The following is a 57671-nucleotide window of genomic DNA, read 5'->3' on the forward strand; positions in this document are numbered from 1 at the left end:
GGTGGTCCTTGTTTTCCCGCGGGGTGACCTCCGTTGCGGGTGGGGGGGCCCCGCCCCGCGCGGGGGGTGCGCCCACCCCCCCACCACGCGCGGTTCGCTGGCGCGCGGGCCATACGGGGACGACACGACGCGGTGTGTGAGTGGTGAAAGTGCGCTTCGCGCACAGAACGGCCCGCCTGACCGGGTGGTCGGGCGGGCCGTCTGGTGACTTGACTCAGTCGTTGTCCCCGCCTGGCGTCGTCTTCGCCACCTGCATCAGGAACTCGATGTTGGTGCGGCTCTTGCGAAGGCGGTCCAGCAGGAGGTCGATCGCCTGCTGGCTGTCCAGGGCGTGCAGGACCCGGCGCAGCTTGTGCATGACCGCCAGCTCGTCCGGCGACAGGAGCAGGTCTTCCTTGCGGGTACCGGACGAGTCGACGTCCACCGCCGGGAAGGTGCGCTTGTCCGCGATCTTGCGGTCGAGCTTGAGCTCCGCGTTGCCGGTGCCCTTGAACTCCTCGAAGATCACGCTGTCGCCCGCCGAGCCCGTTTCCACGAGGGCCGTGGCGATGACGGTCAGGCTGCCGCCGCCTTCGATGTTGCGGGCCGCGCCGAGGAAGCGCTTCGGCGGGTACAGGGCCGTCGAGTCGACACCACCCGACAGGATTCGGCCGCTGGCCGGGGCCGCCAGGTTGTACGCGCGGCCCAGGCGGGTGATCGAGTCCAGCAGGACGACCACGTCGTGACCCATCTCGACCAGGCGCTTCGCCCGCTCGATGGCCAGCTCGGAGATCGTCGTGTGGTCCGACGGCGGCCGGTCGAAGGTCGAGGCGATGACCTCGCCCTTCACCGAGCGCTGCATGTCGGTGACCTCTTCGGGCCGCTCGTCCACCAGGACCACCATCAGGTGGCACTCCGGGTTGTTCTTCGTGATCGCGTTCGCGATCGACTGGAGGACCGACGTCTTGCCGGCCTTCGGCGGGGACACGACGAGCGCGCGCTGGCCCTTGCCGATCGGCATCACCAGGTCGATGACGCGGGTCGTCAGGATGTGCGGCTCGGTCTCCAGGCGCAGGCGCTCGTTCGGGTAGAGCGGCGTCAGCTTGGTGAAGTCGGGGCGGTTCTTCAACTCCTCCGGGTCCAACCCGTTGATCTTGTCCACGCGGACGAGCGGGTTGAACTTCTGGCGCTGCTGCTCGCCGTCGCGCGGCTGGCGGACGGCACCGATGAGCGCGTCGCCCCTGCGCAGGCCGTACTTGCGGACCAGCGACAGCGACACGTAGACGTCGTTCGGGCCCGCCAGGTAGCCGGACGTCCGGACGAACGCGTAGTTCTCCAGCACGTCCAGGATGCCCGCCACGGGGAGCAGGACGTCGTCGTCGCGCACCTCGGTGTCGGTGCTGGGGCCCGCGCCGTCACCACGGCCGCCCCGGCGGCGGCGATCGCGGAAGCGACGGCCGCGACGGCCGCCTTCCTCGTCGTCGCCGTCGTCCTGGATGTTCTGCACGTTCTGCCGGTCGCGGTCACCGCGATCGCGGTCCCGGTCCCGGTCCCGGTCCCGATCGCGGTCCCGGTTGCGGCCGTCACGACCTTCCCGGCCGTCCCGACCGTCCCGGCCCTCACGGCCGTCGCGGTTGCGGTTGCCGCGTTCGCTGCGGTCCCCGCGGTCGTTGCGCTCGCTGCGGTCGCCTCGGTCCTGGCGCTGTTCGCGCTGGTCACCTCGGTCCTGCTGGGAGCGCTCCTGCTGTTGCGGCTGGGCCGGCGGGGCGTCGGCGGTGGGGGTCGCGGCGGTCGGCTGGGCCGTGTCCGGGTTGCCCGACGGGCGGTTCGCGGACCGGCGGCGGCGGTTGCCCCGGCGGTTGCCCTCGTCGTCGGACTGCGCGGGGCGGTCCGACACGTCGAGCTGCTGCTGCGTCGGCTTCTCCACGGGCTTCTCGACCACGGGGGCGGGCGCGGCGGCGGCCGGCTTCTCGACCACGGGCTTCTCGGTGGCGGCTGCGGGGGCCGCCTTCTTCTCGGTCTTCGGCGGCGTCGCGGCACTGCCCCGACCGGAGGTGCCGCCCTGGCGCTCCTTGATGGCCGCGATGAGGTCACCCTTGCGGAGACCGGCGGTGCCGGAGATACCGAGCTGACCTGCGAGTTCACGAAGTTCGGCGAGCACCATGCCGGAGAGGCCCGCGCGCTTGCGCGGCGCGGCGCTGCCGTTCGAAGGGGTTGACAGAGCGTTCTCCTCGGCACCGGAACCGGCAGCGGCGTTGGGAGCAGCAGGAGCTTCGCTGCTCAGCACATCAGTGTTGCTCACACATGTCCTTCCTGACCGGACCGCGCCTCCTACGCGGACCAGCGGACCTGCCGTCCGACGGAATGCGGACCGGCAGTTCGCCTGCGTCTCGGAGGACCTCGTCCGCGTGAAGAACGCGCACAGATACGGAGTCCACCGGCACGAGACGTTCTCGGTCACACGGCGAGCGGGTGCCTTCCAGCGCCAACCCCGTCCATACGGCACAGGGCCAAGTCACTGGAGGAATGCGATCCGGAGCGAATGTCCGGGCACCACACCGGCGTCCGTGCGCGCGGTGACTGATGGCCCCGAGGGTAGACGCCGGTCCGGCCAGGTGCAACAACCGGGGCCCGGCGCGTCGCACCGCTCAACCGAGTGGCGCAACGCGCACTCCCGCGACGTCGACCGGGACGTGGTGCGGGGTGAACCCGTCCACGTCGACGTCCTCGGGGATCTTGCCGTCCTCGGGGAGCGCCAGCACGGTCGGCCCGGCACCGGACACCGCGGCGGCGACTCCGGCTTCCCGAAGTGCCCTGACCAGCGCGTACGTCCTCGGCCAGGCGGATTCCCGGTACGGCTCGTGCAGCCGGTCGTCCAGGGCGGTGAGGAGCAGCGACGGGTCGGCGGTGAGGGCGTGGACGGCCAGGGCCGACCGGCCGGCGGCGAAGGCGGCGTCCACGTGCGGCACGGTCGGGGGCAGCAGGCCCCGGGTGGTGCGGGTCGCGGATTCCTGGTCCGGGACCAGCACGACGGGGGCCAGCGCGGGGTGCGGGTCCAGGCGCACCGCGCGGTAGCGGTCCCCCTCGGTCCAGGCGACGGCCACGCCGCCGAACATCGCGGCGGCGGCGTTGTCGGCGTGGCCCTCGAACTCGGCGGCGAGTTGCAGCGCCGTCGCGTCCACCCCGTGGCCGGCCAGCGCGTACGCCGCCGCGATCCCCGCGACGACGGCCGCCGAGGACGAGCCCAGGCCGCGGGCGTGCGGGATCGCGTTCCGGCACCGGAGGTGCAGGCCGGGCACGTCGAGGGCGAGGCGGTCGGCGGCGGCGCGGAACGCGCGGACCACCAGGTGGGTCTCGTCGTCGGGCACGCCGGTGGAGCCCTGGCCGGTCACCTCGATGGCCAGGCCGGACTCCCTGAGGCGGAACTCGACCTCGTCGTGCAGGCCCAGGGCGAGGCCGAGCGCGTCGAAACCGGAGCCCAGGTTGGCCGTGGACGCCGGAACGGTGACCCGGACGCCGGTCACGTCAGCTCCAGCGCGGTGGCGACCGCGCCGGGGTCGACCGGGACCGGCTCGACCTCGGGCACGTCGCGCAGCGCCGTGTCCGGGTCCTTGAGGCCGTGGCCGGTGACCGTGCAGACGACCAGGGAGCCCTTCGGCAGGCGGCCGTCGGCGGCGGTCGCGAGCAGGCCCGCGACGCTGGTCGCGGACGCCGGCTCGACGAAGATGCCGTCGCGGGACGCGAGCAGCCGGTAGGCCTCCAGGATCTTCTCGTCGGTGACCGCCTCGAACAGCCCGCCGGACTCGTCCCTGGCGGTGACCGCGCCGGTCCAGGACGCCGGGCTGCCCACCCGGATGGCGGTGGCGATGGTCTCCGGGTTCGCGACCGGCTCGCCGAGCACGAGCGGCGCGGAGCCGGCCGCCTGGAAGCCGAACATGCGGGGCGTGCCGGCGATGACGCCGTCCGCCGCGTAGTCGGAGTAGCCGCGCCAGTAGGCGGTGATGTTGCCGGCGTTGCCGACCGGCAGGCAGTGCACGTCCGGCGCGCGGCCGAGCACGTCGCAGATCTCCCACGCGGCGGTCTTCTGGCCGATCAACCGGACCGGGTTCACCGAGTTGACCAGGGTGATCGGGTACTCGGCGGAGGTCTTGGCGGCCAGTTCGAGGCAGTCGTCGAAGTTGCCGTCGATCTGGAGGATGCGCGCGCCGTGCGAGACCGCCTGGGCGAGCTTGCCCAGGGCGATCTTGCCGCGCGGCACCAGCACGGCGGCGGTGAGCCCGGCCTTGGCCGCGTAGGCGGCGGCGGACGCCGAGGTGTTGCCGGTCGACGCGCAGATGACCGCCTTGATGCCGCTGGCCAGGGCGTGCGTCATGGCCACGGTCATGCCGCGGTCCTTGAACGAGCCGGTCGGGTTCGCGCCCTCGACCTTCACGTACACCTGGCAGCCGGTCACGTCGGACAGGTGGTCCGAGGCCACCAGCGGCGTGCCGCCCTCGTGCAGGGTGATGACCCTGGCCCCCGCCGGGAGCTGGATCCGGTCCGCGTAGGCGTGGATGATGCCCGGCCACCCCGGGCGCACGCCCGCTTGGATCGTCATGACTCTTCGCCTTCCACCCGCATCACGCTGACCACTTCCCGAACCACGGGCAGTCCGCCGATTTTGTCCACGGTCGACCGCAGTGCCGCGTCCGTCGCGGCGTGGGTGACGATCACCAGGCTGGCGTCGTCCACCCGTCCCTCCTGCCGGACCGCCGCGATGCTCACGTCGTGTTCCGCGAACACCGCCGCGACCTGCGACAGCACACCTGGCCGGTCGGCCACGTCGAGGCTGATGTGGTACTTCGTGGGCGTCTGGCCCATCGGCCGGACGGGCAGCGCGGCGTACGCCGACTCGCGCGGGCCGCGCCCGCTGACCACCCGGTTGCGGGCGACGGCGACGAGGTCGCCGAGCACCGCGCTGGCCGTCGGCGCGCCGCCCGCGCCCTTGCCGTAGAACATCATCTCGCCCGCCGCGTCGGCTTCCACGAACACCGCGTTGAACGCGCCGTTCACGCCCGCGAGCGGGTGGGACCGGGGGATCATCGCCGGGTGCACGCGGACCGAGATGCCCTCGGTCGCGTTCTCGGTCACCCGCTCGCAGATGGCGAGCAGCTTCACCGTCCGGCCCAGCCCCTTCGCGGCGGCGATGTCGGCGGCGCTGACCGAGGCGATGCCCTCGCGGTGCACGTCCGCCGCCGTCACCCGGCTGTGGAAGGCCAGCGACGCGAGGATCGCAGCCTTCGACGCGGCGTCGAACCCGTCGACGTCGGCGGTCGGGTCGGCCTCGGCGTACCCGAGGCGGGTGGCCTCCTCCAGCGTCTCGGAGTAGCCCGCCCCGGTGGAGTCCATCCCCGAGAGGATGAAGTTGGTGGTGCCGTTGACGATGCCCATCACCCGGGTGATGCGGTCGCCGGCCAGGGACTCGCGCAGCGGGCGCAGCAGCGGGATCGCGCCCGCCACCGCCGCCTCGAAGTACAGGTCCGCGCCGGAGGCGTCGGCGGCCTCGAACAGCTCGCCGGAGTGCTCGGCGAGCAGCGCCTTGTTGGCGGTCACGACGGACTTGCCCGCCTTGAGCGCCTTGAGCAGCCACGTCCGCGCGGGCTCGATCCCGCCCACGACCTCCACCACGACGTCCACGTCGGACTCGACGAGCGCGTCGACGTCGGTGGTGAGCAGCTCGGCGGGCACCTCGCGGTGCTTGTTCGGCTTGCGCACCGCGATGCCGGTCAGCTCCACGGGCGCGCCGACCCGCGCGGTCAGGTCCGCCGCCTGGTCGGTCAGCAGCCGGACCACCTCGGTGCCGACCGTGCCGCAGCCGAGCAACGCCACGGTGATCGGTTTACGGCCAGGCACGTCATACCTCCAGGCGAAACAGGTCTTCCTCGGTCTCCCGGCGCAGCAGCAACCGGGACTGGCCGTCCGCGACCGCGGCGAGCGCGGGGCGGGGCAGCCGGTTGTAGCCGCTGGCCATGGAGTAGCAGTAGGCACCGGTCGCGGCGACCGCGATCAGGTCGCCGGGCGCGAGGTCGTCGGGCAGCCAGCAGTCCCGCACGACCACGTCACCGGACTCGCAGTGCTTGCCGACGACCCGGCACAGCACGGCCTTCGAGTCCTCTTCGGCCTTGCGGGACACCAGCTTGCAGTCGTACACGGCGTCGTACAGGGCGGTGCGGATGTTGTCGCTCATGCCGCCGTCGACGCTCACGTACCGGCGGATCGCGCCGGCGTCGAGCTGGACGTCCTTGATGGTGCCGACCTCGTACACGGTGACCGTGCCGGGTCCGACGATCGCCCGGCCGGGCTCGACCGCGATCTTCGGCGCGGGCAGGCCGGCGTGCTCGGACTCCTTGGACACGATGGTGCGGAGCTGCCGGGCCAGCTCGGCGGGCGGCGGCGGGTCGTCGTCCGCCGTGTAGGCGATGCCGAGGCCGCCGCCGAGGTCGACGGTGGCCACGTGCTCCAGGACGCCCGCGCCGTGCTCGTCGCGCAGCTCCGCGAGCAGGCCGATCACCCGGCGGGCGGCGACCTCGAAGCCGCTGGCGTCGAAGATCTGCGAGCCGATGTGGCTGTGCAGGCCGATCAGCTCCAGGCCCTCGGCCTTGAGCACCCGGCGGGCCGCCTCGGCGGCGTCGCCGGAGGACAGCGAGAAGCCGAACTTCTGGTCTTCGTGCGCGGTCGCGATGAACTCGTGGGTGTGCGCCTCGACGCCGACGGTCACCCGGATCATCACCGGCTGCACGCGACCCCGGTCGCGGGCGACCTGGTCCAGCCGGGCGATCTCGTGGAACGAGTCGAGCACCACGGCACCGACGCCCGCTTCGACGGCGGTCGTCAGCTCGACGAGGGACTTGTTGTTGCCGTGCAGCGCGATCCGCTCCGGCGGGAAGTCCGCGCGCAGGGCGATCGCGAGCTCGCCGCCGCTGGCGACGTCGATGCTCAGGCCCTCCTCGGCGACCCACCGGGCCACCGCGACGGACAGGAACGCCTTGGACGCGTAGTGCACGCGCGTCGGGTCGCCGAACGCCTCGGCGTGCTCGCGGCAGCGGGACCGGAAGTCGCCCTCGTCCATCACGAACAGCGGGGTGCCGTACCGCTCGGCGAGCGCCCGCACGTCCACGCCGGCCAGCTCGACCGCGCCGGCGTCGGTGCGGGCGGCGTTGCGCGGCCACACGTTCGGGTGGAGCTGGTCGAGTTCGCCCGGGGTGACCGGGCGGTTGCCCGCCGTGTTCGACGGGATCAGGACGTCGGCGTGCCGGGGACCGGCCGGGTGGGCGCGCATCACATCCGCTCCGGGGCGGTCACGCCGAGCAGCCGCAGGCCGTTGGCGAACACGTGGCGGGCGGCGACGCAGAGTTGCAGGCGCGCGCCCTGGACGTCGGTCGGGTCGTCGTCGCCGCGCGGCAGCACTCGGCACTCCAGGGTGTCGTAGAAGCGGTGCAGAGCGCCCGCGAGCTCTTCCAGGTACCGGGCGACGCGGTGCGGTTCCCGCAGCTCGGCGGCCGTGGCCACGACGCGCGGGAACTCGCCGGCGGTGCGGATCAGGTCGCCCTCGCGGTCGTGCCGGAGCAGTTCGAACGAGTCGTTCGGCGTCATCCCGAGGTCGGCGGCGTTGCGCAGCACCGAGCAGATCCGCGCGTGCGCGTACTGGACGTAGAACACGGGGTTCTCGTTGCTGCGCTTGCGCAGCAGGTCCAGGTCGACGTCCAGGGACGAGTCGGCCGACGAGCGGGTCATCGCGTACCGGGCGGCGTCCACGCCGACCGCCTCCACCAGGTCCTGCATGGTGATCACGGTGCCCGCGCGCTTGCTCATCCGGACCGGCTTGCCGTCGCTGACCAGGTTCACGAGCTGGCCGATCAGCACCTCGACCGTCGCCGGGTCGTCGCCGACGGCCGCCGCGGCGGCCTTGAGCCGGCCGACGTAGCCGTGGTGGTCCGCGCCGAGCATGTAGATGCACAGGTCGAAGCCGCGCGCGCGCTTGTCCAGGAAGTACGCGATGTCGCCCGCGATGTAGGCCGGGTCGCCGTCGCTCTTGACGACCACCCGGTCCTTGTCGTCGCCGTACTCGGTGGACCGCAGCCACCACGCGCCGTCCTCGAAGTACAGGCCGCCGGACTCCTTGAGCTGGTCGATGGCCTTGGCCACGGCACCGGACTCGTGCAGCGAGTTCTCGTGGAAGTACACGTCGAAGTCGGTGCCGAAGTCGTGCAGGTCCCGCTTGATCTCCTCGAACATGAGGTTCACGCCGATCCGGCGGAACACCTCGTGGCTGTCCTCGGCGGTCAGCGCGCCGGGCTCCCGCTTGAGCACCTCGGCGGCGATGTCGCCGAGGTAGGCGCCGGCGTAGCCGTCCTCGGGGGCGGGCTCGCCCTGCGCGGCGGCGATCAGCGACCGGACGAACCGGTCGATCTGCGCGCCCGCGTCGTTGAAGTAGTACTCCCTGGTCACGTCGCCGCCGGAGGCCGCGAGGACCCGGCCGAGCGCGTCGCCGACCGCCGCCCAGCGGGTGCCGCCGAGGTGGATCGGGCCGGTCGGGTTCGCGGAGACGAACTCCAGGTTGATCTTGACGCCCGCCAGCCGGTCCCCGGTGCCGTAGGCCGCGCCCAGCGCGAGCACCTCGCGGACGACGTCGCCCTGCGCGTCGGCAGCGAGCCGCAGGTTGAGGAAGCCGGGGCCCGCCACGTCCACCGAGGAGATGGCGGCGGTGCCGGTCAGCGCGTCGGCCAGCCAGCCGGCCAGGTCGCGGGGCACGACGCCGAGCTTCTTGGCGACCTGGAGGGCCAGGTTGGTGGCGTAGTCGCCGTGCTCGGGGTTGCGGGGTCGCTCGATGGTCACCGTCGCGGGCAGGGCGGCGGGGTCGAGGCCGCGGGTGGACAACACGTCCACGGCCGTCGCACGGACCAGATCAGCGAGCGCAGCGGGAGTCACCCGTTAAGTCTAGGGAAGTGTTCCCGCTGGTCTCGACCGGGATACCGTCCCGGGGAGTGGGAGGCGGGCGGACCGGGGCAACTGTTAAGGACCACCCGTGGTGACCGGCAGTTGACGGTGATCCGACACCGGTTCCCTACACTGGCCCGCGGCATGGGCGTATGACGACTGACCTGAGGCGGACATGACCAGCGGCAAGAAGACGAAGGCCACGCGTTCGAGCGTGGCGGCGGCGCGGTCCTCGGTGGTGGCGAACAAGCCGAAGCCGTGGGGCACGATCGTCGCGGTGATCGCCGTATTGGCGCTGGCGGTAACCGTGTTCGGGTACGCGTACTCGCAGATCTCCGACAAGAACCAGCGCGAGGCCGCCCTGGCCAAGTGGAACCCGTCCGAGGAGAACAAGGACCCCTCGGACCAGATCCAGGGCGTGGTCAAGAAGGAGTACAAGGCCGGCAAGCACGTGCAGCCGACCCAGCGCGTGGGCTACGACCAGTCACCGCCCTTCGGTGGTCCGCACGACGGCGCGTGGGCGAACTGCACCGGCATCGCGTACCCGAAGGCCGTGCGCACCGAGAACATGGTGCACTCGCTGGAGCACGGCGCGGTCTGGATCGCGTACAACCCGGACCAGATCAGCGGTGAGCCGCTGGACAAGCTGACGAAGAAGGCCGAAGGCCAGCAGTACACGATGATCTCGCCGTACCCGGGGCTGGACAAGCCGATCTCGTTGCAGGCGTGGGGCCACCAGCTCAAGGTGGAGAACGCGGACGACGAGCGCATCGACCAGTTCATCCAGTCGCTGCGGCGCAACCAGTACACGTACCCGGAGATCGGTGCGGCCTGCGACTCGACCACGTTCGACGTCGACAACCCGCCGCCGTTCGTGACCGACGCGCCGGGCGCGGACGCCGTCCCGATGGACGGTGGCGTCGAGGACCAGGCCGAGACCGGTGGCACGCCGCCGGCGACGGACGCCGCGCCGCCGGTCACCCAGCCGAGTAGCTGATCTTGACGTCGGAGGACACCGGGCGGCAGCCGCGCAGCGGTACCACCGCCACCAGGGCCGTCGTGCTCGCGGTGGCGGTGGTCGCGGTCCTGCTGCTCGGCGCGGCGGTCGGGCTGCTGATCAAGCTGCCCGGCTCGGACTCCGCCGGCACGCCGGGCAAGGACTCGGTGGACATCGGCTTCGCGCAGGACATGGCGGTGCACCACCTCCAGGGCATCACCATGGCGAACACCGCGCGGGACAAGTCGACGAACCCGGCGATCCGCCAGCTCGCCTTCGACATCGAGTCGACGCAGCTCGAACAGGTCGGCCGGATGAAGGGCTGGCTCACCCTCTGGGGAGCGCCCGAGCAGTCGACCGACGGCACCCACATGAAGTGGATGACGTCGTCCTCGCACGACCACTCGTCGTCCTCGGACGCGGGGCGGGCCGGCCTGATGCCGGGCATGGCCACGTCGGAGGAGCTGGCCAAGCTGCGCTCGCTGTCCGGCACCGACCTCGACGTGTACTTCCTCCAGCTCATGCTCCGGCACCACCAGGGCGGCGCGCCGATGGCCGAGTACGCGGCCAGGCACGCCGGCGTCCCGGTGGTCCGCACGCTCGCCGACAACATGCTGAAGTCGCAGTCGAGCGAGGGCCAGTACATGAAGCAGTTGATCACCGAGCGCGGCGCGGCCCCCCTGCCGTAGCCGGACCCGGAACGCGCTCGTGCCCCCCGTGCGGATCGCCGGGGGGCACGAGGCTTTCGCGGAGCTGGTTCCGGGCCCCCTCGGGGGCGGTGGGTCAGGTGCGCGGCACGGGGGTCATGAGCAGGTCGACCGGGTAGGCGGCCGTGGTGAACTTGGCCCGCGCCCGCGTGCCGGGCACCTGGACCAGCCGCCAGCGGGCCGCCACGGTGGCCAGCGCGATGACGATCTCGGTCTGCGCGAACACGTTCCCGATGCACTGGCGGGCACCACCGCCGAAGGGCACGAACGCGCCCCGGGGCAGGGTGGCCGCCCGGTCGCCGGCCCACCGGTCGGGGTCGAAGCGCTCCGGGTCCGGGTGGTGCGCGGGGTCGTGGTGCACGAGGTGCGGGCTGACAATGACCTCCGCGCCGGCCGGCAGCACCGTCCCGGCCAGGTCGACCGGTTCGACCGCCTTGCGCATCAAAATCCAGATCGGGTACTTCCGCAGCACCTCGTTGACGACCTGGTAGAGGTAGCCGAGCCGGGGCAGGTCGCCGAACGCGACCGGGCGGCCGGCCAGCACCTCGTCCACCTCGGCGTGCACCCGGCGTTCCACCTCGGGGTGCTGGGCGAGCTCGTGGAACAGCCAGCCGAGCGCGACCGCCGACGTCTCGATCCCCGCCGTGAGCAGGGTGATCACCTCGTCGTAGACCTGCTGGTCGCTCATGCCCTCGCCGGACTCCTCGTCGTGCGCGAGCAGGAGCGTGGACAGCAGGTCGCCGTGGTCCGCGCCCTCGGCGCGCCAGCTCTCGATGACCTCCAGCACGATGGCCCGCATCCGCTCGGCGGCCTGGTCGAACTTCCGGTTGACCGGGATCGGCAGCCTGGCCACGAACGCCGGCGACAGGGCGCGCACCGCGCCGTTCCGCAGCACGTCGAACACCGAGCGGCGGATCTCCGCGATGGCCCGCTGCCCGATCTCGGTGGAGAACAGCGTCTCGCCGACGACGGTGACCGCGAGCGCCTGCATGTCGTTCTCCACGACCCGGGGTTCGCCGGGCCGCCAGGTGTCGACGAGGTCGGTGGCGGCGCGGACCATCGCCTCCGCGTACTGGGCGATGCGGTCGCGGGTGAACGCGGGCTGCATCATCCGGCGCTGCCGGCGGTGGAACGACCCCTCGGAGAGCGCCAGTCCGTTGCCCAGGTACGGGCGGAAGCGCTCGAACAGGAGCCCTTTTCGGAATTTCGCGCCGTCGGTGACCAATACCTGATGGGTGAACCGAGCACTCGTCACAAAATACGTGGGCACCGGGCCGAGGTCGACCTCCACGATTTCACCGTGCTCGCGCAACGCCTCGGTGAAGTCGGCGCGCCCTCGCAATAGTGACACGGTGTGACCGAGTAAAGGCAGCCGACCGGGTGCCACCGGGACGGACATAATCACTCCTCGGTGGGAAGCGGGGAAGAGAAGCCCACAGTAGGCGACATTCAGCGTAACCCGGCAGTACCCTTCCGGGTGATAGGGCATCATGCCGATGAACCACTGAACACCGCGTGGGACATCGCTAAACTGGGGCACTCCCGAGCGGTGGAGAGGGTGTGCGCGGTGGTCCGATCGGACTGGGTTCCGCACAGCGTGGACGTTTCCGTGCCGAGCATCGCCCGCGCCTACGACTTCATGCTGGGCGGCGCGCACAACTTCGCCGTGGACCGCGAGATAGCGCTGAAGATCGACCGGATGATGCCCGGCCTGCGGGCCGGGGCTCGGGTCAACCGGGCCTTCCTCGGCCGGGCGGTGCGGTTCATGACCGACCGGGGCATCCGGCAGTTCCTGGACATCGGCTCCGGCATCCCGACCGTGTCGAACGTGCACGAGGTCGCCCAGCAGGTCGACCCGCGGTGCCGGGTGGTCTACGTCGACCGGGACCCGATCGCGGTGGCGCACAGCGAGCTGATGCTGGCCGACAACGACCGGGCGGCGATCGTGCGGGCTGACATGCGCGACGTCGAGGGCGTCCTGGGGAGCGCGCAGGTCCGACGGCTGCTCGACTTCACCCAGCCCGTCGGCGTGCTGATGCTGCTGATGCTGCACTGGATACCGGACGAGTGGGAGCCGGGCGCGCTGGTGGCCCGCTACCGGGACGCGCTGCCGGACGGCAGCTACCTGGCGGCCAGCCACGTCAGCGCCGACCACGTCGGGCAGCCCATGCACACGGCGGCTCAGATGATCAAGGACAGCGGCAGCCGGGACCGGATGACGGTCCGCCGGCACGCCGAGGTGCTCGCCCTGTTCGACGGGTTCGACCTGGTCGAGCCCGGTCTGGTGGGGTGCGCGGAATGGCGGCCCGGCGGCCCGGCGGACATCTCCGACGTGCCGGACATGAACATGTTGCTCTATGCGGGAGTGGGCAAGGTCCACCGCTGAACTCCGGACCCCCGGAACGGGGGAAGCAAACCCGAAAATTGCGGAAAAGATTGTCGCCTAACGTAACGCTCCGAGTCGGATCAATCGATCGTAGGACTTTAGTTCACTCCTCTGGTCGAGCGTGCCGGGACTCGAAGTAGGTAAACTGCCGCGCAACCTGGAATCACAGCAGAGCACGGGAAATGCCTGACGCAGACCGCACGCCGGACGCCACGCCGTCCCCACCCGACCCCGACCGGGGTCGGCACTCGCTCGCGCGCAAGTGGGCTTACCTGATGAGCGGGGCGATCGTGGTTCCGCACACCCGGGAACAGCTCGACGCCGAATTGCGCACCCAGCTCGCCGAGATCTGCGCCGCGCTGAGCGCGGTCCCGTTCGTGCCCGAGCGGCTCGAACAGCTCGGCGACCGACTCGTGGGCATGGGTTACGTCGGCGAGGCGGGTTTGCGCTGCACCACCGACGTGCTCGGGCGCGGCCTGTTCGGGCTGCCCGAGTTCCAGCCCGTGGCCGAGCACGCCGAGCGGGTCGCGATCGGTCTCGGCGCGCTGGCCTCCGGGTTCCTGGCCGCGAACCGCCGGACGGTGTTCGAGCAGCAGGAGAGCATGCAGCTCACCCTGCTCAAGGCCGTCCGGGACGCCAAGTGGCGGCTCCGGGAGAGCGAGGCGCGCTTCGACGAGGTGGTCACGTCCTCGACCAGCGGGGTGCTGATCGTCGACCTGGCGGGCCGCGTGGTGCGGGCGAACGCCGCGATCACCGAGATCCTCGGCCACTCGGCCGCCGAGCTCACCGAGCTGACCCTGTTCGACCTGGTGCACGCCGACTCGGTGACCACCCTGCGCGAGGCCATGGCCTCGCTGCTGGCGGGCGGCCAGGACCGGATCCGGCAGTCGCACCGGCTGCTGCGCAGCGACGGCGACGTCGCCCGGATCACGCTGACCACCTCGCTGCTGCGCGACGCCGCCGAGGAGCCGGCGCACTTCGTGACCGTGGTCGAGGACGGCACCGAGCTGATGCTGTTGCAGGGCGAGCTGAACCGCCAGGCGCTGCACGACGTGCTGACCGGCCTGCCCAACCGGCAGTACTTCAGCACCTACCTGGAGAGCGCGTTGCGGCGGGCCGACCCGGTGCACGGCATCACGCTGTTCCACCTCGACCTGGACGCCTTCCGCATGGTCTGCAACAGCCTCGGCAACCGCGCGGGCGACCGCCTGCTGGTGCACGTCGCGCAGCGGCTCAAGTCCGTGCTGGCGGGCGAGAAGGCGATGGTGGCCCGGTTCGACGGCGACGAGTTCGGCGTCCTGGTGGAGAACACCGCCACGACACCGGACATCGCGCGGATCGTCTCCGCGATCAACGAGGAGCTGGCCGAGCCGACGTTCGTGGACGGGCACGGCCTGGCCGCGTCGGTGAGCATCGGCGTGGTCCGGCGACCGGCCCGCGACTCGGAGCCCGCCGAGCTGCTGCGCGCCGCCGACCAGGCGCTGCGCCGGGCCAAGTCCGGCCGGCGCGGCCAGTGGGAGCTGTTCCACCGGGACCAGGACGAGGCGGACCGGCGCACCCAGGCGCTGGCGGTCGGCATGCCCGGCGCGTGGGAGCAGGGCGAGATCGGCGTGCGGTACCGGCCGGTGGTCGGGTTCACCGGCGGGATCGCGGGCGTGGAAGCGCTGCTGCACTGGGACCACGAACCGCCGCTGGCGCACGACGCGTGCGTGGAGCTGGCCGAGCAGACCGGCCTGGTGCTGCCGCTGGGCGAGTGGCTGCTCCGGGTGTCGAGCGGCCAGGCGCGGTGGTGGCGGCACGCCGGCGTCGAGGCACCGCTGGTGGTCGGGTTGTCGGCGGTGCAGTCCGGGGACGCGGACCTGGTGTCGCGGGTGGTGCGGGTGCTGGAGGAGACCGGGTTGCCGGCCGACCGGTTGACGGTCGGGATGCCGGTGCGCGTGCTGTCGGCGGCCGAGGCCGTGGACAACCTGACCGTGCTGGCCGACATGGGCGTGCGGACGGCGTTGCACGAGTTCGGGCTGGGCCCGGTCGACCTGGCCGCGCTGGACGAGCTGCCGGTGCGCGGCGTGCGGGTGGCGGCGGGGCTCGTGGACCACCGCGCGGAGTACGTGGCGGCGCTGGTGTCGGCGGTCCGGGCGTCCGGCGTGACCGTCGTGGTGGACGGCGTGCGCACGCCGGCGCAGGCGTCGTGGTGGCGGTCGGCCGGCGCGGACGCCGGTTCCGGCGACCACTTCGGCGCGCCGGGCACGCCGGCGGAAGTCGTCGCGCACTTCCGGTGAAGTGATTTCCGGGATTGCCGCACACCGCCGGCGACGGCCGGCCCGAACAACTAAGGAAATATCGGGTCGGCGCGCGACGGTGCCCACGGTCGACCGCCGCCAAGGCTCCGACCAGCGCCGAAGCCCTGGTAGCGGTCCCACGCGAGGAAATACCACCACGCCGTGCCGTGCCGCTCACAATGCGTGAGGGTGTTGCACAAAATATGCCCGGAGTGCGCCGGCAGCTCTGGTAATGACCGCCTCGAACGATCAGAGTGGGTCGGCAAGCAGGGGCTCTCTCCGCGCCCCCGCACACTCCGCACACCCAAAGATCGGTACCTCCGTGAACCACGACTCGATGCAGCACTTCTCCTCCGGCGCGTGGACGCTCGTGCTCGCCTACGCGGTGTCCGTCATCGGTTCGCTGATCGGCCTGTCCTGCATGGCCAAGGCCCGACGTGAACCCGGTCGCGGGGCCAAGGTCCTGTGGACCGTGCTCGGCGCGTTCGCCATCGGCGGCATCGCCATCTGGCTGATGCACTTCATCGCCATGCTCGGCTTCGACATCCCCGGTGCGACGATCAAGTACTCGGCCCCGCTGACCGCGCTGTCTGCGGTGGTCGCCGTGGTCGTGGTGGGCATCGGCCTGTCGCTGGTCACGCTGGTCAAGTTCACCAGGATGCGGCTGATCATCGCGGGCGTGCTGGCCGGGATCGGCGTCGCCGGGATGCACTACCTGGGCATGTCCGCGATCCGCTTCAAGGGTGAGATCAACTACAACCAGTCGCTGGTCGCGCTGTCCGTGGTGATCGCGATCGCGGCGGCCACGGCGGCCTTCTGGTTCACCCTCGTCGTGAAGACGACGACGGCGAGCGTGGTGGCCGGGCTCGTGATGGGCGTGGCGGTGACCGGCATGCACTTCACCGGCATGGCCGCCGTGCACGTGGTCTCCGACGCGTCGGTCCCCGCTCCGCAGGGCACCGCCGTGTTCAACCTGGTGTTCCCGGTGTTCGTGATCAGCGGCCTGGTGGTGGGCGCGCTGCTGTGGATGCTGTTCACCTCCGCGAGCTCGCTGGCCGAGCCGGAAACGGCGAGGTGACCGGACGACCGGCGTTCAGGCGGTGACCGACGGCCGGTGGTCAGGCAGGCGGTGATCGGCAGGCGGTGATCGGGCGGTCGGTGGCGTGGTGGTCGGCGTCGTGGTGGCCGGGAGTGCCGGTGTGCCGTGCTGACTGTCCGCTGTGGACACCGCTCCCCCGCCGCCGGGCGTGACCCGGCGGCGGTCACGCCGTCAGCAGCACCCACCCGACGTCGAGCACGACCGCCACCGCCGACACCCCGAACACCCAGGGCGCGGCGCGTCGCCACCGGGCGACCCGGCGGGCGTGGGAGGAACGCACCGGTTCACCGGCCGACCACCGGCAGGCCAGCGCGAACACGACGAGACCGGTCATCAGCACCGCGCCGAGCGCGGCGGGCACCAGGTCCGGCCCCACGTCGATCACCACCCACCCGTGCCGCCCGGGAGCGGCGATCACGGCCGGCCCCACCGAGGATCACACCCCGCCCTCCGGCCGTCGCGCATCCGCCACCCCGGTGAACCGGAAGAGCGCCCCCACGGTGACCGTGCGTGAGCACCTCGGGGTGCGCGATTCCGGCGGCGGGACGGGCGGCCGTCCAGTCGTACGCCCTGCACCACGGCCTGATCCTCGAACTGGGCGGGCGCGACGGCTGAGTAACCCGCCTGCTGCCCCCGGTGAACGTGACGGAGGAGGTCGTCGACCAGGCGACCTGGATCGGCCCCGCCGTTCCGGCCGGTCAGCCGCGACGGCGGGGGGCCAGGCCGTCCAGGACGCGGTCCAGGCCGTAGGCGAAGTTGTGCTCGCGCAGGTCGGCCGGGTGCGCGTCGGTGGTGTCGGCGTACTGGGCGCGCAGGTGGGGGTACTCCTCGACGGCGCGGGCCAGGGTCGGGTCCAGTCGGCGTTGCCAGTCCCGCTCGCTCTGGTCGCTGCGGGCCAGCATGGTCAGCCACGCGGCTTCGTTGACGCCCACGCCGATCACGTAGGCGAGGACCGTGCTGATCGCGGGGCCGGCGTCTTCGAGCGGGAAGCCCGCCACGTCGAGCATCACCATCATGCCCTCGTTCAGGCGCATGACGTTGGGGCCCAGGTAGGACAGGCCGGCCTGACCGAGCAACGACGCGATCCACGGGTGGCGCAGGATCATCTCGCGGACGCTGCGCGCGCACGCCGTGATCGCCTCCCGCCAGTCGTCGCCGGTGGTGCGGACCTCGATCTCGCCGTAGACCTCGTCCACGACCAGCTCGATCAGCTCGTCGCGGTTGGCCACGTGCCGGTAGAGCGAGGTCGCGCCCGCGCCGAGCCGGCTGCCCAGGCGGCGCATGGTCAGCGCGTCGACGCCCTCCGCGTCCAGCAGCGCCACCGCCTCGGCGACGATCTGCGCCCGGTTCAGCGCGGGCCGGCCCCCGGACCGGCGCTGCCGGGTCCACACCGAGGGGAGCTCGTCGGTCGTCATCTCGCGACTCTAGCGCACGAGATGCGCATTTGCGCACATCGTTCCGTCATGCGTACGTTGTTCGCAGAAACGGAACGCTGTACGCAGACTGGGGGAACCCGTGACCGACAACCGCGACCCGCGCCGATGGCTGATCCTGGTCGTGCTGTGCCTGAGCACGTTGGTGCTGGTGGTCGACAACATGGTGCTGACCGTGGCGGTCCCGCCGCTGACCGCCGACCTGAAGGCGAGCGCCCAGGACGTCCAGTGGGTCCTCGACAGCTACATGCTCGTGTTCGCCGGCCTCCTGCTGACCTCGGGCAGCCTCGCCGACCGCTTCGGCCGGCGGAAGGTCATGATCATCGGCCTGGCCCTCTTCGGAGCCGCGTCGCTGTTCGCCACCTTCGTGACCAGCCCCGGTGAGCTCATCGCCGCCCGCGTGGTCATGGGCGTCGGCGGCGCGCTGGTCATGCCCAGCACGCTGTCCATCCTGATCACCGTGTTCGACGAGCGGGAGCGCCGCAAGGCGATGGCCGCGTGGAGCGCGGTGGCGGTGCTCGGCATGGTCGGCGGACCGGTGCTCGGCGGCGCGCTGATCGCGTCGTTCTCGTGGGCCGCGGTGTTCCTCGTCAACGTCCCGGTCGCCGTGATCGCGATCGTCGCCGCCGTCGTGCTCATGCCCGAGTCGCGCGGCCCGTGGCAGAAGTCGGACCCGCTGGGCGCGATCCTGTCCGCGATCGGCATGACCGCGCTGGTGTGGATGATCATCGAGCTGCCCCACCACGGGTTCCCGCACGCGAACACGCTCCTCGCGCTGGCCGTGACGGTGGTGGCGCTGACCGGCTTCGTCTGGTGGGAGCTGCGCACCGACTCGCCGATGGTCCCGCTGGCCCTGTTCCGCGACCGCGACTTCAGCGGCGGCAGCCTCGCGCTGACCCTGGTCCAGATCGGCAACGGCGGCCTGCTGCTGGTGCTGACCCAGTACCTCCAGTTCGTCCTCGGCTACACGCCCACCGAGGCCGGGCTGGCGTTCATCCCGATGGCCGTCGCGTCGCTGATCTCCAACTCGCTGGGCGCGGCCCTCGGCACCCGCGTGGGCAACCGGGCGCTGGCCGTGGTCGGCCTGGTCGCGATGGCCGCCGGCTTCGTGCTGCTGGCCGGCCTGACCACGACCGCCGGCGTGCCGACGCTGGTGACCGCGCTGGCCCTGCTCGGCGCGGGCGGCGGTCTGGCGATGCCCGCCGCGATCGCCGCCCTGATGGGCGCGGTCCCGCCGGAGCAGGCGGGCGTGGGGTCGGCGCTCAACGACACCATCCAGCAGTTGGGCGCGGCGCTGGGCGTGGCGGTCCTGGGCAGCCTCGTGGCGGCGAACTACACGAACGCCATGCCCGCCACCGCCCCCGAGGCGGCGCGCCGGTCCATCGGCGACGCGCTCACCTTCGGCACGCCGACCCTGACCGACTCCGCGCGCACCGCGTTCACCGATGCCATGTCCACTGCCTTCGTGGCCGGCGCGGCCGGAGTGCTGGCCGCCGCAGTCCTGGCGCTGTTCGTGATGCGTGGCCGCGAACCCGCCGGGGAACCGGTCGCCGCGTGACCACCGCCGAGGTCGGCGGAAGTCCACAAAGGATATTCGTGACCCGGGGGCTCCTGCCGGGAAAAGCCCGCCTGCCGGTGGGCGGGCGGGCGCGGTGGTCCTGCCGTGAGCGCCCGGCGGAGGGGGACTCCGCCGGGCGCGGCGGGCATCAGACCGTCAGCGTCCAGGAGTCGATCTTCCCGGTGTCGTTGACCTCGACGTCCTGCACGCGCAGCCGCCAGGTGCCGTTGCGCGTCTCGTTCGACAGGTTGACGGTGTAGCTGCGGTTGATGTTGTCCGCGCTACCGCCGGCCCGGTTGTGCAGCACGTAGACGCTGCCGTCGGGCGCGATCAGGGACACGACCAGGTCACCGACGTAGGTGTGCACGACGTTCACCGCGACGGTCGCGGTGGCCGACGCCCGGCCCGAACAGCCGGAGACCGTGACGGGGCTCTGCGTGGTGTAGCGGTCGTAGATCACGTAGTCCGTGCCGTTGGTGACGGGCGCGCAGCCCCCGCCGGTCGTCGACACGGTGATGGTGAACGTCGCCGAGCCCGACTTGCCCGCCTTGTCCGTCGCCTTCACCACGACGTTCGCGGTGCCGGCGGCGGTCGGGGTGCCGGAGACGCGGCCGGTGGCCGAGTCGATGGACAGGCCGGCCGGCAGGCCGGTCGCGCTCCACGTGTACGGCTGGGTGCCGCCGCTCGCGCTGTTGTCCAGGCTGAACGCCTGGCCGACGGTGGCGGTGCGGTTGCCGGGGTTGGCGACCGCGACGTCGCCGGGCTGCGGGTTGCCGTTGAGGAAACCGGTGTACAGCAGCACGTTCGGCGAACCGGTGTTGATGCCGGACAGCTTTCCGGTGGTGCCGTTGGTGACCAGGGCGTTGCGCACCTGCGCCGGGGTGGCCGAGGTGTTCTGCGCCAGGTACACCGCAGCCGCGCCCGCGACGTGCGGGGAGGCCATGGACGTGCCGGACATGGTGGCGCTGCCGGAGTTGCTGCTGTGCGAGGCCGACACGATGTTGTCGCCCGGGGCCCAGATGTCCAGGCACGAGCCGTAGTTGCTGTCGCTGCGGCGGGCGTCGGACTTGGTGCTGTTGCCGACCGTCACCGCGTCGGACAGCCGCTGCGGGCTGTAGTAGCACGCGTCGTCGGTCGAGTTGCCGGCCGCCTGCACCCACTGCACGCCGCTGTCGATCACCGACTTCACCGCGTTGTCGATGGTCTGGTTGGTGCACCGCTGCCGGCAGCCGATGCTGTAGTTGACGACGGCGGGCTTGACCGCGTTGTTCTTGACCCAGTTCATGCCGGCGATCAGGTCGTCGTCGGTGGCGCTGCCCGAGCAGTCCAGCACGCGCACCGCCACCACGGTCGCCTTCTTGGCCACCCCGTAGGAGGTGCCCGCCGCCGTGCCGGCGACGTGCGTGCCGTGGCCGTGGCAGTCCTGCGGGGTGGAGTCGTTGTCGACCGCGTCATAGCCCGCGGCGATGCGCCCGGCGAAATCCGCGTGGTTCGCGTTGATCCCGGAGTCCATCACGTACACCCGCGCGCCCTGACCGGGGTTGGTCGGGTAGGTGTAGGCGTTGTCCAGCGGCAGGTCCCGCTGGTCGATCCGGTCGTCGCCCCAGTTCGGGGGGTTGTTCTGGGTGTCGGTCGCGACCATCCGGGTGACCTGCTGGACGTACTGGACCTTCGGGTCGCGGGCGAGCCGGGCCGCCGCCTCGGCGGACATGGCGGTGGAGTACCCGTCGAGCACCGCGCCGTAGGTGTGCCGGATCTGCCCGCCGTACTGGCGGGTCAGGGACGAGGCCGCCGCGCTCACCGACTGCGCGCCCTGCCCCTGGCCCTTGAACACGACGATGTAGCGACCGGGCACGGCGTCCGCCGAGCCCGCGTTGACGATGGTGGCCGGGGGCTGGGCCGCCGGGGCGGACGCGGCCGGTGTCGCGGAGTACGCGACCACTCCCGAGGCGGCGATCGTGCAGGCGATCGCCTTCAGAGTTGTTTTCCTCATGGGTTGCCGAATTCCTCACTTCGCAGGGTGAACAAGGCGGCACGCTCTCGCGACCGACTCCGGACAAACCGTACGATCAGTTTCGGCAAAGCACCAAGAGGTTGTCCTGAATAGTCGCAATATTCCTTGAACGCGCAGGTGGGAGCGGGTACGCCAAGGCACTACGGATAGTTCTACCCAGTGTTCACGGAGTTCCTACCTAGAGCTGGCCGAAATGCCCCTGGTTAATTCTCGGACACTTTCCGTGACCCTCGGTCCGCGCGCCCGACCAACTTTCCGGGGGGATGTCCGGGTCGGTCGGCGGGATGACCGGGCGTCATCCCGCCGACCGACGCCCGGCTACTCGCGGCCCCTCCATGATCGGCCCACCCGACCCCGAGGGGGATGACATGAGACGAGCGATGGCCCTGGCCACCGCCATGGGGGTGGCCGTCACGTTGGCGGTGCCCACGACCGCGCGGGCGGCCCCCGCGCCGTCCTGGCAGGCGTGCGGCGGGCACGGTGCCGAGTGCACCACCGTGGACGTGCCGCTGAACTGGGCGAGGCCGAACGGCGAGCGGATCTCCCTGGCCGTGTCCAGGCTGTCGGCCGCCGACCCGGCCCGGCGGATCGGCGTGCTGTTCGTCAACCCCGGCGGTCCCGGCGGACCCGCCGTGCCCCTGGTCCGCGACGCGCCGCGAGAGGTGTTCCCGGCGAGCCTGCGCGAGCGCTTCGACATCGTCGGCGTGGACCCCCGGGGCGTGGGCGAGAGCCGGCCGGCGATCACCTGCCCCAAGCCGCCGTACGACCCGGAGGTCACCCACCACCCGAAGACCCCGGGGCAGTTCCGGGCCTTGGTCGCGTACAACCGCGAGGTGGCCGAGTCGTGCCGCCGGGCGACCGGTCCGCTGATCGACCACGTGGACACCATCAGCGCCGCCAAGGACTTCGACGTGGTCCGCGCCGCGCTGCGGGCGGACAAGGTGAACTGGCTGGGGTTGTCCTACGGCACCCTGCTCGGCGCGACCTACGCGCAACTGTTCCCCTCACGGGTGCGCGCGGCCGTGCTGGACGGTGCGATGGACCACACGGTCGGCGCGCGCCGCCTGGCGTCCGACGAGGCGCGCAGCACCGAGGACGTCTTCGACGAGTTCGCGCGGTGGTGTGCCACCACGTCGTCCTGCGCCCTGCGCGGCCGGGACGTCAAGGCCGAGTACCGGGCCCTGCTCGCCCGAGCGGACCTGCACGGCATCCCGGCCGAGGGCGTCCCGGAGGGCATCACGGCGGAGCAGATCGGCTACGGCGTCTACACGGCGCTGTACCTGACGGGCGATTGGCCCAAGCTCTCGGAGATCCTGCGGGACGTCATGGTGCCGGACCCCGACGCGGCGATCTTCAGCCGGGTGGGGTCGGACGCCGCGTACCGGGTGATCGGGTGCCACGACTTCCCCAGCGACGTCAGGACTTTCGCCGACCTGGCGGCGCGGCAGCGGGAAGCGCGCCTGCTCGCTCCGGTCACCCGAGGGTACGTCGAGGGCTGGGACATCCAGGCGGGCTGCACGGGCTGGCCGATCCGCCCGGCGAACCCGTGGTCGCGGCTCGACGTCCGCAACGCCGAGAACGTCCTCGTGGTGAGCGGCGAGCACGACCCGGCCACACCCCGGGTGTGGGGTGACGGCCTGGTGCGCCAGATACGGGGTGCCAGGCACCTCGTCTGGTCCGGAATCGGCCACACCGCTTTCTTCAACGACCCGGCCACGGTGCGGCGCGAGGTGGACCACCTGGTCGACGCGGCCCGATAGCGGAAATCCGGACGTCCCGGTACCAAGTTCGGCACCGGGGCGTCCGTTCTCCGGCACGCGACCACCGCATTCCCCACCGGTCGGACGCCCGCCGCCAGTCCTCGAAGTACTGTCGCCCGCGCTCTCGCCGGCCGGTGTCGCTGCGACAATGCCCCAGTCGCCCAGGGTCGGGCTTCTCCAGCAGTGCATCCATAACGCTTGGCACACCCCGACGGCGCAGTTCGGCCGGATTGTGGTGATGCATCTCACCCATCCCTCCCGCCACGCGAAAGCGCAGGTCAGCGCCGTGCGAATCGCGCTCTGAGGGCCGACTAACGGTACCGCCGTCCCACTCCGGGACACCGCCACTCGACGAACGCCGACATCCGCGCGACGAGCGGTCCGATACCCGCACATCCGACCAGTCCGGGTGCACTCCCCCACTCTCCACGCCCCACCGTGCCGGAAATCTGCAATTCCCGGGAAAGCAGACGCCTGGACAAGCCCCTCCATTCACTACATCGAGTGAATGACGCCCCGGTCATACCAGATTCGCCCGGCAGCGGGGAACCCGAGGTATGCGTCCGCCCACTTCCGCGCACATCCGGCTCACTCGATCGGCGGCACGGCGTGGGCCTGGGCCGCTCGGCGCTAACCGAGAGCCGCTCGGCGCAATAGGCCACCGGGAAGACGACTTCCCGACTTCGCATCGGTCATGCTGAATAGCATCCGTCGTCCGGACGATGAGCGGAATGCGAATGCGGTCTCCCGTTGCGGTTGGCGACCACGGGCAGCCCGTCCCCTCTCCCCGGACCCCGGCGAAGACCAGAAAACCGCTTGGAGGAACACCCGGTGAGTGTCGAGGTGGAGGAACGCCCGGTGCCAGGTCCCCCGGCCGCGCGGCCGGGCGGTCCCGGCGGCACGGGCGGTCGGCACGGCCTCCCCCTGCACCAGCTCCTGGTGCCGGAACGGCCACCGGCCAGGCCGCGACCCGTCGTCCGCGAGCAGGTCCCGCGCGCCGCGCGCCCGAGCGTGGTCGCCCAGCGCCGCCGGACGAGGGCCATCCTCGGCCTCGCCCTGCTCGGCACGGTGCCGATCGTGCCCCTCCTCGGCCGCTGGTCGATCGTCTCGCTGACCGCCGTCGCGGGCTGCCTGGTCGTCACCTACCTGGACGGGCAGACCCGCCCCTGACGCACCCCCCGCGCCCTACAGCACCGGCACGAAGACCGGCCCGGACACCGATCCGGGCGTAAGTCCTCACAGGACGGTGGGCACCGCGGCACCCGCCGGGACCGGGCACCCCGACCGGCCCCGCACCCCTGCGCCGACACGGCCGCGAACAGGGCGCGTTCGCGGCACCACCAGCGCTGATCTGCTGTGGCATCATGCGTGGATGGCCCCGATCAAGACGCTCGACGGCGCTGAACGGCAGCAGGCCGCGACCTCCCTGTGGTCGGCGTGGAAGACCTCCGAGCAGACGGTCGTCATCCTCAGCGGGGTCTCCGGTGCCGGGAAGTCCTTCCACGTCGTGCGGCCCCTGATGAAGCGCGTCTGGGGCGCGAAGGGCATCGCCCTGTCGATCGAGGTGCCGTCCTCCCCGGTCGATCTCGAATCCCACCTGCTGGGCCTGCTCAAGGAAGAGTGCGAAGAGCTGGAGGACTACGCGCTGCGCGCCGCGGTGCAGCGGGCGGAAGCGCTGTTTCCGGCCATCCGGGCGCTGCTGCGCAAGGGCGCGATGGTCGTGGTGGACGAGTTCCAGCGCCTCCTGGACGCCTCCGGCCGCCCGCAGAGCCTCTTCGTCCACCTGGTCGACCGGTTGGCCCGGGGCGACGCCGGGCCGGGCAGCCTGTGGCTGGTGTCCAACCGGGTCGTCAGCCCGGCGTGGGCGCACCGGTTCACGAGCGCCGAACTGCCGGTGCCGCAGGAGGACGACGCGATCCGGATGGTGCTCGCGGCGATCGGCGGCACCGAGGCGGACGCCGCCTTCCCCGAGGAGCGCCGCAGCGAGGTGGTGACCCGCCTCGGCCGCAACCCGCGCGTGCTGACGCTGCTCGGCCACCTGCTGCGGCACCAGTCGCTGGAGGAGCTGCTCGGCCCCGCCGAGGTGCGACCGCAGGCCCCGCCGAGCATGGAACTGGTGCGGTACATCGAGGAGATGCTCCTCAACAAGGCCATGGACCGGCTGCCGCCGTGGGCCCGCGAGGCGTTACGCGACCTGACGGTGCTCGCCGACTGGGCAGAGCCCGGCCTGGTGCAGGCCGTGATCGGCACGGCGGACCACAAGGTCGTCCTGGACGAGCTGCGCAACCGCTACCTGGTCCGCTCCCTCGGCCGGTCGTCCCGGCCGGCCGGGCACTCCACCACCAAGACCCTCTACCAGGTCTACCCGCTGGTCCGAGAGGTCCACCTGCTCAAGCTCTCCGCGGACGACGACGCCTGGCGCGCGGCGCACCGGCGCGCGGGGAGCTGGTTCGCCAAGGCGATCACCACCCCGGACAGCTTCGTCGGCGCGCGGGAAGCCCGGGTGGCGGTCGCGCTCAGCGGCGTCCAGTTCCACTACACGCAGGCGAAGGCGGACACCGAGCTGGCCGCCGTCGTGGCCAAGGCGCACTTCGACGTCGAGGTGCGCTACGGGCAGGAGTACCTCTTCGTCGTCCCCGAGTCCACCGACGAGCTGAGCGCCCGGATCTCGCTCCTCGACGCCTACTTCGCGCACGCGGACAACCCGAGGGTCCACTCCCACCAGGCCAGGCTGCTCCAGCAGCGGGACGCGCCGGGCGATCTCGCCAAGGCCGTCGGCCACGCCGAGAGGTCCACGGAGGCGCTGGATTCGTTCCACCCGTGGATTCTGCGGATCAAGCTCGTGCGGGCCGCCCAGGGCGTCTCGGCGGCGCTCGACGTGGGCCGCGAGGCGCTCGACCGCGGCGGGAAGATCACCGAGAACCGGTTCGCGGTGTACGCGGCGATCGCCATGTGCCTGACCGCCCTCGGGCGCGTCCCGCAGGCGATCAAGGAGCTGCACACCGGGTTCGAGCAGGTCAAGCCCTCGGACGGGTTCCGGCTGGCCGAGGCGGCGCTCGCCTACGCCGCCGCCGAGCCGACGGACAAGGAGCTCGACGGGCTCGACCACTGGCTCTCCGGCCTGAGGGGCATGGGCAACCAGGCCACGCTGGCCAAGATCCTCCTGGCCATGCGCCGCGACCGGTGGCCGGAGGTGGTGTCGCTGGCGCGGAGCGGACGCCGGAAGGCCCCGAAGTACCTCCACTTCGCCGTCTACGAGGCCGTCGGGTCGCTCGCCCTGGACAAGCCGGGCGAGGCCCAGGAGGCGCTCACCTCCTTCCCCGGTGGCATCCCGAACAGCCCTCGGCTGTCCCGGTCCACCGAGCGGCGGGAGGGCAAGGCGTGGCTCGCGGCACTGGTCGCCCTCCAGAACGGCGACCTGGAACGGGCCCGCACCCTGCTCGACGTGTACCTGGGCGTGGAGAACGGCCCGCTGACGGCCGGTGCGGTCAAGGCGCGGCTGCTCCACGAGTGGGACCACCGGATCGCGACGATGGGCGAGGCGAACCCGTCGTTCGTCGTGCCCGTCCTGCCGCGCGCGGTGACCGGCCTGCCCGACGACGCGGTGCGCCCGCAGTACGGTGCACCGGTGCTCCCCCAACACCAGCAGCGGGTTCCGGCCGAGACCGGCCGCACCGACGTCCTCGTCGTGGCGACGGAGTGGTCCTCCGGGAAGGGCGGGCTGAGCACGTTCAACCGGCGCATGTGCCGGGCGCTGGCCAAAGCCGGCGCGGGCGTCTACTGCCTGGTGCCCGCGTTCACCGGCGAGGAGTACGCGGACGCCGCCGGCGCGGGCGTCACCCTGGTCCAGGCGAAGCGCTCGCCGGGGACGTCGGACCTGGACGTGCTGACCCGCAAACCCGTGCTGCCGGAGGGAATCCGGCCGCGACTGATCATCGGTCACGGCCGCATCACCGGCCCGGCGGCCCACGCGCTGGCCGCCGACCACTTCGGGGCCGACGACCACCACCCGGCGGCCGAGCAGGTGCACGTGCTGCACATGTCCGCCGAGGAGATCGAGTGGTACAAGACCGACCGCGAGGACGACGCGGGTGACCGCGCCGCCAAGCGGAGCCGGATCGAGATCGACCTGGCCCGGAGCGCCGCCCACGCCGTCGCCGTCGGCCCCCGCCTGTACGACCGCTACCTCAAGGAACTGGCCGCGCGGGGCTCCACGGTCGAGCGGTTCGACCCCGGCTTCGACACCGAGCAGGACGTGGTCACCGAGCCCCCGGCGGGCAAGCGGTTGCGGGTCCTGCTGTTCGGCCGGGCGGAGGACGAGTCGCTCAAGGGCCTCGACCTGGCGGCGGCGGCGTTCGCCAAGGCGGTGCGCTACCGCGGCCCGACGGCCGGTCCCGTCGAGCTGGTCGTGCGCGGCGCGGACCAGGACACCTGCGAATCGCTGCGGACGAAGATGATCGAGTGGTCGGGCTCCAAGTCCGGCAACATCGTCGTCCGGCCCTACTCGATCGACCCGGCCGAGCTCGCCATCGACCTGCGCACCGCCAACCTCGCCCTGATGCCGTCCCGGTCCGAGGGGTTCGGCCTGGTCGGCGCGGAGGCCATCGCGATGGGCGTGCCGGCCCTGATCAGCGGGGAGAGCGGCCTGGGCACCCTGCTCCGCGAGTTCGACGAGGAGGTCGCGAACCAGGTCGTCGTGCCGGTCACCCACGACGACGACGAGGACGCCGAGGCGTGGGCGCGTGCCATCCAGAACGCGCTGTTCGACCCGAAGGCCGCGTTCACCCGCGCGCAGGACCTGCGGGTGCGCCTGGTCGAAGACGGCCGGACCTGGGACGCGGCGGCGACCGCGCTGCTCCGCGCCTTGACCGACCCCGCCACGTGACCGGCCCCGGTCCAATGGGGGTCAGGTCTCGGTGATGGAGAAGGCGTTGCCGTCGGGGTCGCGGAAGGCGAACATCGGCGGCACGCCCGGCCAGATGAGGACGTCGTCGGTGTCGACGCCGGCGTCGGTGAGGGCGGCGTGCGCCGCCGCCGCGTCGTCGGTGGTGAACCGGATCGTGATCGTGCCGCGCGTGACGTCCGCCGTGACGAGGTCCAGCGTGACGACCACGTCGTCGTTGCCGGGCGCGAGCTCGATCCACCGCCCGGTCGGGATCGGCCCGTCGCGCAGCACGGTGAAGCCGAGCGTGTCGACGTAGAACCCCAGCGCCCGGTCCTGGTCGGTGACGGGGACGCTGACGGTCCGGATGCCGGTGATGACCCTCGCGGGCGTGGTGGGTCGTGCGGTCACGCTGGTTCGCCTCCGTACACGAGTGATCCGGGGGTGGTGAGCTCGGTGCCGGTCTCCAGCCAGGTCTTGAGCCCGGACAGGATCATCGGCCAGCCGCCGTAGAGGTGCTCGTCGGCGTCGGCGGCGAGCTGGTCGTGCCGCACGAGGAGTCGGCAGCTATCGCCGACCTGCTCGATCTCCCAGGTCACGCGACTGGTGCCCTGGGCGGCGATGTCGTCGTCCCAGACGGCGTGGTAGGTCTGCACGAGTCGCCGGGGCGGGTCGACCTCGATGTTCTCGCCCTCGATCAACCCCCCGGCCCCCTCGTGGGTGACCCGGTAGGCGGAGCCCGCGGTCCAGTCCGACTCCACGCGCGCGCCGAACTGGAACCGCGCCCGGGTCCCGGGATCGGTGATCGCCTCCCACAGCCGTTGCGGCGTGGTGCGGATGAAGATCTCGAAAACCTTCTCCACGCGTGCCTCCAGATCTCGTTTCAGGTCGACGAGGCCGGCGGCCCACGTCTCGGTGTACTTGCCGACCCAGCGGTCGTGGACGAGGCGGATCGGCACGGGGTTGAGGAAGTGCAACTTCTCCCGGCCCCGCCGGTCCGACACGACCAGGCCCGCCTCCTGGAGCAGGCGGAGGTGCTTGGCCACGGCCACCCTGGTCATCGCGAACCGGCCCGCCAGCGCGTGGAGCGACTGCCCGTCCCGCCGGAACAACTCGTCGAGCAGCTCCCGGCGCGTCGGATCCGCCAACGCCTTGAAAACCAGTTCCAGCTCCACGGGAGCAGAATAGGAAACCTTTTGGTTTCATGTCAACCCCGGGCCGGACCAGACCACTCCGGGCCCGCGTCGCCCGGCACGCGCACACCGATGCCCGGCGACGGCATCGCCGGGCATCGGTCCACTCCTGATGTTCGACAGCACTCGGAACCGCCCGGGATCAGGTGCGGATCGTCGCCGACCTCCGGCCGGTCCCGCCGCTGCCCGGCCGGGGCTACTCGCCGGGTTCGGACGTGGACGGCTTGAGGTTCCGGGCTTCGAGGTTGTCCAGGCGGGGCTCCGGGGGCACCGGCAGGGGCGCGGTGAGCACCACTTGCAGGTCGACGTTCCGGGATTCCCCCGGTGCGAGCTTCTGCCCCGGTTGGGAGTCCACCACGATCTGCTTGCCGTGGGTGGACGGGTCGGCACCGCTGACGATGACCTTGGTGAAGTGGGGGAAGGTGTCGAACAGGATGCGCCACCGGTCGACCGCGACCGGCGTGGGCTTCTTGCCCGGCACGGTGGCGGTGATGGTCAGCCCGAAGCTGTAGTAGACCTCGGGTGCCGTTCCCCACGTCCCCCTGAACTTCTGCGTGATGGTGAGCGCCTGGTAGGCCGGGGGTCCCGCCTTGATCACGTCGCCCGCCGCGTCCTTGACCGCCAGCCCCTCCACCTGGATCGGGACGTTACCCACCTGCTTGGCGGGCTTGACGTCCTGTTCCGTGACGGGCTTCTGCGCGGTGGACGCGCTCAGGTCGAGGCGGTAGACGTTCCCGGCGGTGTCGAAGGTGTGGAACCAGCCGCCCTGCTGGAAGAACGCCGCGGAGTAGGTGGGCCGCCGGCCGCCCTGCGCCTTCGGGAACACCGCCCGCGCGAGCACGGTCTTCTGCGGGTCGTGGTCCGGGTCCGCGTAGAGCAGGTCGCCGGTGTCGCCGTCGGCGGCGTAGAGCCGGCCGTCGGCCGGGTGGTAGGCCCAGTCGTACCAGCCGCCGTCGCCCGCCGGTTTCGTCCGCTGGGCCGTGAAGTTCCGCAGGTCCACCACCGCGCCCTTGGCGGTGCCGTCGGCACTTCCGAGCACCAACGACTGACCGTCGTTGGCGACCGCGCCCAGGACCCAGGTGGTGCCACCGATGCCGGACACCGTCCGGGTGGTGAGCTCGGACTTGGCCGGGTCGATGACGACCAGGGTCGTGTCCTCCCCGGAGGACACACCGCTCACCCCGTAGAGCTTTCCGCTCGTCCAGTCGTGCCCCAGTGCGTCGTACCCGTTGGGGAACGCCGGAACACCGGTCTTGACCACCGAACCGGTGAAGGGGTCGAAGCTGTAGAGGACGGTGTCGCGATCGCCGACCGCGACGTAGGTCACCGGGTTGTAGCGCTGGTTCTCGGAACCGTCGGCCATGCGGGTGTCCCTCATTCCTCGTGTCTCGACGTGCGCACCGGAACGGTGCCCGCACGGCGCGGACATCCGGAAGGTGCGCCTTCCCTCCACAGCTACCGCACCTGAGGTGACTCGTGTGGCGGGCGCATCCGTTGGTGTCGCGTCTTTCACCGATTCGGTGGACACCGGTCCTGGTGGTGACCGAACGGTCGTGACAGGCACTCACAAGGCCCCGCCGACCGTTCACGCGGTCCGCACCGGCTCTATGCGCCGGATGTCGAGTCTCGAAGTCGTGTTTGACGACGCACTGCTATCCGACTGGGCCACCCCTCGCCGAGGTCGCAGTGCGCCGGGCTGTGCGGACTGATCCCCATCGCCGTTCCGGTGGGACCGCGCGGGGTTCCGCAACCGATTCGCGGTACGCGCAACTTTCCGCAGGGGTTGGAATCGCACCGGAATTCACCCCGACATCCCTACCGGGAACGACTCCGCAGGAAACGATTCTGCGAAACTTGCCCGCGATCCGAGCCGCAGCGCTCCGCATACTGTCAGGAGAGGAACGGATGCAACCGCCGCCGCGTGCCATCCACTACACGGTCGTCGTGGTCGACGTCGAAGGGTTCGGGGACGGCGCACGCACTACGCCGGACCAGCTCAAGGTGCGGAAGGGGCTGTACCGGGCGCTGCACCGGGCGTTCGATCGGGCCCGACTGCCGTGGGCGGAATGCCGGCGCGAGGATCGCGGCGACGGCGTGCTGATCCTGGCACCGGCCTCGATCCCCAAGGCGCTGTTCGTCGACTCGCTGCCGGGTGCGCTCGCGGCGGCTGTCCGCGAGCACAACCGAGACCACCGGGCCGGGGAGCGGGTCCGGCTGCGGATGGCGGTGCACGCCGGGGAGGTCGCCCACGACGACCAGGGGGTGACCGGCGACGCGGTCAACCTGACGTTCCGCCTGGTCGACTCCGAACCCGCCAGGGTGGCTCTGGCCCGGTCGAGCGGCGTGCTGTCGGTGATCGTCTCGGACTGGTTCCACCAGAACGTCGTGCGCCACACGGCGGGCATTGACGAGACCACCTACCAACAGGTCCCCGTGGTGGCGAAGAAGACCGAAACCGTGGGATGGGTGTCCTCGCCCGACGGTGGCCACCCTCCGGGAACCGGGTACCTGCCACCCCGGCGCGCCACCCGTCACCCCGTTCTGGTGGGCGCGCTGTTCATCGTGCTGGCACTGGTGACGGCCGGGCTCCCGTCGTCCGGGGCGCTGCCGGAGAAAGCGGGTGCCGCGCTGCCGGTGGTCGGCGATCCGCGCACGGCGGACCCGTGCGCGCTCATCGAGCCGGCCTTGCCCGCGTTGCGGCGGTTCGGCACGACGTCGATCGAGCGCCACTACGGCAACTTCGACCGCTGCGACGTCCGCATCGAGCCACCGAAGGCGGGAGAACTGCTGGTCACGGCCACCCTGCTGAACCCCGGTCCGCTGCCGGACGCGTCGACGGGGCGCACCGAGGAGCTGGGCGCGGTGACAGTCGTGTTCTCGACCGCGCCGGACGGGTTCTGCGACCACCTGATGGTGCTGCCCGATCGGAGCCGGGTGGTGGTCGGTGCCAGCCCCACCCACCGTTCCGACACCGGCCGGCAAGACCTCTGCGACGTGGCGGACGTGGCGGCCCGGCAGGCGGCCGGGGCGCTCAACCGGGGTGCGTTGCAGAACCGCCGCACCCCGTCCGAGGACACCCTCGTCAACGTCGACGCGTGCCGACTGCTCGGCACACCGGATTTCGCGGCCCTGGGCGGAGTCGACGCGCAGCACCGCGAAGCGGGCTTCGGGAACTGGGAGTGCGAATGGGAAGCCACGAACGGCGACACGTGGGTCCGCCTGCGGTTCGACCAGCACCCACCGCTGGACCCGGCGGAGGACCGCCCGCAGCAGATCGGCCGCCACACGGTGTTCGTCACGCCCGACGAGCAGGGTGAGGTCACCTGCCTGGCGCGCGTGGCGTACCGGACGTTCGACGACAACGGAACGCCCAAGTCCGAGATGCTCCACCTCGAAGTCGGCGGCCCGCTCCTGCTGGACCAGTTGTGCACGCAAGCCACGACCCTGGCCGCAGTCGCGGCCGACAAACTGCCGCCCGTCGACTGATCCGCCGCAGGACCCTGCCGCGCAAGGGACACCGGCTCACGCCTTGCCGATTCCAGATCGACGTCCGCGAACACCAACCGCCACATCGAGACCAACAGCTCGGCGGCTACCCCGACATCACGATTCCCTGCGACCGCTTGACGCAGCGTGTCCAGGAAGTGGGTGCTCCGAGGCTCGAACCAGGTGCCCAGGTCGGCTCAGTCGACCGGAACATGTGACATGCCTGCCGCGTCCGACCGGTCCAGCCGGCAGCGGATCATGCCGTTGGGTTTGGCGCGGACACCTCATGACCACGATCGCCGCTGGACACTGCTGAAGTCCACTCGCCCATCACACTGCGCGCGACGCATCGGTGGAACGGGGCAAATCAACGACCTGCGGATTTTCCCCCTCTCATGACCGCCGCCGGCACCGGCCCCACACCGTCCGTCGGCACACGTGCCGGTCCCGCGGATCCTAAGAAGATCGAGATGTCGTCAACGAGTCCATTGTGGATGAAGCTAGATGCGTAGCCTTGTTCAGCAGAATGGATGACCGAACATGTCCACCCGGGTACATCCCAGCCGGCAATTCCCCTGGTCGCGATTCCCACCGGATGATGGGCAACTCGAATGCGCCCTCGCCGTGGACACTTGGCACCGTCACCACCATGCGGCCGTCCCCGTGGACCACGACATCCACTTCTGCCGCAAGTGCATCGACCCGCAACGCGCCGGCGGCAACGACCTGTACCTGCGCGCCGATCCGGTAGGCCTAGATGACGTGAGGGCTGCCGGAACACAGCGCGTCCCACGGCGGCCCCCGCGCTCGACCCGGAACTGCCGTCCGACGAACTCGTCGCACTGGCGACCGAGGCGTTCCGGGCATCCCTGTCGGGGGCCGCCGGCCTCGCTGAATAAGCGCGACATAAGGACTTTCGCTTACGACGCCAAGATTCGCGCACTGCTAAAAATGAACCTGGGATCCACAGAAAAGGGAGGGTTCATGTCACGACGGGCATGGGGAATGGCGCTGGTGGCGGGGGTGTGCTCGGTGTTGACCGCCTGCGGCGGCGGTGAGCCGGAGCGCGATGTCGCCTCGGCCGGGGGGTCGGTGACCCAGACGCCGGCAAACGGTGAGGGGCCGGAGAAGTACATCCAGTGCATGAGGGACAACGGGGGGTCCTTCCCGTCGTTCCGGCTTGGGGACGGCCACGGGGACCAGACCAAGGTCACGCCGCCCCCGGCGGCGCAACAGCGCCGGAACGAGGAGGCGCACGAGAAGTGCAAGCAGTTGGCACCGACCGACGGGACCGCCCAGACGGCGTCCCCGGAGCGGGTTCAACACCAAATCATCCTGGCCCAGTGCCTGCGGGACAAGGGTGTCCAGGTGTCCGACCCCACCCCGGAGGACATCTCGCTGAGCATGCCCGACACCCCCCAGGCGAAGCAGGCGCTGGCCGAGTGCGACGAGCAGGTCCGCGAGACGCCCGGCGGTCCGGGCGGTGGTCGGTGACGGAACCGACCACGGGAGGCCCTGCGGTCATGCGGCGACGCCGAAGACGGCGGGCCGTCGCCGGGGCCACCGTCGCGACGGTGGTGGTGGCCGGTGCGTTCGTCTGGTTCACCCAGGTCCAGCAGCGGTCGGATGCGGCGCAGTCGCCGCAGTCGCCGAAGCCGAAGACCGCCGAGGTGGTCCGGACCGACCTGGTCACCTCGGAGAAGGTGGACGCCTCGGTCACCCACGCCGGGGAAAGCGTCCTCACCGGCCGGAAACCGGGCACGATCACCTGGTTGCCGCAGCCGGGAACCCTGGTCGAGCGGGGCCGACCGGTGTACGCGACGGACGCGGTGGAGGTGCCGCTGTTCCTGGGTACCGTCCCGATGTACCGCGAGATCGGACCCGGGGTGCCCGCCGGGCCGGACGTCCAGGTGGTCGAGGAGAACCTGCGGGACCTCGGCTACCAGCCCGGGACGGTGGACGAGGTGTTCTCCGCGGGCACGGAGGCGGCGGTGCGCCGCTGGCAGCGGGATCGGGAGGTCGAGCAGACCGGCCGCGTCGGGCTCGGCGACGTCGTGGTCGCACCCGCCCCGCAGCAGGTCCTGTCGATCACCGCCACGCTCGGCGGGTCGGCTACCGGTGAGCTGATGCGGGTCAGCGGCACCGATCGGGTGGTCGCCGTCAGGCTGCCCGTCGACCTGCGCGGTCACCTGGCGGTGGGCATGAAGGTCGAGATCGTGCTGGGCGGGGGACGCACCGCCACGGGCACCGTGGCGACCATCGACCCGGCGGTGCCGGCGCAGCAGGACAAGGCCCAGGACGGCGATCAAGTCATCCCGGTCGCCGTGACGATCGACGACCAGGCCGCGGTCGACCCGGCGGGATCGACCGCCGTCGCCATCCGGTTCGAGACCGCCCGGCGGGCCGGGGTGCTGGCCGTTCCGGTGCAGGCCCTGCTCGCCCTGCGCGAGGGCGGCTACGCGGTCGAGGTGCTGGAAGGTGGGCAACGCCGGCTGGAGCCCGTCGAGTTGGGGATCTTCGCCGACGGGAGGGTCGAGGTGACCGGTGCCGGTGTCGCCGAGGGGATGACCGTGGTGGCCGCGTCATGACCGCCGCGCACAACGTTCCGGCGATCGCCTTGGTGGAGGTGACCAAGGTCTACCCGGGCGAGGTCGCGGCCGTGCGGGACGTGTCGCTGACGGTGCTTGCCGGACAGGTGCTCGCCGTCGTCGGCCCTTCCGGTTCGGGCAAGTCCAGCCTGATGAACCTGATGGGGACCCTGGACAGGCCGTCTTCCGGCCGGGTGGAGCTCAACGGGCACGATGTCGCCGGACTGCCGGACCGGCGGCTCGCCGCGGTGCGGTCGGCCTGGATCGGCTTCGTGTTCCAGCGCTTCCACCTGCTCGCCGGGATGACGGCGGCGGACAACGTGCTGACCGCGTCCTGCTACGCCGGGGTTCCGCAGCGCCACCGCCGCGCCACGGCTTTGGAAGCGCTGCGCAAGGTCGGCCTCGCGGACCGGGTGGACCACCTGCCGGGCGAGCTGTCCGGCGGTGAGCGGCAGCGGGTGGCGATCGCGCGTGCCCTGGTGAACCGGCCGGCCATCATCCTCGCCGACGAGCCGACCGGGAACCTGGACACCCACACCGGTGACCAGGTGCTCGACCTGTTACTGGGGCTCACCGAGACCGAGGGTGCGACCCTGGTGATCATCACGCACGACCCGGCCGTGGCCGATCGGGCCGACCGCCGGATCGAGATGCGCGACGGGGTGGTGCGGGCCGACGTGCCGGCCGGGCCGGGGGTGGCGCGATGAGCGGCGCACTGCCCGGCCGGGTCCGGCTCAGTCCTGGGGACGTCGTCCGGCTGGGCCTCACCGGCATCCGTTCCCGACCGCTGCGCACCGTGCTCGCCGCGGTGGGGGTGGCCATCGGGATCGCCGCGCTGGTGGCGGTCGTCGGGGTGCCGGCGTCAAACCAGGGCGCGTTGCGGGAGCAGTTCGCCGAGCTGGGCCCCAACCTGCTCAGGGCCGAGTCCGGTGGTGCCGGTGTGGGGGGACGGGAACCGGCGAAGCTGCCGGTGGACGCCGCCGATCGGGTTCGGCGGATCGCTCCGGTCCAGTCCGCGAGCGCGACGGGCAACACCAGGGCGACGATTCGGCGCAGCGACCTGGTTCCGCAGGAGGAGAGCGGTGGACTGGGCGTGCGCGCGGCCCGGTTGGACCTGTTGGAGGTGCTGCGCGGTTCGGTGCGCCAAGGGGTGTTCCTCAACGGCGCCACCGAGCGGTACCCGGTCGTGGTGCTGGGGGCGGCTGCGGCGGCCCGGCTCGGCGTCGCGGTGACGGACGGGGAATCGGGCCCGCCGGTGTGGATCGGCGGCCGGTGGTTCACCGTCGTCGGTGTCCTGGATCCCCTGCCGCTGCACCCGTTCCTCGATCAGTCAGCCCTGGTCGGCTGGACCGCGGCGCAGGACTACCTCGATTTCGACGGTCACCCGAACACGGTGTACGTGCGGGCCGACAACCACGCGGTGGACCAGGTTCGGGGCGTGCTGGCCAGGACCATCAACCCGGCCTCGCCGGCGGAGGTCCTGGTCGCGAGGCCGTCGGACGCACTGGCCGCCCAAGCGCTCACCGAGCAGGCCTACTCGGCGCTGTACCTGGGGCTGGCGGCGGTCGCGCTGCTCGTCGGCGGAGTCGGCGTGGCCAACACGATGGTCGTGTCGGTGCTGGAGCGGCGGCGCGAGATCGGCCTGCGCCGCGCGCTGGGCGCGACCCGACGGCAGATCCGGGGCCAGTTCCTCGCCGAGTCGGTGGTCCTGGGCGGGTTGGGCGGTGTGCTTGGCACGGTGCTCGGCGCGGGGGTGACCGCGGGCTACGCCGCCAGTCAGGGGTGGCCCGCCGTGGTGCCCTGGTACGTCCTGCTCGGCGGGCCCGTCGTGGCGGTCCTGACCGGTGCGCTGGCGGGGGCTTGGCCCGCGGTCCGGGCATCGCGGCAAACGCCGACCGAAGCTCTTTCGTCGGAGTGACCGGCGCACCCGCAGCTGGAAGGAATCCTTTCCACAGCTTCTCATCGGCTTGCCTGGCCGGCAGAGTCGGAGACGCACGGCGGGGGAATTAACGGCTCTATTCTCGCCGTAACGGCGCAGAGTATTTCTGCACCGCATTTCCCCATTCGCCGTCGAATCCCTTTGGCAACTCTGCACGCACTGAGGAGTGAAATCATGTCGATGAAACAGGCCGTCCTGCGGGCCGGAAAATTCGCGTCGGTGGCGGCCGTACTGGCCGGTTCCGCGATGCTCACCGCAGCTCCGGCGTCCGCCTCGCCGAACGCCGAAGCGCAGGCCAGACCGGCTGCGCAGGCTGCGGCTCCTGAGGCGAGCTGGGACTGCACCATCACCGCCTACCTCGGCTGGCGATGGGAGGGGTGGTGCACCGGCTACTCGGGTGAGCTGCGCACCATCACCTACTGCGCCAATGGGACCTCGTCCACCGGCGACTGGATCCAACCGCGACCCGCGGCGTGGTTCGTGTACGGAAACTGCTCCGGATCGACCGTGACGAGCGTCGACTTCCAGACGCGCGGCTGAGCGGTAGAATAACGTCGAAAGGTCAGCTCCACGGGTCGGCGCGCAGTGCGCGCCGACCCGTGGACGACAGCCGGAAACCGGATTGGGTGCCACGTGCGGGTACTGGTGGTCGAGGACGAAGAGTTGATGGCCGAGGCAATTGCCGAGGGTCTCCGACGGCAGTCCATGGCGGTCGACGTGTGCCTGGACGGGGACCGGGCGATGGAGTCGATCGCGGTGCACGAGTACGACGTGGTCGTGCTCGACCGCGACCTGCCCGGGGTGCACGGCGACGACGTGTGCCGCGCGGTGGTGGCACGAGGTGGTGCCCGCGTGCTGATGCTGACGGCGGCGGGTGACATCACCGACCGGGTGCACGGGTTGGGCATCGGGGCCGACGACTACCTGACCAAGCCGTTCGCGTTCGCCGAGCTGGTCGCGCGGGTGCAGGCCCTGGCGCGGCGGGTGAACGCTCCCCTGTCGCCGGTGTTGCGCGCAGCGGACCTCGAACTGGACCGGCCGCGGCACCAGGTCTCCCGAAGCGGCCGGTACATCTCGTTGTCCCGCAAGGAGTTCGCGGTCCTGGAGGTGCTCATGCGCGCTGCCGGAACGGTGGTCAGCGCAGAGCACCTGCTGGAGAAGGCGTGGGACGCGCACACCGACCCGTTCACCAACGTGGTCCGCGTGACGATGATGACGCTGCGCCGCAAGCTGGGGGCTCCGCCGCTGATCGAGACCGTTCCCGGCGTCGGCTACCGGATCGGCTCGTGACCGGGCGGAACTGGTCGGTACGGACCAGGCTGAGCGTCCTGGTCGGCGGGCTGTTCCTGCTCAGCGGCCTGATCCTGTTGAGCCTGACCTACTTCCTGGTCGTTGCCAACCTGCCGGAGACCACGACGTTCGTGAACAGCCGGTATGAGGTCACCGCGCTGGAGTCCGGCGTGCGGTTCCAGGTCCTCCCCCAACTGGAGGACTTCCGCAAGACCGCCCTGAACACGATGCTCGGGCAGTCGGCCGCCGCGCTGGTGCTCGCGACCGCCTTGGCGGTCCTGTTCGGACGGATCGTGGCCGGCCGGATGCTGCGGCCCGTGCGCGAGATCGCGACCGCCGCCCGCCGGCTCGGCGCGGACGACCTGAGCCGTCAACGGCTCGCGATGGGCGGGCGACGCGACGAGCTGACCGACCTGGCGGACACGTTCGACGACATGCTCGACCGGCTGGCCGACGCGTTCGACAGCCAGCGGCGGTTCGTGGCCAACGCCTCGCACGAACTGCGAACCCCGTTGGCGGTTCAGCACACGCTGATCGAGGTCGCGCTCTCCGGGAACGACGTGAGCCCGGACACCGTCCGGCTGGGGCGTCGGTTGATGGAGATGAACGCCCGCAGCGAACGGCTGATCGAGGGCCTGCTCGTCCTGGCGCGCAGTGATCGCGGGCTGTCGTCCACCGAGCCCGTCCGCTTGGACGAACTCACTACGGAGGTGCTGACCGCCCACGAGTCCGCCGAGATCGCGTTCCACTTCGAATCGAGCCCTCTCACGGTGGTCGGCGACAGCGTGCTGCTGGAGCAACTGGTGGTGAACCTGGTGCAGAACGCGTTGCGGCACAACAAGCCGGGCGGTCAGGTCTGGGTACGGGTCGGCGGCGAGGTCTCGTTGGAGATCGCCAACACCGGCCCGGTCGTGCCCCGGGACGCGATCGACTCGCTGTTCGAGCCGTTCCTACGGCTGAGCGGTCAGCGCACGAGTTCGGACCGCGGTGTCGGCCTCGGGCTGTCGATCGTGGCCTCCGTGGTGGCCGCACACGGCGGGAAGGTGGTGGCCGAACCTCGAGCTGAGGGTGGACTGACCGTGCGCGTGACCCTGGGGTGAAGACAGACCACGCGCCCAGGGTTTCCCGACGTGCGCCCGGAGAGGTCCGGTTTCCCTGGCGAGGCGGTCTCGGCGGCGTGGCATGAGCAGCCCTGCGTCAAGCCGCCATCGCTGATCTCGGTTGAGCAGGCGTTGGAGCGCTTCGTGTTTGGCGAGGCCGTAGGCCAGGCCGTCAACTTCCGCTGGGCGGTCGACGAACAACTGCGCGACGCCGTTTGCGACTTCGCCGCCAACGCGAGGCTGATCGAACTGTCGAGGTCGCGGAACTCGCGGAACAATCCGACCGCACCGGGGAAAGGCGCGTTGCAGGTGGGCACGCAGCTTGTTGCCGAGCGCGACGCGGTGGGCGACCAGGTTACGGCGGGCGCGGTCGGCACTGGTCCAGTGCCGGCGGTGACCCGGCGGCACCTCGGGTGCATCAGTGATCCAGAAGATCACCGACACGAGAATGGTGCACCAGTGAGCGGAGGGTGGTGTCTTCGCCGGAGTGGCACAGACGGCCGGCGGCGGTCGCCGCTGATGAGGCCGGTTGCGGAGTAGTGCACAGCTTGTGGACGTGGTGTCGATTGATCCGGTACACGGGTAGGTGGCGTTGTGCACGATCCGCCCACGATGCGGTGTCAGACGGCGACGTGACGATGGATGGCTTGTCCCCGGTCGCCGGGGTTAAGGCGCGTCGCACCCCAGGACGACCTTCGACCACTGCTCCTCGCCCCGGGCCGCATCCACCCCTGAAGCGTTGCGGCCCCACACCGCGACCCTGAACGACTCCACTCCTCCCTCGGGACTTCGGCATGGTGACACGAAGGACGGCGTCAGGGCAGAAGAGACGATCCGGGGTTCGACAGGACAGGATCGAATCCGCGCTTGCCGGCGTCGACGAGCCCGATACCGACGCGCTGCCCAAGAGATTCGGCCCGGCAGATGGGCTTGTGACGCAGGCTCCCGGGATTGGATGACCGTGGCGAGCACTGCGGCCGACCTGCCCCTGTCCACCGCGTACCGGCAGTTCGCTTGACAGCAAACGATTCCAACCCCGGACGACTAGCCGGTCGCGACGTCGTCGAGGAGGTTCTCCGGAGGGCGTCTCGTCTCCCTGGGCGAACTCGACGACAACTGACCGGGGAAGTCCTCCCCACGTTGTTCCCCTGCCCCCGCAGTTGCGCAATCATGATGTCCATGGCGACGGCAGGGCGGTTCCCGGCCTTCAAGGTGTTGCGGATCGTGCTCCTGACGGTGGTGCTGCCCCTGGCCATCGTCGGCGTGGTGGTCGGTTCGGTGCTGCTGTACGCCCTGGGCGGATGGGGTTGGTGGCGCTGGACCATCCTGGTCCTGGGCAGCTTGATCGTCCTGGCAGGCGCTGGGCTCGCTGTTGCGGGACTGCGATCGACGATCAGCGACGAGCGCCACGAAGTCACGGCGGTGATGCTGGGAAGTGCCGTGTTGATGGCCATGGTTCTGGCCCCGATCTCCGCGACCAGGGCACGGGTGACTCTCGACAACGCCATCGCGGTGGAGTGCACGGTGCTCGCTCTGGCCGGATTCGCCGCGGCGACGGGGGACACCTCGACACCGGCGACCGAGCACGACCTGGAGTGCGCGGGCGGGTACCCGACGACCTATTTCAGCCCGTCTCCACAGGCCGAGGTGGGCGGGCGGTTCGAACTGCTGGTCGATCCCACGAGAGCGTTGGGCCCGACGACGGCGGAACACGAGGAAGAAAAGTGGTGGTCGGGGCTGGTGATCACCGCGCTCGCAGCAGGGCTGTACATGTCGTGGAGCGGGTGGCGCGGGGCCCGTTGGCTGATCACCACCTCGTCACGCACTCCCGGTTCCCCGCCGCCTGCGTGAGTCGCGACGCCGTGGACCTCGGCCTGTTGACCACGGCACACTCGCATACCGTGCGCCGGTCGCCGCCCGCACGCGGTGGACGAGGTCGCCTCGGGGTTGGTCGTCCGCCTTTGCCGGACCCGACCCCGGACACCAATCCGTCCAGTGTTCGTCGGTGTGCACCCCAGCCGCCGAGTGGTGGTCCGGTTGGGGCGCAACAGGGGCAGTCGTGGTCCACGCTGCCTCCGTCCGGTGGTGCGGTCAGCCGGCGAGGGTGACGAGTGCTCCGATCACGCCCGCGCCGACGAGGGCGGTGACCACGCCTCGGCGCAGGGCGAGCAGCCACAGCGCGGCAGCGGCCAGCAGACCGTACTGCCACGGCGTGTGCAGGGCGGCGGTGAGCGGGAAGACGGTGCCGGCGATCGCGCCGATGGCCGCGGCCCCGGCCCCGGTGAGGAACGCCTGGGCCTTCTCGTTGTCCCGCAGGCGTTCCAGGCGCGGGCCACCGAAGATGATCATCACGAACGAAGGCGCGAACGCGACGAACGCCGCCAGCAGCCCGCCCCACAGACCGGCCGCCGCGTAGCCGACCACGGCCACGGTCTGCACCACCGGGCCCGGGGTGACCTGGCCCAGCGCCACGGCGTCGAGGAACTGCGCGTCGGTCATCCAGCCGTACGTGGTCACGGCGTCGTGACGCATCATCGGGATGATCACGAACCCGCCGCCGTAGGACAACGCGCCGACCTTGGCCGCGACCCACGCCACGGCGGGCAGCCCACCGACCGCCGCCGGCAACGCGATCACCGGCAGCACCGCCGGCGCACGACCCGAGGGCACCCGCACCGCGACCTCGACCAACCCGGCCACGACCAGCACGACCACCAGCCACGGCCCGGTGATCGCGGCGGCCACGGCACCGACCAGGACGTAGGCGCACCACCGCGCCCGTGCGGAAGTCCCGGCCCCCGCCCGTTTCCAACTGCCGGGGATCAGGCCCCACGCCGCGTGCGCCGCCACGGCGGGGACGGCCGCCCCCGCGCCGACCGCCGCCCCCAGTACCCAGAGCGGTGGCTGTGCGGACAGGAAGAGCGCCGCCAGGGCCAGGATCAGCACCAGTCCCGGGACGATGAAGCAGAAGCCGCCCACCAGCGCGCCGCTCGTGCCGCGCAGCCGCCAGGCGCACAGGATCGCCAACTGGGTGGACGCCGGACCGGGCAGCAGGTTGGTGACCGCGATGTCGTCCTCGAAGTCCTTCTCGCCCAACCACTTCTTCCGGCGCACGCACAGGTCGCGGAGCAGCGCGATGTGCGCGGGCGGGCCGCCGAACCCGACGCACCCCAGGCTGCCCCACTCGCGGGCGATCGTGGCCAGGCCGACCCGGTTCACGACGCCTCCGCGATCGTCGCCAGCCGGTCCACGCGCTCGGTGAGCAGGGACAGCACGACCTCGAAGACCTCGTCGGTGTCCACCGGACCCGGGTCGGGCACCGACCAGTGCACCCACCGGTCCGACGGCCCCACCTCTTCGTAGGCCTTGTCGCACACCGCCACCACGAGGTCCTCGGGTTCGATCACGTCGCCGACGTGGGCGGTGCCGTCACGTCCGAGCGCCAGGCCGTGCCGGTGGGCGGCGGCGACCGCGCGCGGGTTGAGGCGCGGCCCGGGGTGGGTGCCCGCCGAGGTGGCCGGGATGCGGCTGCGCGCGCTCCAGGCAGCGGCGGCCAACGGTGAGCGCGCGGCGTTGCGGGTGCAGACGAACACCACCCTGGGCGCGGTGACCGACGGGGTGGGGCGGAGGCCGTCGAGCACGGCGGGGAGCAGTCGGACGTACGCGCGGCGGCCGTCCGCGTAGGACTGCGAACGGGTCACCAGACCGACCTCCCGGAGCACCTTCAGGTGGTGTGCCAACAGATTGGACGTGAGGTCGAACCGCCGCGCCAACTCGCCGGGCGACCGGTCGCCGACCGCCAGCAGGTCGACGATCCCCAACCGGACCGGGTCGGCCAACGCGTGGTGCACCGCTGCCCGGCTACGAAGCGTGATGTCATTTTCCATTGAGGCAATCCTCGCTGAGGTGCTTACATGAGTCAACGACCCGGCGACACCTGGGAGGCCCCGAGCCCGACGCAACTGCGGAAACCCCACCACACCCGCACCCCCGCGCGGACCGCCGGGACATCCCCGCCGGACGGCGTGCGAATACGCCCGCACCCCGCGAGCGCGCTTTCCCGACACCGACCGAATACCACCGCGGACATTTTTTCATTAGCATGGCGGCACACCCGTTCCGAATGACTTCCGAAGTTACTGCGTTGTGCCCATTCTGCCACCGAGGTCGCTGTGTACGTTCGATCGCATCGAACATGCCACCCCTCGGAATGGGGGAACCGTGACAAATCAGATCACCAGGACGGGTGACGGCGGAACGCTCCGGCAGAAATGGGGGCAGGCACCGGTCACCACGAAGCTGTACTGGCTGCTGCGCGTCGGCGTCGCGATCGAATACCTCGGCCACGGCTGGGCCGGCCTGAGCCGGTCGCGGGCGTGGCTGCCCTACTACGACCTGTTCGGCATCTCCCCCGACGCCGCGGTCGACTACCTGATGTACGTCACCGGTGCCGTGGACATCACCGTCGGGTTGGTCGTGTTGTTCTTCCCACTGCGGATCGTGCTGCTGCACGCCACCGTGTGGGGCGTGTTCACCGCCCTGCTGCGGCCCGCCGTCGGCGAGGGCTGGTGGGAGTTCCTGGAGCGCGGCGGCAACTACGGGATGCCTCTGGCGCTGCTGATCCTGGTCGGCGGCGGCGGGTGGTCACCGCGCCGCTGGTTCACCCGCGCCGACGCCCCGACCGCCGTCTCCGACCGCGCCCACGTCGCCGCCCACTGGGCCGCCCGGGGCGGGCTCGCCCTCCTCCTGATCGGCCACGGCGGATTCGCCGTCGTCGAGAACAAAACCTACTTCTACCAGTACTTCGCCTTCTTCGGGCTCGATCGCGGCACCGTCGACGCCGCCCACCTGATGACCATTTTTGGTTGGTTCGAAATCCTGCTCGGGATAGCCGTACTGGTCCGGGCCGCCGCACCGCTGCTGTGGTTCGTCCTCGCCTGGAAACTGTTCACCGAACTGCTCCGACCACTCGCCGGGCAGGAAATATTCCAATTCGTCGAACGCGACGGCGATTACGTGCTGCCGCTCGCGCTCATCCTCGGCGCGGGCGTCTACGCCCTGGCCCGTGACCGCCTGCGCCAGTCCCGACCCACCACGTAGGAGGGACCCCGATGCGTCGTCTGCTTCCGCTCGCCACCGCACTGCTGCTCCTCGCGACACCGGCCACCGCCACGGCCACCGCGACCACCGACGCCGACGCCGGTGCCTCGAAGGGGCAACCGACCGTGATCGGCACCATCCCCACCGGGCCCAACACCCGCATGGTCGCGTTCACCCCCGACTACGAGCTGGCCTACGTCGCCAACGGCGGTTCCGACGACGTCTCGGTGATCGACCCCCGCCGCCGCACCGAGGTCACCAGGATTTCCGTCGGCAAGTTCCCCTACGGCGTCGTGTTCGACCGCACCGGTCGATTCGTCTACGTCTCCAACCGCGACTCCAACGAAGTCAGCGTGATCGACACGACCACGCGGACCGTCGTCAAGACCATCCCCGTCGGCACCGCACCCCGCCTGGGTGCCCTCAAGCCGGACGGCAGCGAAGTCTGGATCAGCAGCACCGCGTCCAACGCGGTCAGCGTGATCGACACCCGCACCCGGACCGTCACCCACACCATCCCGGTAGGCACAGCACCACGCGGCATCGCCTTCACCCACGGCGGCCGACACGCCTACGTGGCCGACTCCGACTCCGACACCCTCTCCGTCGTCGACACCGCCACCCACACCAAGATCGCCACCATCCCGGTCGGCGACGAGCCGCGCGGTGTCCTGATCACCCCCGACGGACGGACCGCCTACGTCAGCAACGCCCTCGGCGGCACGATCTCCGTCATCGACGTGCGCACCCGCACCGTCACCGCGACCATCGCCGTCGGCCGCACCCCCAGGGGCATCACCCTCGCCGCCGGCGGCCGGATCGCCTACGTCGTCAACTCCGGCTCCAACTCGGTGAGCACCTTCGACACCCGCACCAACAAGGTCCTCGGCGAAGTGCCCGTCGGCACCGACCCCCACTGGTCCGCCCCCGGCCCCGGCAACCGCTACATCCTGGTCGCCAACTCCGGCTCGTCCACCATCTCCATCGTCACCCTGCACCGCTGACCCGGACCTCCACCGGGAGGACCAAAAGCTGAAACCCGCGTCCTGACTGACGTCACGGCGCGGGTTTCACGGAGGGCCTTCGAGTTTTCGACGGCCAGGTCATCCGGTTGTGCCCCGACAGGGTTCGAACCTGCGCACCCACTTCCGGAGGGCGGTGCGACTACCCGTTGCACCGAGCGCTCTACCAGCATAAACAGTAAATTGATCTTGTTTTTGAGGGCTACGACTCTGACGCTGGCCATGTGAGCCCAGCCCTTTCGAGGCTCCTGCCCACAAGATCACCCGAGTTCTGAACCATCCGGCGTCGAACACACCCGCACGGGGCAGCCACGGTGCCTACCGCCACCCTGGCGGCCCGCAGTCATCACGCCAATGCGCGGCACGATGAAGCGCGACACGCTCGCGTCGGTGATCCGCCAGGCGGGACTGGCGCGAGGTGTCGGCTTCACGGTGCCCTGCAAACCGATGGGCCAAAACGGCCATACGTCGATCCTCACCGCGAAGGCGTTGAACGACCCACGGTGAGCAGTAGCGGAACCCCCGCACCCTCCCTGGCTGCCAGGTCTGCGACGAAACCGCCGAGCCAGCCAATCGCATCCAATGACCACTCGGTCAGGGTGCCTTGAAAAGTCACGCGGTGACGCGGCGGGCCGAGCCAGACTGTGTCGGGCAGGGGTGGCGGCAGGGGATCCCGCTCGGCCAGGGAATCGCATCGGAAGACACTCTGGTCCAGTTGACCCAGCCAACGGTGTATCCGTTGCGCCACTACGGGAAAAATCGGATCCTGACCACTGTCCACGGTGACGTGCACAGACGTTGCGGATCGCACGTCGTTAAACCAGGCGGCCGTGGACAGCGACGGCATCCGGGATTGCTGGGGGCGTTCCGTGATATCCAGGCTCTGCGCCGGCAACAGTACTTGTACCGTCTGGAGTCGCAACGTGCCGAGCCGCGCTGTGACATCACCGGCGCAACGGAGGAACGGCTGTACCGGCAACGGCCGGTCGCTGGGCACCGAATCAACGCCTACTTGGAACCAGGCGACCAGCGAAGACCCTTGCGCAGCAAGGGGATGCTCAAGTCCGGCGTCGTTCATGCCCCATAGACCGTCGAGCCAGCCCATCGCCTGCGCCCGGTCGTGGAACTGGATGTAAGGGTCGCGATCGGTGTCCGGAGCCCGGTCGGGACGCGGAGTCAACTCACCGTAGAGCGCGGCGTACAGGGTCCCCGCGACGCCGCGGGAACCCTGTACCAGCCCTGGCCGAGCTTCATTGCTGTCCACTGGACTGCCTCGCTACTGATCGGGTCCGGTGACCAAGCAGTTCACAGTAGCCTGTCGCTCAAACACCTCTGAGCTGTCCCACTCGTCGTCCACGTCAACATCAACTCGATTGCGCCACGAGATGGCTTGGCCGGTGGAGTCGCACGGACGGTTGGCCGCGGAGCGGTTGCCGCTACCGCCACCGGGGTAGATGCCGGGCTCCGTGTCACAAGCCTTCCGACGCCACGTTCCGTCCGTGTAGTACTCGTACAGGCAATTCGTCACGGTTGCCTTGTGGGCGACTGCCGCCGACTACATCGGCCTTTACCTGGAACCACGGCCATGCCCCAGATCGCTTCCGCCCCGTACGCACCTGGGTTTGGCTCCGCTTCGCGTCACGAGCGGCGTCACGCGAAACCACGCGCCGATGATCGACTCCGTGATTCGAGAACCACCCAGGCGGGTGACCATGGAACTGAGGCGTCGCTTGGGGTGCGCCGTGGAGGGCCGGGCCTCGGATCAGGAGGCGCGCCGTGTCAGTAGACCTGGTCGGGTGCGGGCTGCCAGTCCACGCAGGTGGGTCGTTCGCCGGTCCGGCGGAACTCGTGCAGCGCCTCGCGTACCCGGTTGAAGGGCAGTACGGCGTCGGCGTGGAAGGTCCGCTCGGTGACGCGGTCGACGAACAGGTCGGGGGCGTCGTCGAGGGGGTGTCAGCCCTGGTCACCCAGACGGCGGTGCGATCCGGGTCGACGGGAGAGGACGTCCAGGCGTCGGGGCCGAGGTACAGGATCGCGCCGACCCGCTGGGGGACGTTCAGGGCGATCTTGATCAGGTGGTCGGGTCGCTGCAACGGTCCGACGCGAGGGCGTTCGTGGGCGATGATCTGCGTGGGGTGCGACTGGTCGGTGGTGAGCGCGAACTCCAGCAGCTCGTCCAGCTCGGCGTCCGAGCCCGCCGTGAACGGGGTGTCGGCGCGGTTGTCGTCCCGGTACAGGTACACGTCCAGCGTGTAGGTCATGCCAGGTGCCTCCCTCGTCCGGCCCGGCCCGGTGACGATCGCGAAGCGGGTCGCTCATGTCCGCGCGGAGGCCCTGCGGGAGACCTTCGACCGGCTGGCGCACGAGTTCACCGACGACCGGTGTGCCGCACTGGACGGACTGCTGGTGGTGGATCCGAAGTTGAAGATGATCCGGTTGCGGTGGTTGTCCACCGGGCCGGTGGAAGCCTCGCCCGCGGTGGTGGGCAAGCTGGAGTTCCTGCGGGGCTTGGGCGCGGACACCCTGGAGATGTCGGTGCTTCCGGCGGAGCGGCACCGGTTCCTGGCCACGATCGGCCGCCGGTTGACCGGGCAATCGCTGCTCGGGTGTCTTCAGGAGCGGTTGAGGGCGAGCGTGCGCGGCCTCGTAAGCGCGGAGGGTTGGGCAGGAGGATGTGACGTTGTAGCCCAGAAACCTCGGGCCGTGTGGGTCAGAACCTGACCTGCACGGCAGTAGTGTCGGCGGCACATTTCCCGCAACTAGAGGAGCCACCCGATATGTCCGTCAAGGCGATCCCCGATGGCTACACGACCGTCACGCCGTGGATCATCTCCCGCGACACGGCCGCGGTCATCGACTACCTCTGCAAGGCGTTCGGAGCCGAGGAACTGGGCCGGGTGGCCGACGCCCGCGGGGTGATCGGACACGCGGAGGTCCGCATCGGCGACGCGATCGTGATGCTCTTCGACGGCGACCCGAGTTGGCCGGCGACGCCCGCGTTCCTCCGGCTGTACGTCGAAGACGCCCACGCCGTGCACTGCCAGGCGGTCGGCGCGGGAGGCGTCTCCATCTCGGAGGTCACCCATCTGGCCTTCGGCGACCTGGTCGGGCGCGTGCGCGACCCGTTCGGCAACGTGTGGTGGATCCAGACCCGTATCGAGGACGTGACGCCCGAGGAGATGCAGCGGCGTTTCGGCGACCCGAAGTTCATCGCGGCGATGGAGTACATGCAGCGCCCCGAGACCGAAGTTCTTCCCCGAACTGAACCTCGAACCGGCGGCGGTCCGGCTCAAGCCCGGTAGCTACGAGACAGTGCCAGGCGACCCTCTGTCGAAGGAGTTCGTCGGCTACTTCCCGCGCATGACCGAAGAGGAAGCGTGGGAGGCGGGCCGGGGCGTATGGAAGATGTCCAGGACAAGGCAGTCCGCCGGCGTTTCGCCGTCATCGTCGGCGAAGGGACGGTGCGCGCCGTCGCCGAGATCCCCGGCACCACCGTCCACGACACCCCCAGCGGCCCCCGTGCCGCCCTGGAAGGCCACGTCCTGAGCGAGGACTCCGGTGCGCGCGGCCTACCTCGGTCGGCCCGACCCGGTGGTCAACGGCTCGCAGAACCCGATCGGCTGCTGCGAACTCCCCGAAGCACAGCCGTTCCTGCAACGGTCCTGCGGGTGCGGCTCGGTCGGCGGCCGGGATTTCCTGCCAGGCCACGAGATCCGTGCGGTCAACGACCGCATCCGCGCGCATTTCGGTGGCTCGCCGCTGAAGTTCATCCAGCGGGTCGACGGCGTGCTGTGCACTGGTGCGGCGTTGCGGGGCAAGGCGTCCTGATGGCGCGCGTGAGGTGCTTCTGGTGGCCCTTCGGGAACTCCGAGCTTTCCGATGACCGTCGCCGGGTTCAGCAGGATCGGCCATGAATACCTGCGTGCGGCTGAGCGTCGGCGCGCCTGGCCGAGCTCGCAGGCAGCACCCCGGCGCGCTGGGGACTGCTGCTGGTCGTGGACGGTCGCAGACGCAAGTGGACGCTGGATTCACCCGATGCCGACTACAGGGCACTGTTCGCCCCCGGCCGCCCGCACCCTCGAACTCGACAGCGCGGTCTTCACCACGAAGTTCCCGGGCTGGAACTCCGGGTGGCAGATCCCTACCGCCCGGTGAGCCTGCCGCCAGGCTCGGAAGCGAGCGCGGCGGCAGTGCCTGAACAGTAACAACACACGTGCCGATTTCCCTGCTGTGCCGGGGAATCCGGACAGCCTCGGCATAGCGGCGCAGGCTTGGAGCGTGGAGTCCGAACAGGACGGCTCATCGCCGAGTTCGCCGCCGGCATCGCCGAGCTGGTGGCGAACGCGCGCCGCGAGCGACTCCAGGCCGCCGGCGAGGACACCGCGTGGCGGGAACAGGTCCTGCGTGAGTGGGAGGCGCAGGCGGTCCAGGCCCACGACAAGGAGATCTTCTCGGCGATCCGTGCCGTGTTCGAGCGCCACGGCGGCTCCAAGTTCTGATCCAGATCACTTGCCGTCCTCTTCGACCGCGTCCGGGTCGCAAGAGGCCGCAACCCGCCGGCCAGACCGTGGGCGACAGGAACGAGTACCGGCAGCCCCACAGATCGACGTGGCTGTAGCGGAACGGCGCGAGCCGGGCTGTACCGGGGGTGGAGACTGGCAGGCTTACCTGATCACATTCGGTAACCCTGGTCAGGAACGCCGACTACTTGATCAGCGAAGCCTGCCAGTCGGCACATCCGTCGTGCGACCTCGGCGGGCAGGACTTCGACCGGCGAGGTGAGCAATCTACGGTATTCGCTGTCGTCGCGTTTTTCGCGCCGGCTGCGACTCCGGACTGTAGCGGCTTCCTCACCCCAAAGTCGGAAAGGCATGTCCGTAGTGGAGCAGTGAATTCACCTCGCAGCACTTATAGCCTCGGAACGGGAAAACACACAAGGCGCAGGAACCGGGAACCTGCCCGAGAGACACACCATTCTACGTCGAACGGAAAGCGGGGAACATGCGTAAGGTCCTCAGCAGGACGATCGCGACCGGCGGGGCCGTCCTCCTCCTGGTGTTCGGCGGTGGGGCGGCGGTACAGGCGACCTCCACACCGAACGGTGATCCGGGCATCCTCGCCGGCTACCGCACAGTGACAGCGGATTCCCTCATCCTGTGGAACGCGGCCTCGGGCGGCAGTTCGGTGGGAACATGGACCTGGGGCCAGTGCTTCTACTGGTCGGCGGTCGAGGGCTCCAACCGCTATCGGACGTCCACAGGCAGCGGTTCGACCGTGTGGGTCGGTGCCGAGTCGCAATGGAGTTCGGCAGGCTGCTGAAGCCCCTCGTTTCCGCCCGTCGTTGACATCGGCCGCATGACTGCCCACTCCGCAGCCGTGCGGCGTGTTTCACGACGGGCCTTCCGGTGGCAGGCGTGCGGCAGACGATGTCCAGCAGGGTCGATGCTGCTCCGTGACTTGTGGGCGGCGCGGTGATTCTGATCGACGGGTGTCGGCGCGGCACGTCGAGGGCGGTTGTCACGAACCCGTCCCCTGCGCGCCGACACCCGCCGGGCCGCCGGTCGGGGTTGTGCGGCACGGCCCGCGACCCGGGTCCTCCCCGATTCGGGTGACCGCGGCGCAGCAGCGGTCCGTGCGTGACAGCGGCAGTCGAAGTCGATCACCCGCTGCCGAGGGGCGCGCGGGTTCCGGCGTGGCCCGTGGCCTGCGGCAGTGACCGTGTCAGCCAGGGCACCTCGACAGCTCCGGACCCCCTCTCCCCTGGGACCGAAACCCGACACCGCCGACAAGCGCCCGGACAGGCGGACATTGCCCACCGGGTTTCGGGGTTTCGGGCACAGTCAGGGTTCGGGCACCGTGCGGACCACCCGCACCCGTGCGGTCCGCCGAGCGGTGACCGCGTGGTCGTCGGTCTGTCGGACCCGGCGACGGGAAGTCGCGTCGGGCACCCGAAAGCGACGACCGGCCGGCGTGCGTTCGGCCAACGGCTCGTCCTCGTCGGCGGAATCCGTGGTCTGCGGGTCTCTTCCGGGGTCATCGCGCCTGCGCGTCACGAGGGGCCCCGGCGCAGTAAGCGCCGGGGCCCCGGGGTTGTTGGATTCCACTTCCACCTAGCTGGCCGTGAGACCGGCTTCCTCTGTCCGCGCAACCCGTACTAGCAGCGGGTGTTGCGGGGATCGCGTGTGCTTGACCGAAGACCACCTCTCGTTCAGATGGAACCGCGGTACCCGTCCGGCCGAGTCCAGCCGAGACCGGGCGATCCGATGGTGTGCAACCCTTCCCTTCTCCTCTGATCACTGCGACTTGCGTTCTCACGTGACGGTCGGCACCGGTCCTGATGCACATGCCGGAATCACTTCACCGACCATCCCGGCCACCTGCCAAGAGCCCCGTCCACTGCTCGGCTCCGACAGACCTGACCGCACTGCACTTGCGTTACTGCACTTGCGTTACTGCACTTGCGTTACTGCACTGCACATCGCAACTGCTTTACGACTCGAACTGCTTCACTACTTCATCCGGTCGTCGGCACCGGGATCGTTCCTCCGGTCTGTCGCCGATCGACCCATGGTCCACCGCCGAGGAGCCCCGTTCACCGATTGGCCCCAGCACGTCCGACCGTCCTGCTGTCGATCCCACGGGCAGTTCGTCATCTCCCGTGTCACCGCTCTTCTCTGTCAACGAGGACAACACTACACACAGCCGCATCCGAATGTCTACTTCGGCTGGCACAGATTTACTCGACCGGATGACGCAGCTCTCTCACCAGCAGAGATCACCCCGCACGCCGTCACGACACCGCACGGCACGGACACGAGGAGCGCGGAGCGCGGGCCACCGCGCGGATGCGAAGGGGTGGTGACACGAGACGCCGGCCCCGCCCGTCGTGCAGGCGTGGTCGAGCCGCCTGCGGACAGGACAGGTCGACGGGCGTCCACAGCAGCCGCCGGGGGTGTCGTGGCCACGCCAGCGGACGCGACGGCGCGAGCCTGCCCGGCCGGAGCGCGGACACCGGGGCGGAGGCGGTCCGTGGTGCCGGGCGGCACGGGTCCTGGGTCCTGGGCTGCGCACGGACGTCTTCAGCAGGAAGGACGCGCATTGCATGACGACGGTCGAACCGGAGGACGGCGGGACGGCATCGCTCTCGACGCTCGACCTGGCCGACGACGGGCCGTCGCTGTTCGCGCTACGTCGCTGGGCGGGCGCGTCGCTCGAAGACCCCTCCGGGGGCCGGGCCTGGTCGTCGTTGACGCCCTGTGCACCGCCTAGGGCTTCGACGAACTCCCGACCGGCAAGACCGTTTGAGCCGACATCGCCTGCATGCCGGTCACCACACCCCGTGCGGCTGACGGCACGGAGTACGGCGTCGTCGCCCTCCCGACAGTCCGTCCCCGGTACCGGCCTCGCCAGGTCTTCGACTGGGCAGCGAGACCTACGTGCGTCGCCCGGTGCGGCACCCGGCGGCCATTACCGCCGCCGACCTGCTCGACGATGTCACGGCCGAACCGGGCGGGATTGCGGGGGTCGTTCGTTCGAGCCGAGGGGTCGTGGCGGCCCGCCAGTGGTGCCACGACCTGGCCGCGCTGCGGCGCTCCGCCCGCCTCGGCTCCATTCCCCTGGACCGGTGCGTGGTCGCGCTCAACGCGCCCGAGCTGGCCGAGGCGTCCCTGGTCTGCGTGGAAAAGTTCGCCGAGGAAGCGGGGATCGCCGCCTTGGCCCCTACCTCTCCCGCGACGACGCCGACCTGCCCCCTGCCCCAGACCACCGAGGGAGGCCGCAAACGCTGGTCCCACCCCGAGGGCGGCACCCTGATCGTCAACCACCAGCACAAACTGCCGCCCGGCCGGCGGCCCGGCAGATCTACGGCACCGGTGAGGATGAAGTGGATTTTGCGGACGGTCCACGCGGTCAACGGCTTGCAGACGTGGCGGCGGCAGCGGCGGTCGCAGGTGTGCTCGCCGGGGGTGCGGTGGTCGATTTCCGGGCCGCCAGAGCAGTGTTCGCGGCAGCGCTCCAGCTCCTCGTAGTAGGAGTCGAGGACGTCGACTGCCAACGACTCGGCCTTGAAGTGGCCGATGATCGGGTAGATGTGTTTGAGGGCGTAGCCGTCGTAGGTCTCGCGGGTGGTGCGTTCCAGGCGCGCTGCGGTGATGTGGACGGCGACCACGAAGCCGACGGTGGCGTTGGTGCGGGGGGGGTGGAAGCGTTCGTCGATCTCGCGGAGGAAGCGGACCCGGACCTCCTCGGCCAGGCGCTCGGCGTCCGGGCCCGCCGGGACGACCTCTACGAGGTAATGGCGGCGCTTGGTGATCACGTCCAGACCGGCATACACACGCACGCGCAGAGCGCCACTCGGCAGCAAGTCGATGCCGCCGCGCTCCCTGCGCGTTGCGCCGTCCAAAACAGTCACCAGCAGGACCAAAAGCTGAAACCCGCGTCCTGACTGACGTCACGGCGCGGGTTTCATGGAGGGCCTTCGAGTTCTCGACGGCCAGGCTGTTCGGTTGTGCCCCCGGCAGGATTCGAACCTGCGCACCCGCCTCCGGAGGGCGGTGCTCTATCCCCTGAGCTACGGGGGCCGTAGCTACGGGAGGAAGCTTAGCAGGGCTGTCAGGACGGCTTCGCACCCCCTACCCTCCGAGGCATGGCTCCTGCTCGTGAGCGGTTCGTCGAGTGTGCCGACCTGCGTCTTCGGGTGGTCGAGGAGGGGGTCGAGGGGGCCACGGCGGTGGTGTTGCTGCACGGGTTCCCCGATTCGCTCCGGGTGTGGGACGGGGTGGCCGCCCGGCTGCGGGAGCGGTTCTGGGTGGTTCGGGTGGATCTCCCGGGGGCCGGTGGGTCCGGGCGGCCCCCGGCGCGGGAGGGGTTTCGGATCGCCCGGGTCGTCCGGGACCTGATGGTGGTGGTCCGGCAGTTCCGGCAGCCGGTCCACCTGGTGGGGCACGACTGGGGCTCGGTCATCGGGTGGGGGGCCGTCGCCGAGGAGCCGTCCTCCTTCCTGTCGTTCACCTCCTTGTCCGGGCCCGACCTGGGGCACGTCCGCGACTGGGTGGCCCGGCACCGGTGGCACCCCCTGGCCGTCCTGAACCTGGTCCGGAAGTCCTGGTACATCGCCGGGTTCCTGCTCCCGGCCCTCCCCGAACTGCTGTGGCGCGTCCCCGAGGTGCGACGCCGCCTGGGTGCGCACCACCGGGAACTGGTCAACGGGCTGGAGCTGTACCGGGCGAACATCGGCCGGGGGGCCGTCGCCCGGCGCGTCTCCGTGCCGGTCCACCAGATCGCCCTCGCGGACGACCCCTACGTCTCCCGACGGCACCTGGAGGCCGCCGAGCCCTGGGTCTCCGACCTCACCCGCACCCCCCTGGTCGCCGGCCACTGGGCACCTCGCACGCACCCCGCCCAGGTGAGCCGGCTCATCGAGGACTTCATCGACGGGCGGCGACGACGGCGAGTGGTCGTCGTCACGGGTGCGGGTGGCGGGATCGGGCGGGCCACCGCGGTGAGGTTCGCGCGCGAGGGTGCCTTGGTCGTGGCGTTGGACGTCGACCTCGCCGCTGCCCGACGCACGGCGGACGAGACCGGCGGGCACGCCTACGCGCTCGATGTCACGGACAGTGCCGCCGCCCGGGAGGTCGCCCGGCTCGTCGAAGAGCGCCACGGGGTGCCCGATGTGGTGGTGGCCGACGCGGGTGCGGGTCCGGCCGGATCTTCCCCGAGCACCTCGGAGGAGGACTGGCGCGAGGTCTTGAACGCCGACCTCTGGGGTGTCGTGCGCCTGTGGCGGGCCTTCGCGCCCTACCTGGTCGAGCGCGCGCAGGGCGGGCACCTGGTGGTCACCGCCTCCGCCGCCGCCGGGCGCTTCCGCACCTCGGGTCTGCCCGCGTACTCGACCACCAGGGCCGCGGTGCTGATGCTCGCGCAGAGCCTGGCGGCCGAGCTGAAACCGCACGGCATCAGGGTCAGCTCGATCTGCCCCGGCGTCGTGGACACCGCCGGCGCGGTCACCCGGTTCGCGGGTGACGAGGAGCAGACTTCCTTGCGGAAGAAGGTCCGGTCGCGCGGGCTCGGACCGGACGAGGTGGCGGACCAGGTCTTCCGCGCCGTGGAACGGGAGACGGCTGCGGCGAGGGCTGCCCGCCGGGTTCCGCCGCGTCTCGCCCGCCTGATCGAACGGGTGGCCAACCCCACCTGATCGCCCTGTTGCACTCATGCGCATGTGACTATATGTTCCGTCTATGGGTCACGGACACGGCCACGGAGTGTCATCGGGGAGCGCGAAGCACCTCGGCCGGTTGTGGGTCGCCTTCGGTCTCGGGGCGGCCTTCATGGTGGTCGAGTTCGCCGTGGGCTTCGCCACGCAATCGCTTGCGCTCATCTCCGACGCCGCTCACATGCTCACCGACGTCCTCGGCGTCGGCATGGCCCTCACCGCCATCGTCCTGGCTCGCCGCGCTTCCTTCAAGGGAAGTCGCACGTTCGGGCTCTACCGCGCCGAGGTGCTCGCCGCCCTGGCCAACGCGGTGCTGCTGTTCGGCGTCGCGGGCTACGTGGTGTTCGAGGCGGTCGGCCGGTTCGGCGACCCGCCGGAGGTCCCGGGCCTGCCGGTAGTGCTCGCGGCGGCGGCCGGGCTGGTCGCGAACATCATCTCGTTCTTCACGCTGCGCGAGGGTGCCAAGGAGAGCATCAACGTGCGCGGGGCGTACCTGGAGGTGCTGGCCGACCTCATCGGCTCGGTCGGCGTGCTGATCAGCGGCGCGGTCACGCTGGTGTTCGGCTGGCGCTACGCCGACCCGATCATGGGTGTCGCGATCGGCCTGTGGGTGCTCCCCCGGACCTGGAAGCTCGCCTCCGGCGCGCTGCGAATCCTCTTCCAGCACGCCCCGGAGCGCCTCGACGTCGACGCGATGCAGGCCGAGCTGAGCCGGCTCCCGGGTGTCGAGGAGGCGCACGACCTGCACGTCTGGACGCTCACCTCGGGCATGGAGGTCGCCTCGGCGCACCTCACCACCTGCCCGGACGCCGACCCGGCCCGGGTGCTCGAAGCCGCCCAGACGCTGCTCGCCGAGCGGTACCACATCGAGCACGCCACGCTTCAGGTCGAGCCGGGCGCGTCCGCCGAGCGCTGCCGCGAGATCTCCTGGTGATAGCGGGCCGCGTAGCCGGTCGGGGTCTCGCCGAACATCGCGGTGAAGTCGCGGACGAAGTGCGCCTGGTCGGCGTACCCGAGGTCGGCGGCGAGCGCGGCCCAGTCGACCCGCGCGCCGGCGGCCATCCGCTGGGTCACCTCGTGCAGCCGGTAGCGCCGGATCACCCACTTCGGGCCGATGCCGACGTGCTCGGCGAACAGCCGCTGCAACTGCCGGGGGCCGCGACCGGTCTCCTCGGCCAGCGCGGAGACCCTGGTGATCTCCGGCCGGGCCACGATCCGGTCGACCACGCCCGCGGCGAGCACGGCCGCCGGGTCGGGCTCCGGCAGGCACGACCGCAGCACCTCTTCCACCGCCGGCACGCTGGGCTCGGGCACGTCCGGGAACATCGACGGCACCGTCCGGTCCGTGATGGACCGCACCGGGGCACCCAGGAACGCCCGGAACACCCCCGGCCGGAACGCCACCCCGAACACCCGCCCGTCGCCGTCGAGCTCCTGGAACACGTGCCGGCTCGACACCCCGCTCACCGTGGCCCGCCCGCCCCGGAACGCCAGGTGCACGTTCGGGTACGGCACGATCAACTGCCGGTAGGGCCGGTCGTAGGACCAGTGCACGATCCAGTACCGCGCGACGTAGGGCGCGAGGTCCGGCGACGGCAGCGGGAACTCGTGGCGCTGGTGCTCGCGCCAGTCCAGTTCCCGCTCGTCGCGCACGCCGACCAGGGTATGTCGCG

General features: G+C 70.8%; 47 protein-coding genes and 1 tRNA gene. 28 read left to right on the plus strand and 20 right to left on the minus strand.

Annotation, left to right across the window (positions count from 1 at the left end; translation table 11 throughout):
• Positions 1-214: 214 nt before the first annotated feature.
• The 6 genes from rho to argS all read right to left on the minus strand — a co-directional run bounded on the left by rho (position 215) and on the right by argS (position 8946).
• Positions 215-2281, minus strand: coding sequence for a transcription termination factor Rho (rho, locus tag AB0G01_RS05105; protein WP_360939896.1), 2067 nt, complete (start codon positions 2279-2281; stop codon positions 215-217).
• Positions 2282-2627: 346 nt separating this feature from the next.
• The gene (gene thrB, locus AB0G01_RS05110) at positions 2628-3503 is read right to left on the minus strand and encodes a homoserine kinase (RefSeq protein WP_360939898.1); all 876 of its coding nucleotides are present in this window, start codon (positions 3501-3503) and stop codon (positions 2628-2630) included.
• Positions 3500-4576 carry a threonine synthase gene (thrC, locus tag AB0G01_RS05115; RefSeq protein WP_360939900.1) on the minus strand — a complete coding sequence of 359 codons (1077 nt, stop codon included), beginning with the start codon at positions 4574-4576 and terminating at the stop codon, positions 3500-3502. Before thrC ends, thrB begins: the two co-directional genes overlap by 4 nt.
• Positions 4573-5871, minus strand: coding sequence for a homoserine dehydrogenase (locus tag AB0G01_RS05120; protein ID WP_360939902.1), 1299 nt, complete (start codon positions 5869-5871; stop codon positions 4573-4575). Before AB0G01_RS05120 ends, thrC begins: the two co-directional genes overlap by 4 nt.
• 1 nt (position 5872) lies before the next feature.
• On the minus strand, positions 5873-7297 hold the full coding sequence (gene lysA, locus AB0G01_RS05125; RefSeq protein WP_360939904.1) for a diaminopimelate decarboxylase: 1425 nt from the start codon (positions 7295-7297) through the stop codon (positions 5873-5875).
• Positions 7297-8946 carry an arginine--tRNA ligase gene (argS, locus tag AB0G01_RS05130; protein ID WP_360939906.1) on the minus strand — a complete coding sequence of 550 codons (1650 nt, stop codon included), beginning with the start codon at positions 8944-8946 and terminating at the stop codon, positions 7297-7299. Before argS ends, lysA begins: the two co-directional genes overlap by 1 nt.
• A 184-nt stretch (positions 8947-9130) precedes the next feature.
• Between argS and AB0G01_RS05135 the strand changes: the two genes are divergently transcribed.
• Entirely contained in the window at positions 9131-9952 is an 822-nt protein-coding gene (locus AB0G01_RS05135; RefSeq protein WP_360939908.1) for a DUF3105 domain-containing protein, read from the plus strand.
• Positions 9953-9954: 2 nt separating this feature from the next.
• Positions 9955-10641 carry a DUF305 domain-containing protein gene (locus AB0G01_RS05140; RefSeq protein ID WP_360939909.1) on the plus strand — a complete coding sequence of 229 codons (687 nt, stop codon included), beginning with the start codon at positions 9955-9957 and terminating at the stop codon, positions 10639-10641.
• 94 nt (positions 10642-10735) lie between these two features.
• Here the strand turns inward: AB0G01_RS05140 and AB0G01_RS05145 are convergent, their stop codons facing one another.
• Positions 10736-12058: a cytochrome P450 gene (locus AB0G01_RS05145; protein ID WP_360939911.1), complete on the minus strand. Its 1323-nt coding sequence runs from the start codon at positions 12056-12058 to the stop codon at positions 10736-10738.
• Between the two features lie 159 nt (positions 12059-12217).
• Between AB0G01_RS05145 and AB0G01_RS05150 the strand changes: the two genes are divergently transcribed.
• From AB0G01_RS05150 to AB0G01_RS05160, 3 genes are all read left to right on the plus strand, one after another.
• Positions 12218-13045 (plus strand): SAM-dependent methyltransferase, encoded by an 828-nt coding sequence (locus tag AB0G01_RS05150; RefSeq protein WP_360941189.1) that lies wholly within the window; start codon positions 12218-12220, stop codon positions 13043-13045.
• Between the two features lie 182 nt (positions 13046-13227).
• Entirely contained in the window at positions 13228-15324 is a 2097-nt protein-coding gene (locus tag AB0G01_RS05155; protein WP_360939913.1) for a diguanylate cyclase, read from the plus strand.
• Between the two features lie 322 nt (positions 15325-15646).
• Positions 15647-16402, plus strand: coding sequence for an MHYT domain-containing protein (locus AB0G01_RS05160; protein WP_360939915.1), 756 nt, complete (start codon positions 15647-15649; stop codon positions 16400-16402).
• Positions 16403-16586: 184 nt separating this feature from the next.
• On the opposite strand, the gene AB0G01_RS05165 is transcribed toward AB0G01_RS05160, so the two are convergent.
• Both AB0G01_RS05165 and AB0G01_RS05170 read right to left on the minus strand, forming a co-directional pair.
• Positions 16587-16841 (minus strand): hypothetical protein, encoded by a 255-nt coding sequence (locus tag AB0G01_RS05165; protein ID WP_360939917.1) that lies wholly within the window; start codon positions 16839-16841, stop codon positions 16587-16589.
• A gap of 280 nt (positions 16842-17121) precedes the next feature.
• Entirely contained in the window at positions 17122-17838 is a 717-nt protein-coding gene (locus AB0G01_RS05170) for a TetR/AcrR family transcriptional regulator (protein WP_360939919.1), read from the minus strand.
• 100 nt (positions 17839-17938) lie between these two features.
• On the opposite strand from AB0G01_RS05170, the gene AB0G01_RS05175 reads away from it, so the two are divergent.
• On the plus strand, positions 17939-19414 hold the full coding sequence (locus tag AB0G01_RS05175; protein ID WP_360939921.1) for an MFS transporter: 1476 nt from the start codon (positions 17939-17941) through the stop codon (positions 19412-19414).
• Positions 19415-19562: 148 nt separating this feature from the next.
• Here AB0G01_RS05175 and AB0G01_RS05180 read toward each other — a convergent pair whose 3' ends face one another.
• Positions 19563-21407, minus strand: coding sequence for a S8 family serine peptidase (locus AB0G01_RS05180; RefSeq protein ID WP_360939923.1), 1845 nt, complete (start codon positions 21405-21407; stop codon positions 19563-19565).
• 389 nt (positions 21408-21796) lie between these two features.
• On the opposite strand from AB0G01_RS05180, the gene AB0G01_RS05185 reads away from it, so the two are divergent.
• The 3 genes from AB0G01_RS05185 (at position 21797) to AB0G01_RS05195 (ending at position 28073) form a co-directional block, all read left to right on the plus strand.
• Entirely contained in the window at positions 21797-23188 is a 1392-nt protein-coding gene (locus tag AB0G01_RS05185) for an alpha/beta fold hydrolase (RefSeq protein WP_360939925.1), read from the plus strand.
• Positions 23189-24019: 831 nt separating this feature from the next.
• Positions 24020-24358, plus strand: coding sequence for a hypothetical protein (locus AB0G01_RS05190; RefSeq protein WP_360939927.1), 339 nt, complete (start codon positions 24020-24022; stop codon positions 24356-24358).
• 202 nt (positions 24359-24560) lie between these two features.
• Positions 24561-28073 carry a glycosyltransferase gene (locus AB0G01_RS05195; RefSeq protein ID WP_360939929.1) on the plus strand — a complete coding sequence of 1171 codons (3513 nt, stop codon included), beginning with the start codon at positions 24561-24563 and terminating at the stop codon, positions 28071-28073.
• Positions 28074-28094: 21 nt separating this feature from the next.
• Here the strand turns inward: AB0G01_RS05195 and AB0G01_RS05200 are convergent, their stop codons facing one another.
• The 3 genes from AB0G01_RS05200 to AB0G01_RS05210 all read right to left on the minus strand — a co-directional run bounded on the left by AB0G01_RS05200 (position 28095) and on the right by AB0G01_RS05210 (position 30626).
• Positions 28095-28481, minus strand: coding sequence for a VOC family protein (locus tag AB0G01_RS05200; RefSeq protein WP_360939931.1), 387 nt, complete (start codon positions 28479-28481; stop codon positions 28095-28097).
• On the minus strand, positions 28478-29245 hold the full coding sequence (locus AB0G01_RS05205) for a metalloregulator ArsR/SmtB family transcription factor (protein WP_360939933.1): 768 nt from the start codon (positions 29243-29245) through the stop codon (positions 28478-28480). The genes AB0G01_RS05200 and AB0G01_RS05205 overlap by 4 nt, the downstream gene beginning before the upstream one ends.
• A 214-nt stretch (positions 29246-29459) precedes the next feature.
• Positions 29460-30626, minus strand: coding sequence for a WD40 repeat domain-containing protein (locus tag AB0G01_RS05210; RefSeq protein ID WP_360939935.1), 1167 nt, complete (start codon positions 30624-30626; stop codon positions 29460-29462).
• Between the two features lie 542 nt (positions 30627-31168).
• Here AB0G01_RS05210 and AB0G01_RS05215 point away from each other — a divergent pair.
• From AB0G01_RS05215 to AB0G01_RS05260, 10 genes are all read left to right on the plus strand, one after another.
• Positions 31169-32749, plus strand: a complete 1581-nt coding sequence (locus tag AB0G01_RS05215; RefSeq protein ID WP_360939937.1) for a hypothetical protein — start codon at positions 31169-31171, stop codon at positions 32747-32749.
• 984 nt (positions 32750-33733) lie between these two features.
• Positions 33734-34243, plus strand: coding sequence for a hypothetical protein (locus AB0G01_RS05220; RefSeq protein WP_360939939.1), 510 nt, complete (start codon positions 33734-33736; stop codon positions 34241-34243).
• Positions 34244-34272: 29 nt separating this feature from the next.
• A complete protein-coding gene (locus AB0G01_RS05225) occupies positions 34273-35337 on the plus strand; it encodes a peptidoglycan-binding protein (RefSeq protein ID WP_360939941.1) in 1065 nt (354 codons plus the stop codon).
• Complete coding sequence (locus tag AB0G01_RS05230; RefSeq protein WP_360939943.1) at positions 35334-36044, plus strand: ABC transporter ATP-binding protein; 711 nt, start codon at positions 35334-35336, stop codon at positions 36042-36044. The genes AB0G01_RS05225 and AB0G01_RS05230 overlap by 4 nt, the downstream gene beginning before the upstream one ends.
• Positions 36041-37255, plus strand: coding sequence for an ABC transporter permease (locus tag AB0G01_RS05235; RefSeq protein ID WP_360939945.1), 1215 nt, complete (start codon positions 36041-36043; stop codon positions 37253-37255). Before AB0G01_RS05230 ends, AB0G01_RS05235 begins: the two co-directional genes overlap by 4 nt.
• A gap of 195 nt (positions 37256-37450) precedes the next feature.
• On the plus strand, positions 37451-37816 hold the full coding sequence (locus AB0G01_RS05240; RefSeq protein WP_360939947.1) for a hypothetical protein: 366 nt from the start codon (positions 37451-37453) through the stop codon (positions 37814-37816).
• 93 nt (positions 37817-37909) lie between these two features.
• Positions 37910-38566, plus strand: a complete 657-nt coding sequence (locus AB0G01_RS05245; RefSeq protein WP_360939949.1) for a response regulator transcription factor — start codon at positions 37910-37912, stop codon at positions 38564-38566.
• Positions 38563-39666 (plus strand): HAMP domain-containing sensor histidine kinase, encoded by a 1104-nt coding sequence (locus AB0G01_RS05250; RefSeq protein ID WP_360939951.1) that lies wholly within the window; start codon positions 38563-38565, stop codon positions 39664-39666. Before AB0G01_RS05245 ends, AB0G01_RS05250 begins: the two co-directional genes overlap by 4 nt.
• A gap of 30 nt (positions 39667-39696) precedes the next feature.
• Positions 39697-40206, plus strand: coding sequence for a hypothetical protein (locus AB0G01_RS05255; RefSeq protein WP_360939953.1), 510 nt, complete (start codon positions 39697-39699; stop codon positions 40204-40206).
• Positions 40207-40845: 639 nt separating this feature from the next.
• A complete protein-coding gene (locus tag AB0G01_RS05260) occupies positions 40846-41517 on the plus strand; it encodes a hypothetical protein (protein ID WP_360939955.1) in 672 nt (223 codons plus the stop codon).
• Between the two features lie 240 nt (positions 41518-41757).
• Here the strand turns inward: AB0G01_RS05260 and chrA are convergent, their stop codons facing one another.
• Together chrA and AB0G01_RS05270 are read right to left on the minus strand one after the other, a co-directional pair.
• Entirely contained in the window at positions 41758-42885 is a 1128-nt protein-coding gene (gene chrA, locus AB0G01_RS05265; RefSeq protein WP_360939957.1) for a chromate efflux transporter, read from the minus strand.
• A complete protein-coding gene (locus AB0G01_RS05270; RefSeq protein ID WP_360939959.1) occupies positions 42882-43553 on the minus strand; it encodes a helix-turn-helix domain-containing protein in 672 nt (223 codons plus the stop codon). The genes chrA and AB0G01_RS05270 overlap by 4 nt, the downstream gene beginning before the upstream one ends.
• Before the next feature lie 334 nt (positions 43554-43887).
• Between AB0G01_RS05270 and AB0G01_RS05275 the strand changes: the two genes are divergently transcribed.
• Both AB0G01_RS05275 and AB0G01_RS05280 read left to right on the plus strand, forming a co-directional pair.
• A complete protein-coding gene (locus AB0G01_RS05275) occupies positions 43888-44766 on the plus strand; it encodes a hypothetical protein (protein WP_360939961.1) in 879 nt (292 codons plus the stop codon).
• Positions 44767-44777: 11 nt separating this feature from the next.
• On the plus strand, positions 44778-45770 hold the full coding sequence (locus tag AB0G01_RS05280) for a beta-propeller fold lactonase family protein (RefSeq protein ID WP_360939963.1): 993 nt from the start codon (positions 44778-44780) through the stop codon (positions 45768-45770).
• A 493-nt stretch (positions 45771-46263) separates the two neighbouring features.
• Here the strand turns inward: AB0G01_RS05280 and AB0G01_RS05285 are convergent, their stop codons facing one another.
• A complete protein-coding gene (locus tag AB0G01_RS05285; RefSeq protein WP_360939965.1) occupies positions 46264-47052 on the minus strand; it encodes a hypothetical protein in 789 nt (262 codons plus the stop codon).
• A 515-nt stretch (positions 47053-47567) separates the two neighbouring features.
• The gene (locus AB0G01_RS05290) at positions 47568-47717 is read right to left on the minus strand and encodes an Imm1 family immunity protein (RefSeq protein ID WP_360941192.1); all 150 of its coding nucleotides are present in this window, start codon (positions 47715-47717) and stop codon (positions 47568-47570) included.
• Positions 47718-48047: 330 nt separating this feature from the next.
• Here AB0G01_RS05290 and AB0G01_RS05295 point away from each other — a divergent pair, with 330 nt between their 5' ends.
• From AB0G01_RS05295 to AB0G01_RS05315, 5 genes are all read left to right on the plus strand, one after another.
• Entirely contained in the window at positions 48048-48509 is a 462-nt protein-coding gene (locus AB0G01_RS05295; RefSeq protein ID WP_360939967.1) for a hypothetical protein, read from the plus strand.
• Positions 48494-49090, plus strand: a complete 597-nt coding sequence (locus AB0G01_RS05300; RefSeq protein ID WP_360939969.1) for a VOC family protein — start codon at positions 48494-48496, stop codon at positions 49088-49090. Before AB0G01_RS05295 ends, AB0G01_RS05300 begins: the two co-directional genes overlap by 16 nt.
• Before the next feature lie 256 nt (positions 49091-49346).
• Positions 49347-49616, plus strand: coding sequence for a hypothetical protein (locus AB0G01_RS05305; RefSeq protein ID WP_360939971.1), 270 nt, complete (start codon positions 49347-49349; stop codon positions 49614-49616).
• A gap of 443 nt (positions 49617-50059) precedes the next feature.
• Entirely contained in the window at positions 50060-50287 is a 228-nt protein-coding gene (locus tag AB0G01_RS05310; RefSeq protein ID WP_360939973.1) for a hypothetical protein, read from the plus strand.
• Between the two features lie 502 nt (positions 50288-50789).
• Positions 50790-51107 (plus strand): hypothetical protein, encoded by a 318-nt coding sequence (locus tag AB0G01_RS05315; protein ID WP_360939975.1) that lies wholly within the window; start codon positions 50790-50792, stop codon positions 51105-51107.
• A 2113-nt stretch (positions 51108-53220) separates the two neighbouring features.
• On the opposite strand, the gene AB0G01_RS05320 is transcribed toward AB0G01_RS05315, so the two are convergent.
• Both AB0G01_RS05320 and AB0G01_RS05325 read right to left on the minus strand, forming a co-directional pair.
• The gene (locus tag AB0G01_RS05320; RefSeq protein WP_360939977.1) at positions 53221-54126 is read right to left on the minus strand and encodes a hypothetical protein; all 906 of its coding nucleotides are present in this window, start codon (positions 54124-54126) and stop codon (positions 53221-53223) included.
• Positions 54127-54295: 169 nt separating this feature from the next.
• Positions 54296-54367: transfer RNA gene (locus AB0G01_RS05325), tRNA-Arg, on the minus strand.
• A gap of 65 nt (positions 54368-54432) precedes the next feature.
• Here AB0G01_RS05325 and AB0G01_RS05330 point away from each other — a divergent pair.
• Positions 54433-55980 carry an SDR family NAD(P)-dependent oxidoreductase gene (locus AB0G01_RS05330; RefSeq protein WP_360939979.1) on the plus strand — a complete coding sequence of 516 codons (1548 nt, stop codon included), beginning with the start codon at positions 54433-54435 and terminating at the stop codon, positions 55978-55980.
• Between the two features lie 43 nt (positions 55981-56023).
• Positions 56024-56932, plus strand: a complete 909-nt coding sequence (locus AB0G01_RS05335; protein ID WP_360939981.1) for a cation diffusion facilitator family transporter — start codon at positions 56024-56026, stop codon at positions 56930-56932.
• Here AB0G01_RS05335 and AB0G01_RS05340 read toward each other — a convergent pair.
• Positions 56881-57651: a helix-turn-helix domain-containing protein gene (locus tag AB0G01_RS05340; protein WP_360939983.1), complete on the minus strand. Its 771-nt coding sequence runs from the start codon at positions 57649-57651 to the stop codon at positions 56881-56883. The two genes, AB0G01_RS05335 and AB0G01_RS05340, sit on opposite strands and share 52 nt — an antisense overlap.
• Positions 57652-57671 lie beyond the last annotated feature (20 nt).

The sequence above is a fragment of the Actinosynnema sp. NPDC023587 genome (genome assembly GCF_040640215.1).
Taxonomy (GTDB): Bacteria; Actinomycetota; Actinomycetes; order Mycobacteriales; family Pseudonocardiaceae; genus Actinosynnema.

Coding starts and splice junctions, on each gene's coding strand:
- AB0G01_RS05260 (WP_360939955.1), top strand. CDS start 40,846: ATGGCGACGGCAGGGCGGTTCCCGGCCTTCAAGGTGTTGCGGATCGTG.
- AB0G01_RS05230 (WP_360939943.1), top strand. CDS start 35,334: ATGACCGCCGCGCACAACGTTCCGGCGATCGCCTTGGTGGAGGTGACC.
- thrC (WP_360939900.1), bottom strand. CDS start 4,576: ATGACGATCCAAGCGGGCGTGCGCCCGGGGTGGCCGGGCATCATCCAC.
- AB0G01_RS05335 (WP_360939981.1), top strand. CDS start 56,024: ATGGGTCACGGACACGGCCACGGAGTGTCATCGGGGAGCGCGAAGCAC.
- AB0G01_RS05295 (WP_360939967.1), top strand. CDS start 48,048: ATGCCAGGTGCCTCCCTCGTCCGGCCCGGCCCGGTGACGATCGCGAAG.
- AB0G01_RS05240 (WP_360939947.1), top strand. CDS start 37,451: ATGTCGATGAAACAGGCCGTCCTGCGGGCCGGAAAATTCGCGTCGGTG.
- AB0G01_RS05145 (WP_360939911.1), bottom strand. CDS start 12,058: ATGTCCGTCCCGGTGGCACCCGGTCGGCTGCCTTTACTCGGTCACACC.
- AB0G01_RS05210 (WP_360939935.1), bottom strand. CDS start 30,626: ATGGCCGACGGTTCCGAGAACCAGCGCTACAACCCGGTGACCTACGTC.
- AB0G01_RS05170 (WP_360939919.1), bottom strand. CDS start 17,838: ATGACGACCGACGAGCTCCCCTCGGTGTGGACCCGGCAGCGCCGGTCC.
- AB0G01_RS05280 (WP_360939963.1), top strand. CDS start 44,778: ATGCGTCGTCTGCTTCCGCTCGCCACCGCACTGCTGCTCCTCGCGACA.
- AB0G01_RS05330 (WP_360939979.1), top strand. CDS start 54,433: ATGGCTCCTGCTCGTGAGCGGTTCGTCGAGTGTGCCGACCTGCGTCTT.
- AB0G01_RS05185 (WP_360939925.1), top strand. CDS start 21,797: ATGAGACGAGCGATGGCCCTGGCCACCGCCATGGGGGTGGCCGTCACG.
- AB0G01_RS05225 (WP_360939941.1), top strand. CDS start 34,273: ATGCGGCGACGCCGAAGACGGCGGGCCGTCGCCGGGGCCACCGTCGCG.
- AB0G01_RS05180 (WP_360939923.1), bottom strand. CDS start 21,407: ATGAGGAAAACAACTCTGAAGGCGATCGCCTGCACGATCGCCGCCTCG.
- AB0G01_RS05215 (WP_360939937.1), top strand. CDS start 31,169: ATGCAACCGCCGCCGCGTGCCATCCACTACACGGTCGTCGTGGTCGAC.
- AB0G01_RS05195 (WP_360939929.1), top strand. CDS start 24,561: ATGGCCCCGATCAAGACGCTCGACGGCGCTGAACGGCAGCAGGCCGCG.
- AB0G01_RS05315 (WP_360939975.1), top strand. CDS start 50,790: ATGCGTAAGGTCCTCAGCAGGACGATCGCGACCGGCGGGGCCGTCCTC.
- lysA (WP_360939904.1), bottom strand. CDS start 7,297: ATGCGCGCCCACCCGGCCGGTCCCCGGCACGCCGACGTCCTGATCCCG.
- AB0G01_RS05235 (WP_360939945.1), top strand. CDS start 36,041: ATGAGCGGCGCACTGCCCGGCCGGGTCCGGCTCAGTCCTGGGGACGTC.
- AB0G01_RS05135 (WP_360939908.1), top strand. CDS start 9,131: ATGACCAGCGGCAAGAAGACGAAGGCCACGCGTTCGAGCGTGGCGGCG.
- AB0G01_RS05270 (WP_360939959.1), bottom strand. CDS start 43,553: ATGGAAAATGACATCACGCTTCGTAGCCGGGCAGCGGTGCACCACGCG.
- AB0G01_RS05220 (WP_360939939.1), top strand. CDS start 33,734: ATGTCACGACGGGCATGGGGAATGGCGCTGGTGGCGGGGGTGTGCTCG.
- AB0G01_RS05155 (WP_360939913.1), top strand. CDS start 13,228: ATGCCTGACGCAGACCGCACGCCGGACGCCACGCCGTCCCCACCCGAC.